This is a genomic window from Streptomyces sp. NPDC031479 (genome assembly GCF_055581065.1).
Window position 1 is genome coordinate 1 of record NZ_JBVIKC010000053.1, and the last position, 57,553, is coordinate 57,553.

Genomic DNA, 57,553 nt, shown 5'->3' on the forward strand with positions numbered 1-57,553 from the left:
GTTGCGTGTGTTTTTTTGCCTGCCGCTGGGTTCGGGGGCGGGGAGCGCGGGACCTCCCCCCCCCCCCCCCCCCCCCCCCCCCCCCCCCCCCCCCCCCCCGCCGGACGTCAGCCGCCGTAGACGCCCACCTCATGGAGCGAGTAGCCCCACTGGGTGCCGCGCTGCGCGCCGTGGACGCGCACGTAGCGGGCCGGGGTGGCGGCGAACCGGGCGGTGTCCACCCCGCCGTCGCCGGTCGTGGTGGACCAGGCCGTCTGCCAGTTGCTGCCGTCGGTCGAGACCTCGATGCGGTACGACTTCCCGTACGCGGCCTCCCAGTCGAGGGTGACGCGCCGGATCGTGTGCGCGGACCCGAGGTCGAACTGCACCCACTGGTCGTCGTTCCACTCGCTGGCCCAGCGGGTGCCGGTGTCCCCGTCGACGGCCTTGCCCGGCGAGTAGTCGACGAAGGGGTTCCACCACTCGGTGGAGCTGGCCGAGGCGGGGGTCCGGGAGGCGAGGTTGACCTCGGCCCGGTGGCTCTCCGTGGCCCCCCAGGTGTGCAGGTAGGACTCGGCGCCCCGCATCAGGTCGTCGACCACGCTCTGGCCGCCGACCTGCTTGATGTCCTCGATCCAGTCCGGGACCATGCCGTAGTGGGCGGCGCCGTCGGTGTTGAGGTCCCAGGTCCGCGAGCCGGTGGTCTGCCGGTCGACGACCGAGCCGCCGTCGGCGGTGCGGAAGGGGTAGCGGACCGGGTTGGGGGTGTTCGCGCCGCGGGGACCCGGCCAGCCGCCGACCCCGTTCATGTCGGTGCCGTACCCGTAGCCCACGTCGTACTTGTCACGCAGGGCCTTGGTCCGGGCCGCCTCGGCGGTGAAGCCCTCGGATCCGCCCATGTACTGGGCGGCGAACCCGCCGAGCTTGTACAGCCGCTCGGTCCAGCCCAGGTCCATCCAGCTGTGCGAGGAGATCACGCCGGGGTAGGACTCGGACTCCAGGATGTCGAAGGCCTGCCCCGCGGCCTTGACGCCCATGTGGTCGATCTCCAGCATCATGTTGCGTTTCATCATGCCGCGCACCGCGTAGGCGCCCAGGTCGGTCAGTCCGCGCGAGTTGCACTGCGCCCCGGCGGCGTAGGAGGGCACCGAGACGCCCTCCGGGAGCTCCTTCTGGGCCTGCGGAGCCGGTGCGAGGCCGATGGGGTTGTCGTGCTGGGGCCCGGTGCACTCCTCGGTCTTCCAGAAGGTGCCGGTGGACAGGAACTGCCCCACGTTGATCGCGGTGCCGAGCGTGCCCTCGTCGAAGCGGACGCCGCACAGGGCGTTGTCGAACTTGTGGCAGAGGAACATGCTGCGCACGCCGAGCCCGTAGAGCTCGTCCAGGCCGCGGTCGATGTCCGCCTTGCTGCACTGGGCGACGTCCAGGATCTGCTTGCAGCCGAAGGGCTCGGAGGTCTCCACGCCGAGGACGACGGCCAGCTTGCCCTGCTTGATCACCTCACGGGCCTGTGCGGAGTCGGTGACGATCCGGAACCAGCCCTTTCCGGGCCCGCCGTACATCTTGTCGATGTAGGCCTGCATGTCGTAGGTCTTCTGCGCCTCCAGGCGGATGGCGGTCATCTCGTCGCAGCTGCGGTCCTTGAAGAAGTAGACCGAGCAGATCACGCCGTTGGTGACGAGGTCGTTGACGAGGACGCGCTCGCCGCCGCGCCAGGCGCGTTCGATCCAGGCGTAGTAGTTCTGCTGGTGGGTGAGCGAGTCGTGGGCGGGCCAGTCCTTGAAGGTGGGCCAGCCGACGGGGTCGTGCTTGCCGTCCCCGCCCTTGGTGATCATGTCGAAGACGGCGAGAGAGCCGTCGGGGTAGTGCTCGGGGCAGTCCTTGAGCGCGTCGGCCACCCCGAGGTCGGAGAAGGCCTTGCCGCAGATCAGACGGCCGCCGAAGCCCTCGTTGGCCATGATGTGGTCATGGGCGTCGACGAAGCCGCGGACCCGTCCCTTGTCGTCGGTGCCCTTGAAGGGCTCGCCGGTGACGTTGATGTCGGAGTCGGGCTGCGGGCGCGCGGTCGGGGTCCACCAGCCGGCGTCGGCCGAGGAGCTGGGCACGGGCCCCAGCACCATGGCCAGTACGGCGGCGAGGAGCAACGACAGGAGTGCGAGGGGACGGCGCCTGCGGCGTGGCCGTGGCGGGCGTGGGGAGCGAGGGTGAGGGGTCAAGGTCATCACTCGTGTCTTCGGTCGGCGGGCGGGCGCGGTCGAATCCGGGCATGAATTGTCATGCCCCGCACAAACGGTGCGTCGAGAATCGCGAGTGGCGCGGAAGGAGTCAAGAGTCCGGGACGGATGACCTGATGATGTTCTTCGCCGGCGCCCCGCCACCCCGACGGCCGGTTCCGCAGCCGCGGCGGGCCGGGCCGGGAGCGCCGGCGGGCCCGGCCGGCGGGCGGCGTTGCGGCAGGGGGCCCGAACGCGCAGGTGGGGGACCCGCTGCCAGGCCGGCCCGCTGGCTCCCGGTCCGTACATCACCGGATCCAGGGGGTCGCGACGCCCGCCATCCGGCTCACCATGGAATCGAAACCGGACGGGCGCGGGCGGGCCGGGCGGCGAGGCCGAGGTGCTGGACTCCAGCGGTCCTCCGGCGTACGCCCGTGCGTAGTGTGGCCGCATGAACGCCCGGCGAATACGCCGCAGTTGGGTGATGCTCGCCCCCGGCACCTGTGGTCATACCGCCGGTGCCACCGCGCTCTACGGGCTGTCCTACCTGCTCCCCGCCCTCCAGGAGGAGCTGGGGCTCTCCCCGGCCGGTGCCGGACTGCTCGTCTCCTGCCCGGTCTTCGGGATCCTCCTCGGCCTGATCGGCTGGGGAGCCGTCGCCGACCGGTACGGCGAGCGGCCGGCCCTGACCGCCGGGCTGCTCGCCGCCGCCGGGGCCCTGGCCGGCGCCGCCGCCGTCCGGGGGGCGGTCCCGCTGGGCGCGCTGCTGGTCCTGGCCGGCGCCGCCGGCGTGGCGATCGCCCTGCTCGCCGTCGATCCGCGGCGCCCCGCGAGGCGGGAGGGCACCCGCACACCCGCGCCCTACCGGGGCGGCTACCTGTGGCGGATCCACGCGGCGGCCGGACTGCTGTGCGTGCCGCAGTTCGTGGTCACCGGGTTCTCCCTGCTGTTCCTGACGCAGGCGCGCGGCTGGTCCGTCGGCGCGGCCGCCGCTGTGCTGGCCGTGGCCAACCTGGCCGGGGCCGGAGTGCGGCTGTTCGCCGGCTGGTGGTCCGACCGGGTCGGCAGCCGGATCGCTCCGATGCGGGTACTGGCCGCGGCCACCGTCGTCGACCTCGGCCTGCTCGCGGCGGGCGCCGCCCGGGACTCGCCCGCCGCGCCGGTGGCGCTGCTCCCGGCGGCCGACCGCGGCGCGCGCCGGCCCGGCCCCGAGACCGCCCCCGACCCCGGCGCCGGCACGCGGGCCGCGGCGGGGCCGCCTATCGTCGAGGTATGAGCGAGACGGTCGTGGTGTACGAGTACCCCTCCGGGGACTCCCCGCCCGGGGACGCCGCCTCCGGGGACGAACGGCTCCCGCTGCGGGTGCACGCGGCGCCCGCGGCCCCGGGCCGGACCTCCGTCCGGGGGCCGAGGACCCTGTGCGGCAGGGACACCTTCGCCATGGAGACGGCCCCCTGGCGGCCCGCCGAACACCCGGACGCCCCCTGGTACCCGCCCCGGTACGCCGACCGGGTCTGCCCCGCCTGCGACGACGCGGCCGGCGAGGGCTGACCGCGGCGGACGCGGTCACGCGCCGGCCCGCGCCCGCGCGGAGACGGGGTCAGTTACCGGGGGCCATGTCGTAGGTGACCCACATGGTCCGCGTGGCCACCTGGTCGTACTTGGCGCGCGCCCGGTGGTTGTCGTCGGCGGTGATCCAGCGCACCACGCTCCACCCGCGCTCCCCGGCCAGCGCGCGCAGCGCCCCCAGCAGCAGGTCGGCGGCGCCCGAGCCCCGGTGCTCCGGGGCCACGAACAGGTCGTCCAGGAAGCAGCCCACCGTCGCGGACAGCGGCCGGGCGAACGGGCGGTAGTGGGCCAGCCCCAGGAGGCGGCCCGAGGCGTCCTCGGCGACCAGCGCGCCGACCTCGTGCCCGGGGTCGTTCACCCACGCCCACACCGTCGCGGCCGCCTCCTCGGTCTGCTCCACGCGGTAGAAGTCGGCGTAGCCGCGGTAGAGGGCGCGCCACTGGCCGAAGTCCCCGGGACGGACGGCGCGGACGGTGATGTCGGACATGGCGGTGCGGCTCCTTGATCGGGGGCGGGTGCCCCGGCGGAGGGGTCCTCCTCCGCCGAGGCAACCGATCATGCGGGAGCCGGGCGCCGCGCGGGCCTGCCACCGTGTCGAAACGCCGGCCGCGAGCCCGCCGCCGTGGACAGGTCGGCGGGGCCCGCGGAGGTGCGCCGGGGCGCACGGGATCCCTCAGCAGATCCGCGGCAGCTGCTCCCCGACCGGCAGGTCGACCACCCGGGTGCCGCCGAGCCCGGTCCGCGCCACGACCATGCCCGGGTGATCGGCGACGGCCTCGCCGATCACCGCCGCGTGCCGGCCCAGCGGGTGGGCGCGCAGGGCGTCGAGGACGGCGTCGGCGTGCTCGCGGGGCACGAAGGCGACGAGCTTGCCCTCGTTGGCCACGTAGAGCGGGTCGAGTCCGAGGATCGCGCAGGCGTTCGCGACGGCCTCGGGGACCGGGACACGGCCCTCGTGGAGGACGACCCCGGTGCCGGAGGCGGCGGCGATCTCGTTGAGGGAGGCCGCCAGGCCGCCCCGGGTCGGGTCGCGCAGGACGTGCAGGTCAGGGGTGACCGCGAGCATGCTCTGCACGAGCCCGCCCAGGGCCGCGCAGTCGCTCTCGATGTCGACGCCGAACTCCAGGCCCTCGCGGACGCTCATGATCGCGACGCCGTGCAGGCCGATCTCGCCGCTGACGATCACCACGTCGCCGGGTACCACCCGCTGCGGGCGCAGGTCCACCCCCTGCGGGATCAGCCCGATCCCCGCCGTGTTGACGTAGATCCCGTCCCCGTGGCCCGCCTCGACGACCTTGGTGTCCCCGGTCGCGATCTCCACGCCCGCGGTCCGCGCGGCGGCGCCCATGGCCTCGGCCACGCGCGCCACCGCGGACATCTCGACGCCCTCCTCCAGGATGAACCCGCAGGACAGGTAGGCGGCACGGGCGCCGCTCATGGCCAGGTCGTTGACCGTGCCGTTGACCGCCAGGTCCCCGATGCTCCCGCCGGGGAAGAACAGCGGCCGCACGACGTAGGAGTCGGTGGAGAAGGCGAGGCGTACGCCGCCCAGCGAGACGGCCGCCGAGTCCCCGAGCTGGGCCAGCGCCTCGCCGCCGAAGGCGGGGGCGAACAGGTGCTGGACCAGTTCGGCGGAGAGCGCGCCGCCCCCGCCGTGGCCCATGACCACCCGGGGGTGGTCGCGCAGGGGGGCGGGGCAGGTCCAGCCCGTGACGTCGAGGACGGTCTCGGACGGTGCGGTCTCAGGCAACGGGGCTCGCCTCCAGCGAGGTCTTCGAAGCGGCGGCGGGCAGGTCGAGGCGGCGGTAGAGGTAGTACGCCGCGCAGGCGCCCTCGCTGGACACCATGGTGGCGCCCAGCGGGTTGCGCGGGGTGCACGGACCGCCGAAGGCCTCGCACTCGTGCGGTTTCAGCAGCCCCTGGAGCACCTCCCCGCTCCGGCACTCGGCCGGCTCCAGGGTGGTGATGCCGGTGACCGAGAAGCGGTGCTCGGCGTCGAACTCCCGGTAGCGCGGCGACAGCCGCCAGCCGCTGCGCGGGATGACCCCGATGCCCCGCCAGGCCCGGTCGGTGACCTCGAAGACGTCCTCCAGCATGGCGAGGGCGGCCGGGTTGCCCTCCGGGCGGACGGCGCGCGCGTAGGCGTTGTCGACGGTGTGCTCGCCGCGCTCCAGCTGCAGCACGGTCCTGCGCACGCCTTCGAGGATGTCCAGCGGCTCGAAGCCCGTGACGACGATCGGCACCCGGTGGCGCGCCGCCAGCTCCGGGTACTCGCCCGTCCCCATCACGCTGCACACGTGCCCGGCGGCCAGGAAGCCCTGCACCCGGCAGCTCGGAGACCGCATGATCGCCTCGATCGCCGGGGGCACCCGCACGTGGGAGACCAGCAGGCTGAAGTTGCGGATGCCGAGCCTGCGCGCCTGGTACACGGTCATGGCGTTGGGCGGCGCGGTGGTCTCGAAGCCGATGCCGAAGAAGACCACCTCCCGCCCCGGGTTCTCCCGCGCGATCCGCAGGGCGTCCAGCGGCGAGTACACGACCCGTACGTCGCCGCCCTCGCCGCGCACCCGGAACAGGTCGCGGCCGGTGCCGGGGACGCGCAGCATGTCCCCGAAGGAGCAGAAGATCACCTCGGGGCGGGAGGCGATCTCCAGCGCCTTGTCGATGACCTCCAGCGGCGTGACGCACACCGGACAGCCGGGCCCGTGGATCAACTCGACCTGATCGGGCAGGAGCTGGTCGATGCCGTGCCGGATGATGGTGTGGGTCTGGCCGCCGCAGACCTCCATCAGTGCCCAGGGCCGGGTCACCGTGGAGCGGATCTCGTCGAGGAGCCGGCGGGCCAGTGCCGGGTCCTGGAACTCGTCGATGTACTTCACCGCGGTGCGTCCTCCTGCCGGACGTCGGTCCCGTGGGACGTGGCGGGCCGTGCGACGGGCGCCGCCGGATCGTCCGCGAAGGGCCAGTCGCCGCCGCCCGCCTGGGCCGCCTGCTCCCAGGGGTCGCCGAACTCCTCCTGGAGCATTCCGAGTTGCGCGAAGAGTTCGAGGGTCTGGAGGGCTGACTCCTCGTCCAGTCGCTGGAGGGCGAACCCCACGTGGACGATGGCGTACTCGCCGACCCGGAGGTCCGGCAGGTACTCCAGGCAGACCTCCTTCTGCACGCCGCCGAAGTCGACGGTCGCCATGCGCGTGCCGTCCCTCTCCCCGATCTCAAGCACTCTGCCGGGTACCGCCAGGCACATGGGCTTCTCCTCGTTGTGGGTGTTCCGTGACGTGTCCGGCCGCCGCCACCATGAGCTGGCCCAGGGCCAGCCCGCCGTCGCCCGGCGGGACCGTGCGGTGCCGCAGGACGGTGAACCCCCGGTCGCGCAGCAGGCGGGCGCAGGCGGAGGAGAGCAGGGTGTTGGCGAAGACCCCGCCGGTGAGGGCCACCGTGTCCAGGCCGTGCCGGTCGCGCGCCAGTCCGCAGAGCGTGCCGACGAGGTCCGCGACCCCGGCGTGGAAGCGGGCGGCGATCACCGGCCGGCCGGTCCCCGCCCGTACGTCGGCCGCCACCGCCGCCAGTACGGGCGCCGGATCGGCGATGACCGGGCCGGCGGCACCGGCCCCGGGCACCCGCACGGCGAAGGCGTAGCCGGGACCGGCGGCGGGTGCCCCGAACGCGGCGCCCTCCAGCTCGATGGCGGCCTGCGCCTCGTACCCGGCGTGCTGGCAGACGCCCGCCAGGGCGGACACCGCGTCGAAGAGCCGGCCCATGCTGGAGGTGGGGGCGCAGTTCAGGCCGCGCTCCAACTGGGTTTCCAGGACCCGCAGTTCGGTGGGCGGGCAGGCCGCGGTGCAGGGCAGGTCCTTAGCCCGGTCCAGGCCGGCGGCCCACAGGTGGGCCAGGGCCATCCGGTAGGGCCGCCGCACGGCCGCGTCGCCGCCGGGCAGCGGTACGTAGGCCAGGTGCGCGAAGCGGGTGTACCCCGCGTAGTCGGCGAGGAGGACCTCCCCACCCCAGACGGCGCCGTCGTCCCCGTACCCGGTGCCGTCGAAGGCGACGCCGATCACCCGCCGGGAGCCGTCGAGGCCGTGTTCGGCGAGCGCGGAGGCGACGTGCGCGTGGTGGTGCTGTACGCCGGCCGGCGGGCGGGCTCCCGCCCGCTCGCGGGCCCAGCGGCCGGAACGGTAGCCGGGATGCAGATCGGCGGCGAGGAGTACGGGGGTGACCCCGGTGAGGGTCTCCAGCTGCCGCTCCGCCCGCTCGAAGGCGTACCGGGTGGCCAGGTCGTCCATGTCGCCGGTGTGGGCCGACAGCCAGGCCCGGCGTCCTTCGCCGAGGCAGAAGGCGTTCTTGAGGTCGCCGCCCACGGCGAGGGTGGCGGGGACCGGCAGCGGCAGGGTCAGGGGCAGCGGCGCGTACCCGCGCGAGCGGCGCAGGACCAGGGGTTCGCCGTCGCAGACCCGCACCACGGAGTCGTCGCAGGGCACGTGGATCGGCCGGTCGTGGGTCAGCCAGGCGTCGGCGAGGCCGGAGAGGCGCTCCAGCGCCTCGGCGTCGTCGGTGACGATGGGCTCGCCCGAGAGGTTCCCGCTGGTCATCACCAGCAGGCGCGGGCCCCGCGGGTCCCCGTCCAGGCCGAGCAGCAGGTGGTGGAGGGGGGTGTACGGGAGCATCACGCCCAGGTCGGGGCTGCCGGGGGCGACCCCCGGCAGCGGGGCTCCGTCGGGGCGGCGGCGCAGCAGCACGATGGGCCGCACCCCGCCGGTGAGCAGCTCCCGCTCCTCGGGGCCGAGGTGGGCGAGGGCCTCGACGTCGGCGAGGTCCCGGGCCATCAGCGCGAAGGGCTTGTCCCCGCGGCCCTTGCGGCGGCGCAGCCCGGCGACGGCCCCGGGCAGGGTGGCGTCGCAGGCCAGGTGGTACCCGCCGAGCCCCTTCACGGCCAGGACCGCCCCCGCGGCCAGCAGCGCGCGGGCCCCCGCGACGGGATCGGCGCAGGCCTCCCCGCTCGGCGGCCGCCCGGTCAGCAGCCGCAGCCGGGGCCCGCAGGCCGGGCAGGCGACGGGCTGCGCGTGGAAGCGGCGGTCAGCCGGGTCGGCGTACTCGCGGGCGCAGTCGGCGCACATCGGGAAGCGGTCCATCGTGGTGTGGGCCCGGTCGTAGGGCAGCCCGGTGACGATGGTGAAGCGGGGCCCGCAGTGCGTGCACGTGATGAAGGGGTGGCGGTGGCGGCGGTCGGCCGGGTCCGCGAGCTCGGCGAGGCAGTCCGCGCAGGTGGCGACGTCGGGGGAGACCAGCGTCCGGGCCGGGCCGCCGGACCGGGAGGCGATGATGGTGAAGCCGGCTCCGCCGGAGAGGGGGACCGGGCGGTGGTCGACGGCGTCCACCACGGCCAGCGGCGGGGCGTCGGCCGCGAGCCGCTCGCAGAACTCCGACACGGCGGCGGCGGAGCCCTCCACCTCGGCGACCACGCCCTCCGGGGTGTTGGTGACGTGCCCGGCGAGGCCGAGGCCGGTGGCGCGGGTGTAGACGTAGGGCCGGAAGCCGACCCCCTGCACCACGCCCCGTACGGTGACCCGTCGGCGTTCCAGGTGCTCCATCAGCGGGTCTGGGCCACGGCGGGGCCGGGCTGACCGTGACCGTGGTGATCGTGATCGTCGTGGTCGTGGTCGTGGCTGTGGTCGTCGTGGGTGTGGCCCGGCCCGTGCTCGTGTCCGTGGCCGTGCTGGCCTCCCTCGTGCCGCTGCCGGGCCATCACGGGAGCGTGGGCCCGCGCCCCCGCCCCGACCGCCAGGGCCCGGTCCAGCAGGAGGCCCGTCCCCTCGTCCGCGCGGACCGAGGTGAGCACCACCTCCACCCCCGGGTTGACCCGTTGGACGTTGGCGCGGAAGGCCGCCTCGTCGAACTCGACGGCCGCCGCGATGTCGGTCTTGGTGACCACGACCAGCTGGGCCAGCCCGAAGGCGGTCGGGTACTTCAGCGGCTTGTCCTCGCCCTCGGTCACCGACGCGAGGACCACGCGCAGCGACTCCCCGAGGTCGTACGAGGCCGGGCAGACCAGGTTCCCCACGTTCTCCACGAACAGCAGCCGCGTCTCCTCGGGCAGCCACCCGTCCAGGTGGCGCCCCAGCATCGAGGCCTCCAGGTGGCAGAGCCCGTCCGTGAGCACCTGCTTGACGGGTACGCCCGAACGGGCCAGGCGCAGCGCGTCGTTCTCGGTGGCGAGATCGGCCGTCAGGGCCGCCACGGGCACGCCCCGCTCCCGGGCCAGGAACAGCTCCCGCTCCAGCAGGGCCGTCTTCCCGCTGCCGGGGCTGGAGAGCAGGTTGACGACCGCCGTCCCCCGGGAGGCGAGTTCGGCGCGCAGGGCGCGCGCCGCCCCGTCGTTCTTGGCGAGCACCGCCTGCTGCAGATCGACCACTCGGCACATGGTTCAGGCCTCCTCGGGGATCGGTTCGCGGCAGGAGGCCGCGCCCGGGGCGTCCTCCCAGGTCACGTTGAGGATGCGCAGTTCGCGCCCCGTGAGCAGTTCCACCTCGGTGGCCCGTCCGCAGACGGGGCAGCACAGGTCGGGCGGCATGCCCACCGCCCACGCTCCGGCACAGTCCGCGCAGCGGGCACTGGCCGTCACGGACCGCGTGACGAGTTCGGCGCCTTCGAGGACCGTTCCGGCACAGGCCAGTTCGAAACAGAAGGCCAGGGAGTCCGGCACCACACCGGCCAACTCCCCGACCTGGAGCTCCACGCGGCGCACGGCGCTCGCCGCGCCCGCTCGGGCCGCCTCTTCCACCTGGCCCACGACGGCCATGGCGATCGACATCTCGTGCATCGGACTCCGTCCTGCCGGGGCTCATTACACCGGCAGGACGCGGGAGGCACGGGCGGGCACGCCGGTGCGCCGCACGCCCCGTACGCCATTCGGGCGCCGGGGCGGGGCGGGGCTCACATGCAGCGCATGCGCAGGTAGCGCTTGAGGTCGGGGAGGACCTGCGCGAGGACGGCGACCAGGGCCACGGCGGCGGCTCCGCCGATGACGGCCTTCTTCATGGGGTTCTCCTCAGTTCACGGCGTTCGGGTGGGCGGTGGCGGTGGCGGTGGTGGTGGCGGCGACGACGGCGTCGGCCGCGGCCCCCTGCGGTTCCTCCTCCCGGAGCAGGTCCAGGAGCATCCGCACGGCCTCCGGCACCGCGGCGGCCACCGGGCCGCTCAGCCCGATGCCCTCCTCGACGCAGGCGGGTTCGCAGCCGACGACGAGGGTCCGCCGGGGCGGGGTGGCTCCGGTGCCCGCGCACAGCGTGCCCAGCAGGGCCAGGACGGTGTCGGGAGACATGTGGTGGCCGTCGAGGACGGCGGCGCCGGGGGAGCCGGGTCCCGGGGACAGGGGGCCCGCCTCCCCGCCGGACGCGTCGATCAGGTACAGCGTGCCGGGGGCGCCGCCGCGCGCGGTGGCGTCGACCAGGACGAGCGTGTCGTAGCCGTCCAGGAGCTGGTAGGCCAGGTGCACCCCGCGCACCCCGAAGTCCACCGCCTCCACGTGCGCCGGCAGCGGGTGCGCCGCCAGGGCGCGCACCGCCTCGACGCCGAAGCCGTCGTCGCCGAGGAAGACGTTGCCGATGCCGGCGACCAGGACCGCGCCGCTCACGCGTCCTCCAGCGGGGTGACCTCGTCGGGCTGGAAGTACAGGAACCGGCCCTGCTCCCGGCGGATGTCGGCGCCCGGGTCCCCCTCCACCGTGACGGCGAGGTGCACCCCGCCGTCCACGTCGTGCAGGACGGCCTCGACCAGGGCGGAGCGGCCCTGGAGGAACAGGTCCTGGGCGTCGGTGCGCCGCAGGCCCGGCCGGAGCAGCACCCGGCTGCCGGGTTCCACGAAGACCCCGTCGACCCGGATCCGCTCCGGCGCCGGATCCGCTCCCGCCGGGTCCCACCAGGGAGCCTCCGGCCGGAACACGGCCTCCCCGTCCGGGACCTCCGTCAGGGTGGCCGGCCCGTCGAAGGCGTCCGGTCCGGTGACCTCCCGCAGTCCGCGCACGGCGCCGTGCAGCCGTTCCAGGACCTCGGGCGGCATCGAATCGGCGAGCTCGATCACGGCGGCCGCGCGGGCGTCCGTCCCGCGCGCCTCGCGCTTCTCCTCCTCGGTGAGGGTCGCGGTGCGCAGCGCGAGGATCTCGTCGATCTCCAGGGCGTCGTACATCGCCCCGGCGCTCTCCGGCGCGATCGCGGGATGGTCCTCCAGGATGATCGGGGAGGACAGGACCACGTCGGAGCGGCCGTCGCCGCCCGCCAGCACCGGCCAGGTGTGCCGGTTGTCGCACGCGGCGACGGCCTCCCGGGCCCACTCGGGCGGGTCGGTCAGCGACAGGAAGGAACCGGCGTCCAGCCCCAGCAGGAGGTGGGCGGCGACGAGCGAGCGCGGCAGGGCCGCCTCGCGGGTGGCCCCGTCCCCGTCGGCGGGGGTCCAGGCGCTGGTGTTCTCCACGACCGCGGTGAGCTTCAGCACCCGGTACGGACCGTCGAGTTCGGCCGCCGAGAGCCGTACCCGGCCCTCGGCCTCCTCGGTGCGCCGCAGCAGGCGGCCGACGGCGCGCCCCGAGCCGTCCAGCACCGGTTCGCTCTCCTCCCGGGCCGGCCGGGTGAAGGGGAGCACGACCCCCTCACCGGCCAGCGCGGCCACGGGGACGGCGAGTTCGACCCGTTCCTCGGTGCCCTCGTCCCAGGGGACCAGGATCCGGTCGGGCAGGTGCAGTTCGCCGACGTCGGCGTAGGCGCCGTCCTGGTGGAGCCGCTGGACGGTGCGGCGTTGGGCGTGCAGGAAGCGCAGCTCCAGGTGGAGCGTCGCCTCCCCGCGGGGCTCCATCAGGATCTCGGTCCGCTGGAAGGCGTGCTCGCCGTGCGCGGGGGCCCAGGCGGGCGGCACCAGGACCCCGAACTGCCAGCGCAGCCGGTTCTTGGCCGCCGAGGCCCGGTACGGGTAGAGCACGTAACCCTCGAAGAGGACGGCGTCCGCCACGTGCCGGGCGGTGTCGAAGCGGGTGTCCCGCTCGGTGGTGGTGGTCACGGAGCGGTCCTCTCGGTGACGCGCGGCAGTACGGCCCCCAGCCGCAGCGGCGGGGGCGGGGCGGCGGCCGGGACGGCCCCGGCGGCCGAGTCGAGCAGCGAGCGCACCGTCGCCTCCCAGGAGGCGAGCGCGTGCCGGGAGCGGTAGGCGAGCAGCTCCGCCATCGTGTCGCGGGGCAGCCGCAGCCACCCGCAGCCGGGGAAGTGCTGCTCGACCATCTCCCGCCACACCGTGGCCGGCATCCGGTACGAGGCCTCCCGGTCCCAGGGCACCGGCTCGACCCGGAACCCGCCCCCGCCGGTGAACGCCGTGCCGGAGAAGAGCATCAGCAGCGGCGCCTCGCCGTCCTCCAGGGCGCCGAAGTAGCGGGTGGCCGCGATGTCCATGTCGTAGGTGCAGGGGACGACCAGATCGGTCTCGGTCTCCCCGGTGAAGCTCGGCACCATCACCGACACCTGGGCGAACTGCACCGGCTGGAGGGTGTTGCCCCAGCGGGAACGCTCCCCGAAGAGGTCGGCGAGCCCCTCGGCCTCGGCGTCCGAGTAGCCGCGCCGGGCCGGCTCGATCCGCAGCTGGACCCGCAGGGCCAGCGCGTGCACCCGCACCCCCGCCCCCGCGCCGACGCGCAGCCGGAAGACGAGGGTGGGGCCCGCGGCGTACGGGTCGGCGCGCACCCCGGTGCAGGTGAAGGTGAACTCCGTGGCGGCCGTCATGACACCGGCCCCGGAGCGAGCACCCTGGCGCGCCGTTCGACCTCGGCGAAGAACGCGTCCAGCGCGGCCCGGGCCTCGGCGCCGCCGTCGAAGCCCTGCCACAACAGCCGCATCCGCCCCACCAGCTCGTAGCAGATGTCGATGGGCACCAGATGACAGCTGGTGCGGCCCTCCGAGCGGCGCAGCAGCAGCGCCTCCACGTCGGGTTCGAGGAGCGCGGCCAGCCGGCCGGAGCCCAGCACGCTCTGCCAGGTCTGCGGGTCGAGCTCGCTCTCGGTGGCCCCCGCCGGGCTCGGGTAGAGGGCGACCAGCCGGTCGAGCGCGGCGTTGCGGAAGAAGAACGCCACGCCGACCGGGATCTGGAGGCGCTCCCAGGCCCCGTCGTCGAGCCGGTGCGCGGGATCGGCCAGGTACCGGACGGGGACGGCGCGGAACCGGCCCGTCACGATGCCCGGCCGGTCGAACAGCAGGGCGCAGCCGGTGCAGGCGCACACCAGCGACCGCTTCTCGGTCTCCACGAGGTGGCGGTGGCCGTCCCCGGCCACCGCGGTCCCGCACAGCTCGCAGCTCTCGGGTCGGGGCGGACGGGGGCCCGTGAACCGGCGCAGGCCGCGCGGTCCGCCCGCCAGGAGGCCGGGCCCCGTCACGCCCGCACCGGAGCGTGCGGCCGGACGGAGATCTGCAGCAGCGGCTGCTGCGGGGCCGGGGCGGCCTCCGTCTCCACCGCCGTCACCTCGGGCGCGAAGCAGGCCAGGGCCTCCTCCAGGCCCCGGGCGGCGTCGTCCGGGGAACCGCACCCGCAGCCGGAGGCCGCCGCGCGGGGGCGTACCCGCAGCACCCCGGTGGCCCCGTCGAACGCGATCCGCTCCACCGTGTCCCCGGCGGCGCCGAGGGCCCGCCCGATCCGCGTGTCGACGTCCTCGGGGTGCAGGTCGTGCAGCGAGAGCAGGCTCGCCACGAGCTCGTCGTCCAGCACCGGGGAGAGCGCCTGCCCGCCGAGCCGCTCCACGATCCGGGCGAGCCCGGACCCGTAGAAGTCCATGAGGACGCGCACCAGTTCCTCGGCGGCCGCGCACGCCCGCCGGTCACCGCCGGAGGCCAGGCCCTCCAGGACCTCCTCCACCCGTGCGCCCGCCTGCCGGGCGTCCAGGGCGGCGCTCATCCGCCCAGTCCGCTCAGGCCGGTGGGCACGTGCATCGTCTTGACCGTCTTGCCGCCGCCCACGTACATGTGGACGCCGCAGGGCAGGCACGGGTCGAAGCTGCGCACCGCGCGCATGATGTCGATGCCCTTGAAGTTCTCCGGGGAGTTCTCCTCGAAGATCGGGGTGTTCTGCACCGCGTCCTCGTACGGTCCCGGGGTGCCGAAGGTGTCGCGGGTGCTGGCGTTCCACGGGGTCGGCGGGTACGGGTGGTAGTTGGCGATCTTGCCGTCGCGGATCACCATGTGGTGCGAGAGAACCCCGCGCACGGCCTCGGTGAAGCCGACGCCCAGGCCCTCGTCCGGGACCTCGAACTTCTCCCAGGTCTGGGTGCGTCCGGCGCGGACCTCCGCCAGCCCCTTCTCGGCGCAGTGCAGCGCGATCGCGGCGGCGTACGCCTGGAAGTACGTGCGGGCGCGGTTGCGCTCCAGCGCGTTGCTCCACTTCGGGATCTTCCACTCGAAGCGGGTCTCGGGCTTGGTCATCGTGCGCGGCAGGGTGATCACCACGCTGTGGCCGGTGGCCTGCACGTAGTCGGTCTGCACCAGCCCGGACAGCGCCGTGGACCACAGGCGGGCGATGGGGCCGCCGCCGGTGTCCAGTGCGAGGTGGTCCTTGCCGTCGAACCAGCGCGGCGACATGACCCAGCTGTACTTGTCGTCGAAGTTCCGCTTCTGCGGGGCCGGGATGGTGTGCTGGTTCCACGGGTGCCGCGGGTCGACGGGGTTGCCGAGCGGGTCGTGCGTGACGAACTGCTCCCGGCCCTCCCAGTCGTCGTAGTACGAGCTGCCCAGCAGGATGCGGATGCCGAGGTTGATCTCGGTGAGGTCGTTGGTGACCAGCTTTCCGTCCACCACCACGCCCGGGGTGACGAACATCTTCCGTCCCCAGTCGGTCATGTTGGCGTACGTGAAGTCGCAGTGCTCGGGGTCGTTGAGCGCGCCCCAGCAGCCGAGCAGCACGCGCCGGCGGCCGACCTCCTCGTACCCGGGCAGGGCCTCGTAGAAGAAGTCGAAGAGGTCGTCGTGGAGCGGCACGACCCGCTTCATGAACTCGCAGTACCGCATCAGGCGGCTCATGTAGTCCGTGAAGAGCTGCACGGAGGCGATGGTGCCGACGCCGCCCGGGTAGAGGGTGGAGGGGTGCACGTGGCGCCCCTCCATCAGACAGAACATCTCGCGGGTGTACCGGCTGACCTGGAGGGCCTCGCGGTAGAACTCGCCCTCGATGGGGTTGAGGGAGCGCATGATGTCGGCGATGGTCTTGAAACCGTGCTCGCCGGCGTGCGGGGCGGGGGTGCGCTCGGCCTTCTCCAGGACGCCGGGGTTGGTCTCGCGGACCATCTTCTCGCAGTAGTCGACCCCGACCAGGTTCTCCTGGAAGATGTTGTGGTCGAACATGTACTCCGCCGACTCGCCGAGGTTGATGATCCACTCGGCGAGGTGGGGCGGCTTCACCCCGTAGGCCATGTTCTGCGCGTAGACGGAACACGTGGCGTGGTTGTCACCGCAGATCCCGCAGATCCGGCTGGTGATGAAGTGCGCGTCGCGGGGGTCCTTGCCGCGCATGAAGACGCTGTAGCCGCGGAAGACCGACGAGGTGCTGTAGCACTCCGCGACCCGCTTCTGCTTGAAGTCGATCTTCGTGTGGATGCCGAGGCTGCCCACGATCCGGGTGATCGGATCCCAGGCCATCTCGACCAGGCCGCTGCCGTCGCCGGCCGCCTTCGTCTGCGGTGTCATCGTGTCTGCCGTGACCCTTCTTCGGTGCGGGGGTTGGTGCGCTGGGTGCGGGGGGAGACTGCGGGGCTCACCAGGGCGGGCGGTAGCCCGTGGTCAGCGTCCGGCCGCTCTGGCGCCACTTCGGTTCCTGGTCGACGGTGTGCTCCGTGATCGCACGGAGCCGGCGGACCACCGCTCCGTACACACCGCTGGCCTTGCTGGAGACCTTCGCGCCGGGCGGCTCGTCCATGAACGGCATGAACTTGTCGGGGAAGCCGGGCATCGTGCAGGCGATGCAGATGCCGCCGACGTTGGGACAGCCGCCGATGCCGTTCATCCAGCCGCGCTTGGGCACGTTGCACTTGACGACGGGACCCCAGCAGCCCAGCTTGACCAGGCACTGGGGGGAGTCGTAGGTCTGCGCGAACTGGCCCTGCTCGTAGTAGCCGGCGCGGTCGCAGCCCTCGTGGACCGTCATGCCGAACAGCCAGGTGGGGCGCAGCTTGTCGTCGAGCGGGATCATCGGCGCGGAGCCGGCCGCCTGGTACAGCAGGTAGGTGAGGGTCTCGGAGAAGTTGTCGGGCTGGATCGGACAGCCCGGCACGCACACGATCGGGATGCCGGCCTTCGACGTCCAGTCCCAGCCGAGGTAGTCCGGCACGCCCATCGCGCCCGTCGGATTGCCCTCCATGGCGTGGATGCCGCCGTACGTGGCGCACGTGCCGATGGCCACGACCGCGAGGGCCTTGGGCGCCAGCCGGTCGATCCACTCGCTGGTGGTGATGGGCTGGCCGGTCTCCGGGTCGTCGCCGAACCCGCACCAGTAGCCCTCGGGCTTGATCTTCTCGTTGGGGATCGAGCCCTCGACCACCAGGACGAACGGGTCGATTTCGCCCCGTTCGCCCTTGAAGAACCACTCGATGAACGTGTCCGCGCCCCCGACGGGGCCGCATTCGAAGTCGATCAGGGGCCAGTGCACGGCGATCTTGGGGAGCCCCGGCAGGACCCCCGTGACGATCTCCTCGATGCTGGGCTGCATCGCTGCCGTGAGGGACACGGAATCGCCGTCGCAGCTCAGCCCCGCGTTGATCCACAGGATGTGGATCGGGGGGTCCTCTGCCGGGGCGACGGTCGGTGCTGCATCCATGCGGATGCCTCCTTGGGGAAGGGCGGGGAGGTGTTCCGGGCGGGGTGCGCGGCGGGCCGGACTGCCCCGGCCACACCTTTCTTGCTAACAGCCCTCCGCCCCGGGTGCTCCGTCATGTACGGCCAGTGGGGTGACGGCGGCTCCGGGCCGCCCGTGCACGGGACGGGTCAGGTGCGGCGGGGTGGCGGCCGCCGCCTCCTTGCGTACGAAGGCGCGGCGCAGGGCGTGGTACGGGGCCGCGGGGTCGAAGAAGGTGCGGTGCATCAGCGCCAGCTCCGCCTCCCGGTAGGAGGCCAGCGGCCGGACGGCCTCGTCGCGCTCCCGCAGGGCCTTCTTCGCGGCGATCCGCGACTGGGCGGCGGGCAGCGCCGCCAGGTGCGCCGCCAGCCGCGCGGTCTCGCCGGCGAAGGCCCGGGGCGCGCAGGGCACCGTACGGTCGACCAGCCCGAGCCGGAGCGCGCCGGCGGCGCTCAGGGGCAGGGCCTCGGCGGTCAGGCGGTCCGCGACGGCGGCCCCGACGCGGCGCGGCAGCGTGTACGTCCAGTACTCGGAGCCGTACAGCCCCATCAGGCGGTAGTGCGGGTTCAGCACCACGCCCGCACGGCACCAGACCTCGTCCGCCGCGAGCGCCAGCATGGCCCCGCCCGCGGCGGCGTTCCCCCCGAGGGCGCAGACGACGAGCCGGTCGGTGGTGGTGAGGACCGCCTCGACCAGGTCGTCCATCGCGTTGATGTTGTCCCAGGACTCCCGGGCCGGGTCGGGGGCCGCCTCGATGACGCCCAGGTGGATGCCGTTGGAGAAGAAGTCGCGGCCACCGCCCAGGACGAGCACCGAGGTGGGGCGGGCGCAGGCGGTCCGGTACGCCTCCAGCAGCCGGCGGCACTGCGCGGTGCCCATCGCTCCGCCGGGGAAGGCGAAGGACAGGAACCCGGCCGACCCCTCCTCCCGGTAGCGGATGTCCGCCCAGGTACCGCCGCGGGCGTCCGCGTGCGGGGGCGGGGCAGGGTGTTCGCGCAGCGGCGGCAGCCGGTCGCCGAGGGCGAGGACGGCGGGCAGTTTCACCGGGGCGGGCTCCCCGGGCACCCGGCGGGCCCGCAGCTCCGGGATCCACACGGCGCCGTCGGCCGTGGCCCGGCACACGGCCCCCGCCCGGGTCGCCAGCAGTTCACCGGGGCGTCCGCGCAGACGGTGTTCGGGGTGGCCGCCGTGCAGGTACCACTCGCCGCCCAGCAGCTCGTCCAGGACGCCCGGCCGGGAGTCGGCCGCGCGCAGCGTGCGCAGGACCCGGTCGGTGGAGTCGGCCTCCCAGTCGATGCGACGGGCCTCCTGGCGCAGGTAGGGGCGGGTGCGGACGGTGGCCGGGTCCTGGGGCGCGGGGGTGTGGGTGCCCGACGCGAACCGCTCGACGGCGAGCAGCACCGCCCGCAGGGCCGCGTCGGCGATCTCCCCCCGGTACAGGTCGCTCTTGCCGACCGGCGGGACCGGGCACTCCACGGTGGCCCACACGTCGCCGGCGTCCATCTCCGCACCGGCCTGGAGCACCGTCACGCCCCAGCGGGTCACCTGCTCCTGCACGGCCCGGTCGAGGGAGGAGGGACCCCGGTCGCCGACGGGCCCCGGGTGGACGATCAGGCAGGTGCGGGCGGCCCACACCTCCTCGGGGATCGCCGTCGTCAGCATCGGGGCGAGGACCAGATCGGGATCGTGCCGGCGCACGGCCTCCGCCAGGGGGACGCCGGGCAGGGCGAGTTCCACCGCCACGCGGTGGCCGTGGTCGCGCAGCTCGGCGTGGACTCGCTGCGTGAGGCTGTTGAAGGCGCTCGCGACGAGCAGGACGTACACGTGTGTCTCCCGGCGGCGGCCCGGTGCCACGACGGCGTGGATCCCGGCCTGATCGGCAACCCGTGACCGGAGCATGACCGGCCGCCTGAGATGGTCGGGCACCCGGCGGGGACCACGCCCGGAGCCGGGCGGTGGTGTCACTCGAAAGCGCCGCAGCGGAGGGCCGCTCGGCCGCACCGCTGCGGCACCGCCGCACCGCCGCACCGCAGCCGCGGTGCGGCGGGACACCCGCCCCCGCGATAAGGACGCGTCAGGATTCGACGCGACCGCGCACCTGGTGGAGAACCCGCACCTCACGAGCACCCTGAACCGCCACCAGGTCCCGATCACCCTGCTCATGATCGCCCTGCTGGGCGCGGTGTTCCTGAAGGGGTTCAGCGAGGCCATCGGGGTGGCCGTGGCACTTGTCGCCACCTACCTCGGGCTGAACGTGGTCGTCGTGGCGGTCGGTCTGTGGCAGGTCGCCACCCAGCCGCACGTGGTCGCCGACTGGACGCAGGCCCTCACCACGGAGCACGGCAACCCGTTCATGATGATCGCCATCGCGCTGGTCGTCTTCCCCGAACTGGTGTGCAGGTGCTGATCACCTCGGCCGCCGTGGCCGCGACCATCGCCGCCAAGCGGGCGGGGGAGCGCGGGCAGGGCGAAGTGGCCCCCGTCACCCGGGAGGTCATCCGCGCGGCCGAACCCGACCGGGCCCGCCGCCCCCACGTCCACGCCGGCTGACGCACGGCGCTCCGGGCGGGCGGCGCGACGCGGGGGCGGCGGTACGGGAGCGCTCAGGCGCCGACGTCCCGGCCGCGGAAGTCCTCCAACGTCTCGCGCCGGACCAGGAGGCGGGCCGCGCCCCCGTGGACCGCGACGACCGCCGGACGGCCGACGAGGTTGTATCCGGAGGCCATCGACAGCTGGTAGGCGCCGGCCACCGGGACGGCCAGCAGGTCCCCGGGGTGGACGTCGCCGGGCAGCCGCACCCCGGAGGCCAGTACGTCCCCCGCCTCGCAGTGCCGGCCGACGACGTTCGCCGCGCACGGGGCCGCCGTCGAGTGCCGGCCGATCAGGCGGGGGGCGTAGCGCGCCCCGTACAGGGCGGGCCGGGGGTTGTCGCTCATCCCCCCGTCCACCGCGACGAACACCGTCGCGCCGGTGCGTTTGACGGCGAGCACCCGGTACAGGGCCACCCCGGCCGGACCGACGAGGGCCCGGCCGGGTTCGACGAGGAGGCGGGGGACGGCCAGCCGGGCGGCCGCGCAGCCCTCGGCGAGCTCGGCGCGCAGCCGCGCGGCCAGGGCGGCGACGTCGAGGACGGCCTCGCCGGGCCGGTGGGCGATGCCGTGGCCGCCGCCCATGTCCAGCTCCGGCAGGACGACTCCGTGCAGGTCCCGGACGTGGGCCAGCAGTCCGACCATCCGGCGCAGGGAGGTCACGTACGGCTTCACCCCGGTGATCTGCGAGCCGATGTGGCAGTGCAGTCCGGTGAGTTCGAGCCGCGGCTGGCCGAGGATCCGGGCGACGGCGTGCTGCGCCGCGCCGTCGGTGAGCGACAGTCCGAACTTCTGGTCGTCCGTGCCGGTACGGATCTTGTCGTGGCCCCCGGCCGAGACGCCGGGCACCACCCGCACCATCACCCGCTGGCGCTCCCCGGGGCCGACGGCGGCGGCGATCCGGGCTATCTCGGACGCGCTGTCGATGACGATCCGCCCCACACCGAGCCGCAGCGCCGCCTCCAGGTCGCGGGGCGACTTCGCGTTGCCGTGCAGCACGATCCGCTCGGGCGGGAACCCGGAGGTCACGGCCAGTTCCAGTTCACCGGCCGAGCAGACGTCCAGGCCCAGGCCCTCCTCCCGGACCCAGCGCACCATCGCCCGGGACAGGAACGCCTTCGCGGCGTACAGCACGTCGGCGTCGGGGAAGGCGTCGAGGTACCTCCGGCAGCGCGCGCGGACCTCGCCCTCGTCCAGCACGTAGAGCGGGGTGCCGAAGCGGTCGGCCAGTTCGGCCAGGGGCACCCCGCCGACCGCCACCCCGCCGTGCGGGAGCGGGGCGGTGGAGGCCGGCCAGACGGACAGGTCGTCGGCGGGGGCCGGGGAAGGGGGCGGGGCCGGGGTGGAGAGGACGTCGGCGGTCATGGTCTGATCCCCCATCAGGCGGTCCGGGCGGTTCCGGCGGCCCGGGTGAGCGGACCGGCGCCGGGGCCCGCGGCCGGGGCCGCCGCGACCGGGGGCGCCGTCAGTGTCGGATCGACCGTCAGCAGGGTCACCCCGAGGGGCGCGGCCAGCGCGCGCAGGACGGGCTCGGAGAGCCGGATCCAGGCCTGCGCGGCGCCGAGCGTGGCGGACAGCCGCTCCGGGGTGGTGAAGCCGACGGCGGTGCGCTCGCCCAACGGCGTCCGGAACAGCCGCAGCGCCGCGCTCTCGCCTCCCGGCCGGGCGGCCGGAACGTACAGGGGCCCGGCCGGGACCCGTTCCTCGGGCTCGGGGTCGTCGTCGTACAGGAACAGGCACATGGGCCCTCCTCGGGGAACCACGGGTGGCGGGTGGGGCCCCGGACCGCGGGGAGGCGGTCCGGGGCTCGCCCTCGAAGCTATCCCCGAATTCCCTCCCGCTTCTCCGTCCCCTGATGGAGCCTTGACGGCGACGGCCCGATTCCTGACGTGTTGCTGACGCATTACTGACGTACCCCTGATCGAATTCCGTTGAATGTTCTCCAAGGGTGCGGGAAATTCGCAGGTGGCTGAAATCAATGCGGTTCTGAGCAGCTCAAACTTATGTTTTCGGCCGAGGGTTGGGGGTTGAGGAGAAGTGGATTCCGGAGGTGCTGGCATATTTCTCCGATGCTTGCCGTGGCGCGTTCTGGCTTGTAATACTTTTCCTGCGAAAGGCGGTTCCGGGCATCAGGAGAATTGCGGCCCGGGAACCGCGGTTTCGTTCCGTGCACATTCGGCCTATCGCTTCCAGCTTTCGGGAGACACCCATGTCCGACACCGCACCCGACGCCGCCTTCGACCTCCAGGACCTGGAGCTCGACCTCGGCGACCTCAGCGTCACCTCGATGCGCGACACCGCCGCACTGCCCGAAGGCGGAGCGTCCTGGGGTTCGTGTTCCTGCCAGGGCTCCTCCTCCTGCGCCCAGCCCCAGACGGACACCCCGACCGCCTGACCCGCCCGACCCGCCCGACCGTTCGACCGCCGTCCCCACCCCCACCGCCCACCGACCCCGAGCGTCCAGCCCCCCTCCCGCCGCACCCCCGGTGCGGCGGGAGGCCCGTACGCCACCACCGACAGGAACGGGGGAGCGCCATGCCGCAGGAACCGTCACGGTCACCGGAGCCCCGGCTCGCGGAGGCGCCCGCCGACCCCGGACGCCCGGCCGGCTACCGGGTGCGGTCCGCGCCGTACGCGCTGGTCCGCACCACCGTGCTCGCCCACCCGCCCCAGGGGCCCGAAGCGGAACGCTTCCGTGCCCTGCTCATCCGCCTGCACCGGATCGAAACGCGACTGCTGCGCACCACCGCCCCCCTGTGCGACGACCTGTACGACAGCCGGGACGGCCACCCGGCCGACTTCCACCGCGACGTAGTCCTCCCGCTGCGCCGCGCCCTGCACAACGGGCGCGAACCGCGCCCCGCGCTGCTGGCCCGCCTCGGCGACCTGCCCGAGCGGGTACCCCGCCTCGCCGACTGGACCGCCCTGCGGGCCCGCCGCGAAGCCCTCCTCACCGAGCTCGGCGTCGTCGCCGGACCCGCCCTCGCCGCCGAACGCGAGGCCCTGGCGGCCCTGTGCCGCGAACCCGCCCTCGCCAAGGCCGTCGCCCTCACCAGCGCCGACCTCCTGCGCGCCGTACGCAGGGCGGCCGGCGGAGCGGCCGACCGCAAGGCCCGCAAGGAAGAGGCCACCGTGCTGCGCCACGCGCTGCGGGCCTGCACGAAGACCAGCCCGCTGTCCTGGTTCACGGCCGTCGGCTGGGGCGCACTGCCCTCCGCGCAGGCCGGCCCCCGCTCGTCCTGGGGCGAGCCGCGGCTCCTCGACGGCCCCCTGCACGCGGTGGTCAAGCCCAACCGCACCCTGACGACGGCCCTCACCCTCGCCCTGCTGGACGCCCCGCACCGTCGGGCCGGCCTCCCGCACCGCATCACCAGCTCCGCGCGCACCACCGACGGCCGGGCGGCCTACTCCCGCGACCGGACCGCCTTCGCGGGAGGCCGCTACCTCGTGGCGCGCGAGGACGAGGCGGAGCTGCCGGCCGGCGGCCCCCTGGGCCTGGTCACCGAGCACGCCGCCACCCCCGTGCCCCTCGGGGAACTCGCCGAACGGCTGACCGGGGCCCTGCGGGAGGCGGATCCCGCCGCCGGCACCGCCGCCGAGGCCTACCTCGCCCGCCTGACGGAGGCGGGCCTGCTGGTGCCCGCCGACCCCGTCCCGCCCCAGAGCGCCGACCCGCTCCACGACATCGAGACCTGGCTGCGCTCCGGCGACCGGGCGGATCCCTCCGACCGGGCCGGGCTGACCGGCCCGGCGGAGGCAGCCGAACCGGCCGGGCTGACCGGCCCGGCGGACCCCTCCGGCCCGGCCGGGCTCACCGACCCCGCCGGGCCCGCCCGCGGCGCGCAGCGGGCCGAAGACGCCGAGCGGGCCGGGCGGGTGGCCGGGATCGGCCGGCTGACCGACGCGTTCGGTGCCGCCCCCGCCGAGGAACGGCCCGCCCTGCTCGCCGATCTCGCCCGCCGCTGGGCCGCGGAACTGGCCGACGCCGGACGTCCCGTCCCGGCCGGCTCCGCCCCGCTCACCGTCCTGTCCGAGGACGTCGTCGCCCCGCTCCCGCTGCCGCTCGACGGCTTCCTCGACACCGCCGACCACACGGCGCTCGCCGAGGTCACCGCCCTGGCCGAACTCTTCGACCTCGGACACCTCCTGCGCCGCGTCGTCCGCGACCGCTTCGTCGCCCGCTACGGCCCCGGCGGTACCTGCCACCACCCCTGGGAGTTCGGCGCCGAGGTCACCGAGGCCTGGGAAACGGCCGGCCGGCTCGCGGACCTCGACCCCGCCGACCGGGCCGGCCTCCCCACCGGGACGGAGGAACTCGCCGCGCTGCGCGCCGGGTTCACGGCCGCCGTACGGGACGCCCGTGCTCAGGACCCCGCCGACGCCGCCGAGGTCGTCCTGCCGCCCGGCCCGGTCCGCGCCCTCGGCGGGCACCTGCCGGGGTGGGCGCTCGAACGCCCGCTGAGCTACGCGTACTTCCTCCAGCGGGACCCGGACCGCGGCCTGCTCGCCGTGAACCACGTGTACGGCGGATGGGGCCGCTTCAGCAGCCGGTTCCTGGACGCCCTGGACCCGCGCGCCACCGCCGAGACGGCCCGGCAGATCCGGCGCGGCCTCGCCCCCGGCGCCAGGGCGGCCCAGATCAGGCCCGTCGGCGGGTTCAACGCCAACCTCCACCCCCTGCTGGTCCCGGACGAGATCGGCCCCGACCGCCACCGGGCCTCGATCGCCGAAGGCGACCTGGAACTCGTCCACGACGAGCCCACCGACCAGGTACGCCTGCGGCTGCGCAGCACCGGCGAACACCTCGACGTGCTCTACCCCGGCTTCCTCGCCCCCGTCCTGCTGCCCCGCCGCATCGCGCCCCACCTCTGCGACCACCCCCACGGCGTGGTCGACTTCCGGGCCCTCGCGCCCCGCCGCGTCCTCGCCGCCCCGGGCGGCCGCGTCGTCCACAGCCCCCGCCTGCTCCACCGCCACGTGGTGCTCCGGCGCCGCCGCTGGCAGCTGACGCCCGGCGTCGTGCGGGAACTGCGCGCCGAACTCGCCGCCGCGGCCGCCCCGGCGCAGGCGGCCGCCCGCTGGCGCGCCCTGCTCGACCTCCCCGAACAGCTCTTCCTGCACCCGGCCGCGACCGCCCCCACCGGACGCCCCGCCGAGGACTTCCTGAGCCGGCTGAGCCGTCCGAAACCGCACTTCGTGGACCTCGGCAGCGCACTGCACCTGCGCTGCCTGCCCAAGTGGCTGTCCCGGCACGGCGACGGAGCCGTCCTGGAGGAGGCGCTGCCCGCCCCCGGCGGCACGGCCGCCCCGGCCCGCGCCGTCGAACTCGTCCTGGAGGTCTACCGGTCCGGACGGCCGCGATGAAGGCAGCCGAAGGGGAAGGGGAGGAAGGGCCCGTGCCGACGGCACCGCACCTCGACAACGACACCGGCCACGACGAAAACGGCCACGACGGCAACGACACCGGCCACGACGTCACCGGCCACGGCGGCGGCGGCGCGCGCGACGTCGTCGCCTTCCACCACCACCCGGTCAAGGCACCCCTGCTGCGCGAGGTGCTGCTGCCGCTGGCCGCCTCCTGCACCGCCGACGGCCTGGCGGCCCACGTCGAGCGGCACTGGCTGCACGGCCCCCACCTGCGGCTGCGCATCCAGGGCCCGCCCGCCCGGGTGGAGGCCGCCGCCTGGGCCGCCGCCCGGCGCGTCCGCGCCTGGCTCCGCGCGCACCCCTCGCACACGGACCTGACGGAGTCCGAACTGCTGCGCCTGGCGGCCGAGGCCGGACGCGCCGAACTCGTCCCCCCGCCCTACGGGCCCATCGCCCCCGACAACACCGTCCGTGTCGAGGCCGTCGACCGCACCCCGCTGCGCGCCCTCCTCGGTGACGACGGCGCCGCCCTGCGCGAGGACCTGCTGCGGGCCGGCCTCCCCGCGCTGCGGGCGGGCGCCGCCTTCCTCGGGGAAGGCGGCGACGGCTCCGGGGCCCGGCTCCGGCTCGCGGTGACCGGCCTCGCCGCGCATGCCGCCGCCCACCCCGGCGGCCTGGCCGGCGCCCACTACTCGTACGTCTCCCACCTGGAGGACTTCTTCGTCCACGACGACCCGGACGGCCGCGTGCGGGCCCGCTTCGAGCAGCACGCGGAGCGGGCCGGCGAGACCGTGACCGCCCTCGTCGGGAGGCTCGCCGACGGCGGCGCGCAGGGCTGGGAACGGGAGTGGGCGGACTTCTCGGCCGGAGCCTGGCGGCTGGCCCGGAGCCGCCACGACGCCGGCGCCGACCTGCACGGCGACCCGCGCGCCTACCGGGACCGGGCCGCCGCCACCGGGGACACGGCGGCGCGGGAGCGCTGGGACCACGACGTCCGCACCCGGTACAGCGAGTTCCACCGGCTGCTGAGCCGCTCCGACCCGCGGGGCACGATGTGGCACCGCCCCGACTACCTCGTACACCGGGCCTGCACCAATGCCCTGTACCGGCTGTTCGCCCTCTGCGACGTCCGCCCGCTGGAGCGGTACCTGGCGGCCCACCTCGTCGTCCGCGCCGTGCCCGCCCTGACCGGCTGCGACTGGCGCGCCGAGGTCGGCGCGGCCGTCGCGGCCGTGGAGCGCGGGGCATGACGGGCACCGGACGCCGGCTGCGGCCCGGCACCGCCGTGACGCCGCTGCGCGACGGACTGCACCTGCGGGGCCGGCGGGGGAGCGTCACCCTGGAGGGCAGCGCCGCGCTGCCCGCGCTGTGGCGCTCGCTGGAGCAGCCCCTGCGCACGGGCGGACTCGACGCGCTCCTCGACGGCCTGGATCCGGGCTCCCCGGTGCGGACGGCGGTGGACGCGGTCGTCGCCCAACTGGAGGCGCACGACCTGCTCGTCACCGGGCCGCCGACACCCGCGCGCGATCCGGGTCCGGTCGGGCCGTGGCTCGCCGTGAGCGCCGACCGGCCCGCCGACGCGGCGGCCGCGCTCGCCGTGACACGCGCCGAGGTGGTGGCCGCCGCCGTCGACGCCCCTCTGGCCAGGGCCGCGGGCCGGGCGCTCGAACAGAGCGGACTGCCCGTCACCTACACCCGCGACGCCGGTCTGCCCGAGGGCCGGATCCACCTCCGCGCCCACCACCCCGACGGCGTCACCCACGCCCTCGCGGCTGCCCTGCCCGCCCCGACCGGCTACGTCACCTCCCCGGACACCACCTCCGCCACGGCCGTCATGGCGACGGCCCTGGAGAACCGCCTGGCAGAACGCCCGGCTCCGGGTACTTCCGGCGGGGACCGCACCGCCTTCCCGGCCGACGCGGTCCCGGCGGGTACGGATCGGGGCCGGGACGCCTCCGGCGGGGGAGGGGCGACGGCCGCCCTGCTCGGCGGCGCCGCCGCGCACCGGCTGCTGTGCGCGGTGGCCGGCCTGCCCGACCCGGCCGCCGAGGGGGACGACGACCGGCTGCTGCCCGGGCTCCCCGCGGTGCTCCTCGTCGACGCCCGTCCGCCGCGCGCCGAGTACCGCACCTGGGCCGGGCCCCGCCCCTCCGGCGCGGCCCTCGCACCCGCCACCACCCTGCGCGAGGCCCTGCGCCGCGTGGCGGCCCTCGGCGACGAGCGCTGCGGGGTGCTGCCCGACCCCGGCCCGGCGGACCTGCCGCAGCTGCCGGTCCCCCTCGCCTCCTGCGCCGCGCCCGGCACCGCCCCGCACCTGCCCGGGGCGACGCTGATCGGGGGTGCGCCGCGGCTGGACCTGGCCCGCCTGGAGGTGTTCTGCCGGGCGGCCGAACTGGCCCTGGGCCGGCCGGGCTCCACCGTGGGCGCCAATCCCGGGCACGCCCGCGGCCGGGCCCTGCGCGCGGAGGCCGCCCGCCGTTTCGGGACGGGCGGGGGGCGGACGCCGGTGGCGTCGCAGCGGTGGTCCGGACATCCGCAGGCCCGCCACTGGTGGACCACCCTGACGGCCCGTCTCGCCGTGCCCGCCCGCCTGCACGTGTTCCGGGTCGCTCCCGGCGAGGAGGTGTACCGGGCCGTCGTCCACCGGACCGGCCCGGACGGATCCACCCCGCTCGGCGACGCCGTCGAGGCGACCCCCGGCGACGCTGCGGCCTGCGCCGCGCTGTCCGCCGTCGCCGCGGTGTCGGCCGCCGCGGTCACCGACCCGGCGGCGGGCCGCACCCCGGCCGGCGGGGTCGGCGGGGCCTGCGGGGCCGGTGCGGCCGGTGCCGGGCTGGCCGTCGAGGGCGCCCCGGCGGTCGGGTGGGAGGAGCCGGGGTGGACCGGCCGGTGGCTCGCCGACACGGCCGGGCGCGAGGGCGCCTTCCAGGAGGCCCTGGGCCGGCTGACGGGCCCGCCCCGGCCCGCCTCCGACGGGGAACTCACCGCCCTGCTGCGGGCGTTCGGATTCACCGTCCTGGACCGCCCGGAGGAGGCACCGTGACCGCCGCGCCGCCGCTCGACGCCGGCTCCGCCCTCGCCGCCACCGCCGGAGAGGCCGTGGTGCTGCTGACCAAGTGGACCCTGGGCCTCGCCGAGGAACTGAGCCGGCACGCCCTGCACCACCCCGTGGCCCTGGCGCCGGTGCGCTTCGACGGGGCGGTCGCCGTCGTCGGCCCGGTGCTGCGGCCCGGCGCGGCCGCCTGCCTGTGCTGCGCCGAGTACCAGCGACTGGCCACCGCCGGGGGCCGGGTCCCCTGGCGGAGCGGGGAACTCGCGCTGGCCGGCGTACCGTCACCGGCCCTCGCCGAGGCGGCGGTGGCCCTCGCGCGGGAGCTGCTGGACGCCCCGCGGGAGGGAGCGGAGGAGGACACCGCCGTCGTGCACCTGCTCCACCAGGGCCGCGGCACCTGGTCCACCCACCGCGTCCGCCCGGTGGGCGGCTGTACGGTCTGCCACCCGCTGCCCGCCGACTCCCCGGCCGCGGCGGCCCCGCTGCCCGCGGCGCCCCGCCCGCTCCCGGACCCGTACGTCCTGCGCGCCCCCAACCCCCGCACCGATGCCGACCGGTTGCGGGCGGCCCTGTACGACGAGCGCTTCGGCCCGGTCCGCCGCCTGCTCCGCGCCGAGGACTCCGCCTTCTCCCTCACCGGTGCCTTCGTGACGGACGGCAGGCCCGTCGAGGACGGCGGCTACGGCAGGGCCCGGGACTTCCCCGGCAGCGAACGCATCGCGCTGTTCGAGAGCGCCGAGCGCTACGCGGGGATGCGCCCCACCGGCCGACGCACCGCCCTGCGGGCCCCCTTCGCCGCCCTCGGCCCCGACCGCGCCGTGGACCCGCGACGGCTCGGCCTGCCCGATCCCGCCCACCACGGGCACCCGGCCTCTCCGACGGTCCCGTACACGCCCGGCCTCGCCCTCGACTGGGTGCACGGCTGGTCGCTCACCCGGCGGCGGACCACGGCCGTGCCCGAACACGTCGCGTACTGGGACGTCCCCGGCGGCGCCGACCGCGGCCCGCGCGTGGTGTACGAGTCCTCCAACGGCTGCGGACTGGGCAACAGCCCCGAGGAAGCCGCCCTCTACGGCCTGTTCGAAGTCGCCGAACGCGACGCGTTCCTGATGGCCTGGTACGCGGCCACCCCGCTGCGCCGCGTCGAACCGCCGCCGGACGACCTCGACACGCTCCTGCTCGCGGACCGGGCGGCCGTCGCCGGCTACCGCCTCGTCCTGCTCGACGCCACGAACGACTTCGGCATCCCCGCCGTCGTCGCCGTCTGCCGCTACACCGGCTCCCACCCGGACGCTCCCCGCGTGTTCCTGGCGGCGGGCGCGCACCACGATCCCCGCGCGGCGATCCGGTCGGCGGTGGCCGAGGTCGTCACCAACGTCCTGGAGGCGCCGCAGCGCGCCGCCGCCGCGGGCGGCCCGCGCGATCCGGCGCGGCTGCGGCCCATGCTGGACCGGCCCGAACTGGTCGTCACCCTCGACGACCACGTCGGTCTCAACACGCTCCCCGAGGCGGCCCCCCGCCTGGAGTTCCTCTTCGCCGACACACCGCGCGTGACCGTCGCCGAAGCCTGGCCGGGGGCGCCCGAGCCGGTCGGTGACCTCTCCACGCTGCTCGGCGCCACCGTGGACCGGCTGGGGCGGGCCGGACTGGAGGTGATCGCGGTCGACCAGAGCGAGCCGGGCCTGCGCGCCGGGCTGGGCCTGCACTGCGTGAAGGCCGTCGTTCCCGGCTCGCTGCCGATGACCTTCGGGCACGTCAACCGCCGCACCCGGGGCCTGCCCCGGCTGCTGGAGGTGCCGTACCGACTGGGCCGCACCCCGCGCCCGCTGCGCCACGAGGACCTCGCGGTCCATCCCCACCCCTTCCCCTGACACCCGAGGACCGCACGTGACGACCACCGACACCTGGCACAGCCACCACCTCTTCCTGCACTCCGGGACGTCCGACACCGACGCCTTCCTGCTCCGGTCCGCGGCCCCGCTCCTCGACGGCCTCGTCGCCTCGGGGGAGGCCGCCCGGTGGTTCTTCATCCGGTACGGGGAGGACGGCCCCCACGTACGGATCCGGGTGCGCGGCCTGAGCGGGAGGGCCGCCGAGGCGCTCCCGCGGGACCTGGCCGACGCGGCCCGGGAGGTGCCCGCGGTGCCCGGCCCGTGGCCGTCCCGCCACGGGGAGGTCCGCGCCGTGCCGTACGTGCCCGAGACCGACCGCTACGGCGGTCCGCGCGCGCTGCCGGTCGCCGAGGAGGTCTTCGCGGACTCCACCCGGGCCGTGCTGGACGCCCTGCGGGACCTACCCGACGAGGGCGCGGACGCGGCCCGGCTGACCCGTGCGGCGGACCTGGCGCACGCGACGGCGTACGCGCTCGGCATGGACCGCCGCACGGCGGCGCGCTGGCTGCGCCGGCACGCCGCGGGCTGGCGCTGGGTCACGCAGACGCCGCTGCTGCCCGGCGCCTCCGTGCACGCCCGGGTCAACGCCGTGCACGCCGCCCAGCGCACCGGCCTGGCCCGGCGCGCCGAAGCCCTGCGGGAGCGGCTCGGCGCCGGTACGGCCGCGCCCTGGCTCACCCGCTGGACGGACCGGGTCCGCGAGGCCGACGCCCGGCTGCGCGCCGCCGACGGTGCGCGGGGGGCCGGGGCGGGCCTCTCCGAGGAGACCGCGGCCTGGGTCTGGGGCTCGCAGCTCCACATGCTGTTCAACCGGCTCGGGGTCACCCCCGACGAGGAGCGGGCCGTGTGCCGGCTGGCCGGCCGGACCCTGCTGGAGACGGACGGGGAGCCCGACTACTTCCCGGCCGGCCACACCGCCGCCGACCTGCAGTACCTGGAGCGCAGCAAGGTCCACATCGGCCGCAACGAGGACGCCGCGCTGCGGCAGGCCCCGGCCCCGGCGCCGCCGCCGGTGTCCCTGCCCGAGACGGCCCTGCCCGCGGCCCCCCTGCCGGAGGTCTCGCTGCGTTCCGTACTGGCCGACCGGGCCTCCCGGCGGGGGCGCCTCACGGGGCCGCTGGACGCCCCCACCCTGGGCTCCCTGCTCTGGCACGCCCTGGCCGAGAGCAGCCGCAGCGTGCAGCCCCTCGCGGACGGCACGCCGCGCCCCTTCGTCCACCGGCCGTACCCGAGCGCGGGAGCCCTGTACACGGCCGGGGTGCGGCTGCTGGTGCTGGACGTGGCGGGGGTCGAACCCGGCACGTACGCGTGCGTGCCGGAACGCCGGACCCTGCGCCGGATCGGGCCCGCGCCGACGGCGGACGAGCTCAAGCCGCTGTCGACGTACACCTCCCGTCCCGCGACGGATCCGGACTGGATCGGCGTCGACGAGGTGCCCGTGGTGCTCGGCCTCTACGCGGACCTCGGCGTGCTGCGGCGGCGCTACGGGCTGCGCGCCCTGCGCCTGGCCCTGCTGGAGACCGGCCATCTGGCCCAGACCCTGCTCCTGACGGCCTCGGCCCTGGGCCTGGGCGGCACCACGCTGGGCGGTTTCCACGACGACCTGGCCCACGAACTGCTCGGTCTGGACGACCTGGACCAGCCCCTGCAGTACCTGCTGCCACTGGGCCGTCCGGCGCCGCGGACCGTCGGGTAACGGTGTTCGGCGGTGTTCAACGGCGTTCGGCCAAAACAGATCAGATCAGGTCAACAGGCGCATGGACGGGACCGCAGAAATGATCAAATTTCCTAGGGGTTAGCATATGAGCGCTGCCTAGCTCGAAAGATGGATCTGTGACTGTCAACGAGGACTCGTTCACCAACTGGAAGAACCGCGAAGAGATCGCGGAGTCGATGATCCCGATCATCGGGAAGCTGCACCGCGAGCGGGACGTGACGATCCTGCTGCACAGCCGCTCCCTGGTGAACAAGTCGGTCGTCAGCATCCTCAAGACCCACCGCTTCGCCCGGCAGATCGCCGGCGGGGAGCTCTCGGTCACCGAGACGCTGCCGTTCCTCCTGGCGCTCACCACGCTGGACCTGGGCCCCTCCCAGATCGACATCGGCATGCTCGCCTCGGAGTACAAGGCCGACGACCGCGGCCTGTCGGTCGAGGCCTTCACCGCCGAGGCCGTCGCCGGTGCCACCGGTGAGAACAAGATCGAGCGCGGCGCCGGCCGCGACGTCGTCCTCTACGGCTTCGGCCGCATCGGCCGCCTCGTCGCCCGCCTGCTGATCGAGAAGGCCGGCTCCGGCAACGGCCTGCGCCTGCGCGCCATCGTCGTGCGCGGCGGTGGCGAGGCGGACCTCGTCAAGCGCGCCTCGCTGCTGCGCCGCGACTCCATCCACGGCCAGTTCCAGGGCACCATCACCGTGGACGAGGCGACGAGCACGATCGTCGCCAACGGCAACACCATCAAGGTGATCTACGCCAACGACCCGTCCGAGGTCGACTACACGGCGTACGGCATCAAGGACGCCATCCTCATCGACAACACCGGCAAGTGGCGCGACCGCGAGGGGCTCTCCAAGCACCTGCGCCCCGGTATCGACAAGGTCGTCCTGACCGCTCCGGGCAAGGGCGACGTCCCGAACATCGTCCACGGCGTCAACCACGACACCATCAAGCCGGACGAGCAGATCCTGTCCTGCGCCTCCTGCACCACCAACGCGATCGTTCCGCCGCTGAAGGCCATGGACGACGAGTACGGCGTGCTGCGCGGCCACGTGGAGACCGTCCACTCGTTCACGAACGACCAGAACCTGCTGGACAACTACCACAAGGCCGACCGCCGCGGCCGCTCCGCGCCGCTGAACATGGTCATCACCGAGACCGGTGCCGCCTCGGCCGTCGCCAAGGCGCTGCCGGACCTCAAGGCGCCGATCACCGGCAGCTCGATCCGCGTCCCCGTCCCGGACGTCTCGATCGCCATCCTCAGCCTGCGCCTGGGCCGTGAGACCACGCGCGAGGAGGTCCTCGACTACCTCCGCGACGTCTCGCTGCACTCGCCGCTCAAGCGCCAGATCGACTTCACCACGGCCCCCGACGCCGTCTCCATGGACTTCGTCGGCTCGCGCCACTCCTCGATCGTCGACGCCGGCGCCACCAAGGTCGACGGCGACAACGCCATCCTCTACCTCTGGTACGACAACGAGTTCGGCTACTCCTGCCAGGTCATCCGGGTCGTCCAGCACGTCTCGGGCGTCGAGTACCCGACCTACCCGGTCCCGGTCGTCTGATCGGTTCCGACCCGCACGAGAAGGCGCCCGCCCGAGCTTCCCGCTCGGGCGGGCGCCTTTTCGTGTGCGTGAGAACCATTACATGTTGCCCCTAAATCACCCATTTCGGTCAATCATGAGGGTTCGGTAATCGTCATCTACGGGCCGCTGCCGCGGCCCAGCGCCCACCGTCTGCCGGTCGGCGCCCCAGGGAGTGACATGGCACGCGCGGGCAACAGGACGGGCAACTGGCGGATCGCTCTGCCGCTGGTGGGCGGAGCCGCCGTACTCGGTTTGGGCGGCCTCTACGTCACCGGACTCGTGACCGGCGGCGACATCGAACAGGGGACCCGGGTGCGGGGCGTGGACATCGGCGGCATGAGCCGTGCCGAGGCCCGCCAGGCGCTCGACCGGGCGCTCGGACCCGGCGCGGCGGCGCCCGTGGCCATGAAGATCGGCGACCGCGTGGAGAAGGCCGACCCGGCCGCGCTGGGCCTCTCCCTCGACACCGGGGCGACCGTCGACCTCGCCGCCCGCACCGGCCACGACCCGGTCACCGTCATCGGCAGGCTCTTCACCTCCAGTGAGCGCGACATCGAGCCCGTGATCCGGGTCGACGAGCCCGCCGCCCGGGCCGCCCTCGGACGACTGGACGAGAGCACCCGCCAGCAGGTCCGCGACGGGTCGATCACTTTCGACAAGGGCGCGGTCAAGGCCGTCGCCGCGCGGCCGGGCATCGACCTGATCGAGGACCGGGCCCTCGACACCCTCCGCGCCGCCTACCTCGCCGGCTCCACCGACCCCGTCGTGATGCCGGTCGAGCGCCGGGAGCCGCACGTCGGGGCCGAGGAGACCAACCGGGCCCTGGAGGCCTTCGCGCGGCCCGCGATGTCCGGGCCGGTGACGGTCGCCGTCGCCGGGAAGCGGATACCGATCACCCCCGCCGTCCTCGGCGAGCACCTCACGATGAACCCGGACACCCAGGGCCGTCTCGTACCGGCCCTCGACTCCAAGGGCCTGCTCGCCGACCCCGCCGTCGCCCGGCCCGTGGAGCGGGCCGTACGGGCCCCGCGCGACGCCGTGCTCGGCCTCGACGCCGCCGGCCGCGTGGCCGTGGACACCGACAGCCGCCCCGGCCACCAGGTCACCCAGGCGGCCCTCGGACGCGCCGTGCTGCCCCTGCTCACCGGCACGGGCGCGGGCCGCAGCGGCGAGGTCGCCACCGAGGAGGTCCAGCCCGACCTCACGAGCGCCGGGGCCGCGCGGCTCGGGATCAAGGAGAAGGTCTCCTCCTTCACCGTCCAGTTCCCCGCCGCCCCCTACCGCACCACCAACATCGGCCGCGCCGTGGAGCTCATCAACGGCTCCGTCGTCATGCCGGGCGAGGAGTGGAGCTTCAACCGCACCGTCGGCGAGCGCACGAAGGAGAACGGCTTCGTCGACGGCATCATGATCAACGACGGCCGGTACGTGAAGTCGCCCGGGGGCGGGGTCTCCGCCGTCGCCACCACCATGTACAACGCGGCCTTCTTCGGCGGCGTCAAGCTCGTCGAACACGGCGCGCACTCGTTCTACATCGAGCGCTACCCCGAGGGCCGCGAGGCCACCGTCGCCTGGGGCAGCCTCGACCTGCGCTGGGTCAACGACACCGGGCACGCCCTCTACGTGCAGGCCCACTCCACCGACACCTCGCTGACCATCACCCTGCTCGGCACGAAGAAGTACGACGAGATCAAGGCGACCAAGGGGCCGCGCACCCAGGTCACCCCGCCCACCAAGATCACGGGCAGCGGGCCGACCTGCGAGGTCCAGACCCCCCTGGAGGGCTTCGACGTCCAGGTCGGACGCGACTTCGTCCAGGGCGGCCGCACCGTCCGGCACGAGGACTTCAAGACCCACTACACCCCGCGCAACGAGGTCACCTGCGACCCGCAGACCCCGCAGACCACCGCGGCCCCGCAGACCTCGCAGGCGCCGACCGCCCTGGCCCTCGACGCCGCCTCCGCCCGGCGGTAGCGGCCCTGCCCGCCCGTACGCGCCGCGACACGGCGCGTGACCGGCGGGACGCATTTCGCGCCCGTCGGGGGCCGTGGGCATCCGGAAGTGCTACAACTGGGTTCGTGACCCTTCCTCGCCGCCACCCGCGCCGGGCACGTCGGTGCGGTCACCCGTAGGCAAGCGCTTCCGGAGCGTCGCCGGACAGGTATTCGTCCTTCAGGTGGCGATCGTGGTGTTGCTCGCGACCGCAGCGCTCATCGCCCTGCTGCTGCAGTCGCGCCACGACGTCGACCGGGAGGCGCGCAACCGGTCGGTGGCCGTCGCGGAAACCTTTGCCCACTCCCTCGGGCTCCAGGGGGCCCTGAAGACCCCCCACCCGTCCACGATCCTGCAGCCCCTCGCGGAGTCGACGCGCAAGGACGCCGGCGTCGACTTCATCGTGGTGATGGACACCAACGGCATCCGCTACTCCCACCCCAAGCCGGACCGCATCGGCAAACGTTTCGTCGGCACCATCGCGCCCTCCCTCGCCGGGCACACCTACACCGAGAGCGTCAACGGCCCGCTCGGCCGGGAGATCCAGGCGGTGGTCCCGGTCAAGGCCGCCGACGGCAAGGTCGTGGGCCTGGTGTCGGCGGGCCTGACCGTCAAGAACGTGAGCGGGGTCGTCGACCGCCAGCTCCCCGTCATCCTCCTCGCCATCGCGACCGGCCTGGCCCTGGCCACCGGGGGCACGGCCCTGATCAGCAGACGGCTGCGCCGCCAGACCCACGGCCTCGGCACGCACGAGATGACCCGGATGTACGAGCACCACGACGCGGTGCTCCACGCCGTCCGCGAGGGTGTCGTGATCACCGACGGCGACGGGCGGCTGCTGCTGGCCAACGACGAGGCCAAACGGCTCCTCGGACTGCCCGAGGGCGCCGAGGGACGCTACATCGGCGACGTCCCGGGTCTGGACCGCCGGATGTCCGACCTGCTGCTGTCCGGCCGGGTGGCCACCGACGAGGTACTGGAGGCCGGGGACCGGCTGCTCGTCGTCAACCAGCGCCCCACCCACACCCGCGGCCGGGCCGAGGGCAGCGCGGTCACCATCCGCGACTCCACCGAGATGCGGATCCTCACCAGCCGGGCCGAGACCGCCCGCAGGCGCCTGAAGCTGCTCTACGACGCGGGCGTCGACATCGGCACCACCCTCGACGTGGTCCGCACGTCCGAGGAACTCGCCGCCGTCGCCGTCCCCCGGTTCGCGGACTACGTCACGGTCGACCTCGCCGACTCCGTGCTCGACGGGGACGAACCCGGCCCGGGGGCCGACATGCGGCGCACGGCGGTCAGCGGCATCCGCTCCGACCACCCCCTCTACCCCCGCGGCCGGCTGATCGACTTCCTGCCCTCCACCCCCCAGGCGCGCGGCTACGGCACCGGCGAGGCGGAGCTCGTGCCGGACCTCTCCGACGCTCCCGGCTGGCACGCCCAGGACCCGCCGCGCGCCCAGGCCATCGTCGACTTCGGGATCCACTCGCTGATCGCCGCACCCCTCACCGCCCGGGGCGTCGTCCTGGGCGTGGTGAACTTCTGGCGCTCCCAGAAGCCCGAGCCCTTCGACGAGGACGAGCTGTCCCTGGCCGAGGAACTCGTCGCCCGCGCGGCCGTCAGCATGGACAACGCCCGCCGCTACACCCGCGAACACGCCCTCGCCGTGACCCTCCAGACCAGCCTGCTGCCCCGCGCCCTGCCCGAGCAGAGCGCCGTCGACGTGGCGCACTTCTACCTGCCCGCGCAGTCGGGGGTGGGCGGGGACTGGTTCGACGTGATCCCGCTGTCCGGCAGCCGGGTCGCCCTCGTCGTCGGGGACGTCGTCGGCCACGGCCTGCACGCCGCGGCCACCATGGGCCGCCTGCGCACGGCGGTCCACAACTTCTCCTCCCTCGACCTGCCGCCCGAGGAGATCCTCGCCCGCCTGGACGACCTCGTGCAGCGCATCGACCACGACGCGGACGACGCCGCCGACCCGGGCGGCGGCGTACTCGGCGCGACCTGCCTGTACGCCGTCTACGACCCGGTCTCCCGGCTGTGCACGGTGGCGCGGGCCGGACACCTGCCGCCCCTCCTGGTCGCCCCCGACGGCCGGACCGAGTTCGTGGAGCTGCCGGCCGGGCCCCCGCTCGGACTGGGCGGGATGCCCTTCGAGACCGCCGAGCTGCATCTCGCGGAGGGCAGCCAGCTGGTCCTGTACACCGACGGGCTCGTCGAGGAGCGGACCCGGGACATCGGCGAGGGGCTGGAGCTGCTGCGCGCCGCCCTCAGCCATCCGGACCGGGACCCGCAGGAGAGCTGCCGGGCCGTCCTCGACCGGCTGCTGCCGGCCCGCCCGACCGACGACGTGGCCCTGCTCATCGCGCGCACGCGCACCCTCGGCGCCGACCGCGTCGCCCAGTGGGAGGTGCCGCTGGAACCGAGCGAGGTGGGCACCGTACGCAACGCCGCCGCCCGCCAGCTCGACGCCTGGGGCCTGTCCGAGCTGGGCTTCGCCACGGAACTGATCCTCAGCGAGCTGATCACCAACGCCCTGCGGCACGGCTCCGGGCCGGTGCGCGTCCGGCTCCTGTACGACCACGCCCTGACCTGCGAGGTGTGGGACGGGAGCAGCACCGCCCCCCACCTGCGCTACGCCGCCACCACCGACGAGGGCGGACGAGGACTCTTCCTCGTGGCCCAGCTCAGCGAGCACTGGGGGACCCGCTACACCCCGGAGGGCAAGGTCATCTGGGCGGAGCAGTCCCTCCCCGGCGCCCCCGGAAACCCGCCGGACACCGCGGAATCCGCGCTCGCCGCCTTCCTGGACGTGGAACCGCTCTGAAATCGGGCGGGTCCGAAACCGGTGGGATCGCGATCGGCGGGTAGACGCCGGGAGTCACACTCCGGCGGATCGCGCAGCGCACCGCCTCCCTACCGGAAGACGAGGGACACCATGATCGTCATCGGATTGATTCTCCTGCTCATCGGCTTCCTGACCGGCATCTCCATCCTGTGGACCCTGGGGATCATCCTGCTCGTGGTGGGTGCGGTGCTGTGGATCCTCGGTTCGGTCGGTCACGCCGTCGGCGGTCGCCGTCACTACTGGTGACCTGCCGAAAGGCCCGCCGTGTCCAGGGCCGCCCCGGCCTGCGCGGCCAGCGCGACCGCCACGAGGCGGTCCTGTTCCGCGGGCAGCCGGCGGCCGGGGGGCGGGTCGAGGAGGAAGCGCCCGTAGTAGTGGCCGCCGCCGACCACCCGCAGCTCGGTCTCGCCGTCCGGCCAGTCCGCGTACTCCGTCACGCGGTCCCCGCGGCGCCACCACACGCCGCCGTCGTGTTCCAGCCGCGGCAGGTGCCCCATCAGGGTCCCGTACTCGAAGCGGCAGCCGCGCAGCCCCAGCAGGCCGGTCAGCTCCCGGCCCACGTACTGGACCGCCGTGTCCGGGAAACCACCGGACTCCGCCAGCCGGGCGGACCTCCACAGGCTCGACAGTTGTGCGGCGTCCGTCGCCACGGCCGAGCGCAGCCGGCGCCCGCGCACCGCCGACTGCGAGACGATCAGGCCGACGACCAGCAGCAGCGCCGCCGTCACGACGTCGCCGTGGCCCGTGATGGCGAACCGCCCGTAGGGCGCGGTGAGGAAGAAGTCGAACCAGGCGGCCGCCGAGAGGGCGGCCACCGCCCCCGCCGCCCGCGTCCCGGCGGCGGCGACCGTGACCACCGCGACGACGAGCACCAGAGCCGCGTTCGTCGCCGACAGGTCGCTCCGGAGCGGTGTGAGCGCCAGCGCGACGAGGAAGGGGACCACGAGCGCCGCGAGCAGTGCGGCGGGGTCGCGGAGTCGGTAGCCGGACATGTCGTGCCTCCTGTTCGCCCGCCCTCCCCATCCCCCCTTCCATCCTGCCCTCGGCGGCGCGGCGGGCCACCCGCACCGCCGTCAAGGGCGCGTGAAGACGGGCCGCGCGGCCGTGAGGAAGGCGCCGAGAGCCCCGGCCCCCGGTTGTCCACAGGCTCCCGCCGGTGGGGCCGGGGTGTCGGCGGCTGCCGATAGGCTTCGTGGATGGCCCTTACGGACGCTTCCCCCGAGACCTCCCCTGCACTGGAGGTGCTGCACCGCGTCTTCGGATACGGCTCCTTCCGCGGTGAGCAGCAGGAGATCATCGAGCAGGTCGTCGGCGGCGGTGACGCACTCGTGCTGATGCCGACCGGCGGCGGCAAGTCGCTCTGCTACCAGATCCCGGCGCTCGTCAGAGAGGGCACGGGCGTCGTGATCTCGCCGCTCATCGCCCTGATGCAGGACCAGGTGAACGCGCTCACCGCACTCGGGGTACGGGCCGGATTCCTCAACTCGACGCAGGACCCGTACGAGCGGCAGGCCGTCGAGCAGGCCTTCCTCGCCGACGAGCTGGACCTGCTGTACCTGGCTCCCGAGCGGCTGCGCACCGAGGGCACGCAGCGGCTCCTGGACCGGGGCAGGGTCTCCCTCTTCGCGATCGACGAGGCCCACTGCGTCGCCCAGTGGGGCCACGACTTCCGGCCCGACTACCTCGCGCTGTCGATGCTGCACGAGCGGTGGCCGAAGGTGCCCCGGATCGCGCTCACCGCGACGGCCACCCGGGCCACCCACGCCGAGATCGTGGCCCGCCTCGGCCTGGACGAGGCCCGGCACTTCGTCGCCAGCTTCGACCGGCCGAACATCCAGTACCGCATCGCCCCGAAGAACAACCCGCTCAAGCAGCTGCTGGAGCTGATCAGGACGGAGCACGAGGGGGACGCGGGAGTCGTCTACTGCCTCTCGCGGGCGTCGGTGGAGAAGACGGCTGCCTTCCTGGTGGAGCAGGGCGTCGAGGCCGTCGCCTACCACGCGGGCATGGACTCCCGGGCGCGCGCCGCGAACCAGGCGCGCTTCCTGCGGGAGGACGGGATCGTGGTCGTGGCGACGATCGCCTTCGGCATGGGCATCGACAAGCCCGACGTGCGCTTCGTGGCCCACCTCGACCTGCCGAAGTCCGTCGAGGGCTACTACCAGGAGACCGGCCGCGCCGGCCGCGACGGGGAACCGGCCACGGCGTGGCTGGCGTACGGCCTGCAGGACGTGGTCCAGCAGCGCAAGCTGATCGAGGGCTCCGAGGGCGACGAGGCGCACCGCCGTTCGCTCGGCATGCACCTGGACGCCATGCTCGCCCTGTGCGAGACGGTCGACTGCCGGCGCGTGCGGCTGCTGGAGTACTTCGGGCAGCCGGGCGAGCCCTGCGGCAACTGCGACACCTGTCTGACGCCCGCCGAGTCCTGGGACGGGACGGTCGCGGCGCAGAAGCTGCTGTCCACGGTGTGGCGGCTGGCGAAGGAACGGCGCCAGAAGTTCGGCGCCGGGCAGATCATCGACATCCTCCAGGGCAAGAAGACGGCCAAGGTCATCCAGTTCGACCACGACGGGCTGTCGGTGTTCGGCGTCGGGGCCGACCTGAGCACCGCCGAGTGGCGCGGCGTGGTCCGCCAGCTCCTGGCGCAGCGCCTGCTGGCCGTCGAGGGCGACTACGGCACGCTGGTCCTCACGGACGAGAGCGGCGAGGTCCTGGGAGGCCGCCGCAGCGTCCCGCTGCGGAAGGAGAAGGCGGTCGCCGCCCCTTCCCGCAAGGAGTCCGGCGCGCGCTCCGGGAAGGGCGCCCGCGTACCGGTCGACCTGCCCGCCGCGGCCGAACCGGTGTTCCTGGCCCTGCGGGCCTGGCGGGCCGCGACGGCGCGCGAGCAGGGCGTACCGGCGTACGTGGTCTTCCACGACGCGACCCTGCGCGAGATCGCGACGCGGCTGCCCACCACCGTGGAGGAACTGGGCACCGTCGGCGGAGTCGGCGAGGCCAAGCTCACCAAGTACGCGGAGGGGGTCCTCGCCACCCTCGCGGAATGCGCCGGTGGCGGTGGCGGTGCCGATACCGCCTCCGTCCCGGCCGACCCGGCACCCGCGTCGGCGCCGGCGCCGCGGTCGTCGGCACCCGATGCCGACGAGCCGCCCTTCGACCTGGACGAGATGGACCCGCCCTGGGACGAGGACTGGCAGTAGGGACCGGCCCGGCCCCTCCCGGAGTGGGGCCGGGGCTTCCCACGGGGCGGGCGGGGAACGGCGCCCGCCACGCCCGCCCGCAGCCCTACCCGACGTCGCCGAACGTCCACACGGCACGCGTGCCGGGGCCGACGACGAGGGTCGAGTGACCGATGCGCTCCACGTGGCGGTAGGCCACCGGGTGGTTGAGGGACATCTCCACCTGGCGCAGCCCGGCCTGCTCGCGGGCGACGGAGTCCAGCCGGATGGTGGTGCCGCCGCCCTGCGCCACGACGCCGCCGCCCGCTGCCTCCCGGACGGCGAACCCGCCCGCCTGCAGCAGCGGCACCGTGTTGGCCAGGTCGCGCGCGGTGACCGCGAGGCGGATCGAGGTCACGTCCCGCATCAGGTGGTCGCGGTAGCCGTCGGACAGGTACCGCTCACGGCCGACGTCACCCGGGCGGGAGGCCGGCTCGGTGTGGCCGCGCGGGTCGGCGAAGTACTCCGGCAGGTACTCCATGCCCCAGGCCCCGAAGGCGTCGTACCGGTCGGTGGTGAAGACTGCGTCGAACCACGGGACCGGGACACCGTCTCCGAAGTCGCGGGTCTGGCGGAAGGAGACGGGGTCGGTGACGCCCAGGTCGCGCAGGCGCTGCTTCACCGTGGCGAGGTCCCCGGCGGTCTCGGCCGAGATCCCCAGCCCGCCGGCGCCGAGCGTCCCGTCCTGGCCGGGGACGTCACCGACGCCGAACAGTTCGAGGTACGTCTCGCGTCCCATCAGGTAGCGGCCGGTCCAGGTCTCCCCGCCCGAGCCGGTGGTGGTGCGGACCTGGAAATCGGCGAAGTCCCGCAGATAGGCCGAGTGCTCGATCGCATCGGCGGTTTCCCGGTCGAGGACCCCGTAGGCGTGGTTGTAGTAGAGCAGTTGCCGGCCCGTCGGCGAGCCGTTCTCCCGGGCCGACGCGGCGCCCGAGGCACCGCCTGCCAGGCCGGTCAGGGTCAGGGCGAGGACCATGAGCATGCGTAACGTACGGCGAAGCGACATGGGGCCGATCGTAGGGCGTGGAACGCCTGTTCGCCGCCCCCCGACGGGGCCGTTCGCGCTCGGGCGACCCGGTGAAGTGCCCCGCCACGGACGTGCCGCGCACGGTGGCCGCTCGTACGCTGAAGTGGATCCCCGCCGACGTCCGCGTCCGCGGGGAACCGGCCCGCCCGGGTCGCACCGGCCGGGTGTCCGGACGGTGCGCGGTGGTGCGATGGGAGGCAGCCCCATGAACAGGCGCTGGGCGGCGCGTCTGGCCCTGGCGGCGGGCGTGGCCGCGGTCGCGGTGCTGGTCGTCTTCGCCGGGCCCGCGAGCCTCCTGCTCATGGGAGCCGCGGGGGCGGGCCTGGTACTGACCGCCGCCGGTGCCTGGTGGACGCTCACCCACACCGGCTGGATCAGGGCACTGGCCGTGGTGCTCATGGTCGCCGCGCCGCTCACCGTCCTGGTCCTGTACGCCTCCGCCGGGCTGCTGTGGGTCGTGCTGGTCTCGCTCGGCCTGTGGGCGCTGGCCGTCCTCGCCGGCCGGACCGCGCTGACCGAGGACTCCCCGCCGGGCATGCCGGAGCGGTCCGTCGGCCCGGCCGGGCGCCCGTTCCTGATCATGAATCCGCGCTCGGGCGGCGGGAAGGTCGGGAAGTTCCGGCTCGCGGAGCGGGCCAGGGCCCTGGGCGCCGAGGTCGTCGTCCTGGATCCGGACCGGCAGGAGGACGTGGCCGAGCTCGCCCGGCGGGCCGTCGCGGGCGGGGCCGACCTCCTCGGCGTCGCGGGCGGCGACGGTACGCAGGCCCTGGTCGCCGACGTGGCCGCGGAGCACGACCTCCCCTTCATGGTGATCAGCGCCGGCACCCGCAACCACTTCGCCATGGACCTGGGCCTGGACCGGCAGGACCCGTCCACCTGCCTGGAGGCGCTGACCGACGGAGTGGAACTGCGCATCGACCTCGGACGCATCCACGCCGGAGAGCCCGCGGACGGGAGTCCGGGGCGCGTCTTCATCAACAACGCCTCGTTCGGCGTGTACGCGGAAGTCGTCCAGAGCCCCGCCTACCGCGACGACAAGGCCCGCACCATCCTGGAGATGCTGCCCGACCTGCTGACCCACCAGAGCGGCGCCCGGCTGAGCGTCCGTGCCGGTCCGCTGACGGCGGACGCACCCCAGGCCGTACTGGTGAGCAACAACCCCTACCAGAGGGGCGACTCGGCGGGGCTGGGACGCCGGGAGCGGCTGGACTCCGGCGAGCTCGGCGTGCTGTGCGTGGGCGTCGGCAACGCCGCCGAGGCCACGGAGCTCCTGCTGCGCGGCAGCCAGGGCCGCGGGCTGACCGAGACCACCGCCCGCGAGGTCGTCGTGGACTCCGACGCTCCCGTCGTCGCGGTCGGCGTCGACGGCGAGGCCCTCTCGCTGCCCACCCCGGTGCGCTGCCGCATCGAACCCGGCGCCCTGCGCGTGCGGGTGCCCCGCAACCGGCCCGGCGTGGCGCACGCCGCGCCGCCGATGGACTGGCGGCGGGTGCGGCGGCTGGCCCTGACGATGGGGCGCGTCGCCGCGGGACGGGACGGCGGATGATCCGCCCGGGGAGCGGTCACCGTCCGCCGGCGGGGGGTTCCCACTCGGCCCCGGTCTGCAGCCGGAAGGCCTCGACGGCGGCCTCCACGGTGGGGAAGAAGTGCCGGGGGTCGATGGTGCGGGTGAGCTCGTACCGTTCGATCTTGCGCCGTACGGGGTCCTTGAGCTCGGCGAAGACGAGGTGCACGCGGTCCGCGTTGAGCGTCTCGTCGAGCTCCTCCAGGACGTCGGCCGCGGTGGTGTCCACATCGGTCATGGGCTCCGCCGCGACCACGATCCAGCTCGGCCGCGGATCGGTCTCGGCCAGCCGCCTGATCTCGTCGCGGAAGGCCTTGGCGTTGGCGAAGAGGAGCGGCGCGTCGAAGCGGTAGATCACCAGGCCCGGCAGTCGCCGGGCCTCGGGGTAGGAGCGGATGTCGTGGAACCCCTCCAGGTCCGGGACCCGCCCCAGCACGGTGTGGTACGGCCACCACGTCTGCCGGAAGACGTTCAGGACGGACAGGGCCACGGCGATCGCGATGCCTTGCAGCACACCGAGCAGGGCCACGCCCAGGAACGCCGCGCAGCACAGCATGAAGTCCGTCCGGCGCTGCCGCCACAGCCTCACGGCGCCGGGGACGTCGGCCAGGGACAGCGACGCGGTGATGACCACGGCGGCCAGGGCCGGCTGGGGGAGGTTGCGGAACAGGCCCGGGGCCAGCACCAGCATGAGGACGATGAGCACTGCCCCGACGACCCCGGTGAGCTGGCTCCTGGCCCCCGCGCGCTCCGCCACCGCCGTACGGGAGCCGCTCGTGCTGACGGGGAAGCCCTGGAAGAGACCGGCCGCGAGGTTGGCGACACCGATCCCCACCATCTCCTGGTTGCCGCGGACCTCCTGGCCCGTGCGGGCCGCGAACGCCGACGCGTTGGAGATCGTGTCGGCCAGGGACACCAGGGCGATGCCCAGCGCACCGCCGAGCAGCAGCGTCAGGTCGGTGAGCCGCACCTCCGGGATCGTGAACGGGGGGAAGCCCTCGGGCAGTACGCCGACCAGACCGACGCCGCGCCCGCCGAGGTCGAGGGCGGTGGCGGCGGCGATCGCCAGGACCACCATCACGAGCACCGCCGGGACCTTCGGCAGCAGACGCTGCAGGACCAGGATCAAGACGATCCCGCCGCAGCCGACCGCCGCGGCGGCCGGCACCACGTCCCCGCCGACGACTCCCTGCACGAAGCCGGCGAACTCGCCGAGCAGGTCGTCCGCGTCGACCTTGAAGCCGAGCAGCTTGGGCAGTTGACCGATCAGAATGGTCAGCGCCAGCCCGTTCATGTAGCCGATCATCGTCGGCTTGGAGATCAGGTCGGCGATGAAGCCGAGCTTCGCCACCGAGGCCAGGATCATGACGGCCGCCACCATGAGCGCGAGCACCGACGCCAGGGCGACGGCCCGCGCGGGATCCCCGTCCGCCGCCACCAGGGGCAGCACGGTCGCCGCGATCATCGGCCCCAGCGAGGAGTCCGGGCCCAGCACCAGGATCCGGGACGGCCCGCACACCGCGTACCCGAGCAGGCACAGGACCGTGGTGTACAGGCCGGTGATCGGCGGCAGGCCCGCCAGCTCCGCGTACGCCATGCCCTGCGGCACCAGCAGCGTGGTCAGGACGACCCCGGCCACCAGGTCCTTGACCAGCCACTCCCTTCGGTAGGACGACGCCGCACGCACCCCCGGGACGGCCCGCAGCCGGGTGGCGGGCCACCCGCGCATCAGGTCCCCCGGGTCGTCCGGCGGGCCAGGAGCTTGCCCAGCTCCCACAGGAGCAGGAGCGCGAGGGCGGCCAGCAGCGCACCGCCGAACTGCCGTGCGTCGATCTCGGTCGTGCCGAGGAGGCGCCGGAAGCCGTCCATCTGCGTCACCAGCACCGCGAGCACGAACTGGGCCAGTGCCACCCAGTTCATCTGCTTGCTGTCGAAGGTGGACGGGGTCAGCACCGATTCCGTCTCGCTGCGGCACTCGAACGCCGCCACGATCAGGCACAGGGCGAAGGCGGTGAACGCGACGGACTGGCCGGTCCCGGCGCCGTCGGAGGGGCTCAGGCCGAGCTGGATGAGCCCGAGCAGGACGATGGTGATCGCCAGGCCGCCCAGTCCCACCGTCACCAGTACGGGCCGGGTCAGCACCGACTCCCCGCGCGGACGCGGCCTGCGGAGCATCAGCCCGGGGCTCGCCCGGTCGAAGCCCAGCGCGAAGCCGAAGGAGGCGTTGACCACGAAGTGGATCCACAGCACCTGCGGGGGAGTGAAGGGCTCGCCGGCGGCGATGTTGAAGACGGTGGCCCCGAGGAAGGTCAGCACGAAGGTGACCAGCAGGAGCAGCACGAACCGGATGTACTTGGTGAGGTTGTCGTAGATCCTGCGGCCCTGCTCCACGGCGTAGACGATCGTGGCGAAGTTGTCGTCGGAGAGGATCATGCGCCCGGCGTTCTTCGCCACGTCCGTGCCGCTGCCCATGGCGATGCCGATGTCGGCGGCCTTGATGGCCGGGGCGTCGTTGACGCCGTCCCCGGTCATCGCCACGACCTCGCCCTTCTTCTTGAGCGTGTCGGCGAGCAGCACCTTGTGCTCCGGGGCGACGCGCCCCACCACACCGATGCCGTCGATCCGGGCGAGCTGCTCCTCCTCGCTCATGGCCGCGAAGTCGGCGCCGAGGACCGCCTCGCCGGGGATGCCGAGCTGACGGGCGATCGCCGCGCCGGTGGTGACGTCGTCACCGGTCACCATGCGGACCCGGATGTGCCCGGCCTGGGCGCCGGCCACCGCCGTCCTGGCCTCCTCACGGGGCGGGTCGACCATGGCGACGAGGCTGGTCATCCGCAGCTCGGTGACGTACGCGAGCAGGTCGCCCTCCGGGTCGAAGGCGGCCGGGTCCAGATCACGGGTGGCCCCGGCCATCACCCGGTACCCCTCGGCGCCCATCCGCTCGGTCTGCGCCTCGGCGCGGGCCGCCAGTTCGGCGTCCCACGGCCTGGACCCGTCCGCCGCCAGCGCGGTGGCGGCCCGATCCACCATCGCGGGTACGGCACCCTTGACGAAGCACCGGACGACCTCCCGCCCGGAGGCGTCGACCGCCGCGTTGAAGGTGGCCATCAGCTTGTAGCCGGGGTCGAACGGCAGCGTGGCCAGCCGGGGGAGCCGCTCCCTGGTGCCCTCGATGTCGAGCCCGGCCTTGTGCGCGAGCACCAGCAGCGCGCCCTCGGTGGGATCGCCCACCACCCGGCCGTCCACCAGCTTCGCGTCGCTGGCCACCAGGTAGGGCAGGATCGCGTCCTCGATGTCCGGGGCGGAGCCCGCGGCGTGGTGGATCTTCCCGGCGAGCTCGTAGCCCGTGCCCGAAACCGTGTACCGGTCGGTGGGGGTCACCACCTCCACGGCGGTCATCTGGTTCATCGTCAGAGTGCCGGTCTTGTCGGAGTTGATCGCCGACGTGAACGCCAGCGTCTCGACCGACGGCAGTTCCTTGACGATGGCGTTCCGCTCCGCCAGGTTGAGGCTGCCGACCGACAGGATGGCCTGGGTCACGGTGGGCAGGGCCTCGGGGATGGCGGCGATGGCCAGCGAGACCGCGCTGACGAACAGGACGTCCCAGGCCTGGTCCCGCTGCCGTCCCAGGGCGAACATCACGATCATGGTGAGGCCCGCGGCCGCCGTGATCCACAGGGTCAGGGTGTCGAGCTCCCTGGTGAGCGGCGGCACCTCCTTCTCGGTGGTGGACAGCATCCCGGAGATCTTGCCGAGCTCGGTACCGGCACCGGTCGCCGTGACCACGACCACGCCGCTGCCGTGGGTGACCGGGGTGTTCATGAAGGCCATGTTGGTCTGGTCGCCGGGCGCCGGAAGGGGGCCCGCCAGCGTACCGACGTCCTTCGCGGCGGGAACGCTCTCGCCGGTCAGCGCCGACTCGTCGATCTGCAGGGCGCTGGCCCTGATGATGCGTCCGTCCGCCGCCACCTGGTCTCCCGCGGCGATGAGCACGACGTCCCCGACGACGAGCCGCTCGGCGGGGATCTCGGCCTCCGTGCCGTCCCTGCGCACCCTCGCCGTCGCCTTCATCATCGACTGCAGCGCGTTCATCGCGCTCTCGGCCTTGCCCTCCTGGCGCAGGCCGATGACCGCGTTCAGCAGGGTCAGGAAGATCAGCAGGACGGCGGTGGTCCACTCCCGGATGAGGAGCGAGACGACCGCGGCGGCCACGAGGACGATCTGCATGTAACTGCGGTACTGCCGCAGGAACCGGAGCCAGGTCGGGGTGCGCTTCTCCTCGGGCAGCGCGTTCGGGCCGTGGGCGGCCAGCAGGTCCGCCGCCCGTGCGCTGGAGAGACCGACCGAGGGGTCGACGTCGAACGCCGCCGCGACCTCCTCGGGGGCCCGCGTGTACCAGAGATCCTGCGAAGCGCGGGGCTCTCGTCCCACGGAATCCGACCGCACTGTCATCGTCGCCTCCGAATCGTGGCCGGGGACGCGTCGCGTCCGGGCACGTAGCGTGCCCGTCCGACGGGTCCTAGCCGCGTGTCCCCTTCTTTCCCTTCCTCCCCCTCCTCCCCTTCTTCCGCCGCCCGTCGCTCCGGCCGGCCGACGGGTGCCCGGCGGCGTACGGATCGGCCGGAACACCGGCCGGGGCCTCCTGCTCCAGCTCCCGTCTGGTGACGAGCAGCTCCTTGCGCGCCTCCTCCCCCACATCGGGGAACCGGGGGTCGATGTCCATCAGGGTGTGGGCGAGGACCGCCGCCGCGCAGATCCGCGCGAACCACTTCCGGTCCGCCGGTACGACGTACCACGGCGCCCACTTCGTACTCGTGGCCGACAGCATTTCGGAGAACGCCTCCTGGTACTCGTCCCAGTGGCGGCGCTCCCGTACGTCGGCCGCGGAGAACTTCCAGTTCTTCTCCGGCAGGTCGATCCGCTTCAGGAAGCGGGTGCGCTGCTCCTCCTTGGACAGGTTCAGGAAGATCTTCACCACCTTGAACCCGTTGTCGGTGAGGTAGTGCTCCCACCGGTTGATCTCCCGGTAGCGCCGGTCCCACAGTTCCGGCCCGCACTGTTCGTCCGGCAGTTTCTGCCGGGCGAGGACCTCGGGGTGGACCCGGACCACGAGGACCTCCTCGTAGTGGGAACGGTTGAAGATGGCGACCTCGCCGCGACCGGGCAGCCGCCGGGCGTAGCGCCACAGGTAGTCGTGGTCGAGTTCCTCGCTGGAGGGCACCTTGAAGCTGCTGACGCGCACGCCCTGGGGGTTGACGCCGCTCATCACGTGGCGGATCGTCCCGTCCTTGCCGCCGGCGTCCAGGGCCTGGAGGCAGAGCAGTACGCCGAACGTGTCCTGGGCGGCCAGCCGCTCCTGGTACTCGGCCAGCAGCGACACTCCGGTCCGCAGCAGTTCGATCCCGTCCCGCTTCTTCAGACCGGCCTTGTAGCGGGGATCGAAGTCCCGGTCCAGACGCACCTTCGACCCCGGCTCCACCCTCAGGGGCCCGATGAAATCGGCGATGCGTTCGGCTCTGTCGTCGGACATAGGCCACCACCCCTTCGCTGGTCCTGGACGAGCACGGTGCGTTCCGGGGACGGGGAGGGTAACGGCCGCGGGAGCGTCGGATCCTTCCGCGCCGGCTCCGGGCCGGTCCCCCGGCCGCTGGCGGCCCCGTCGGGGGCTGCGCGGCGCGCGGCGTCGAGTGCCCTCCGGGACCGGCGTTCGACCAGGATCGGGATGTAGGCCCTGACCCTGGCCCGGTGGAACGAGTCGTACGCGGCCCTGACCGCCGCCTCGACGGTGACCGCGTCCACCGTCGGGTAGGAGGCCTTCAGGCGTGCCACCAGGTTCCGTACGGCCATCCGTTCTTCGACCGTCATGGCCGCTGCACCGCTTCCATGGCCCCTGACCTCCCGACCGCGGGAGCACGCGTCCCGCCATCGACACGAGGAGGATCCTCAGCGCTCATTGTGTGCTCGCCCCGACAAGATCGCCCCCCGGGCGGGGGAGCCCCGCCCGGGGGGCGGCCACGGGGGTGGCGGGTCACTGCTGCGCGAAGTGTTTCCTGAGCCAGGTGAGCAGGGCCGCGAACGCGGGGGTCATGGCGCCGTCCGACTGTTCGAGGGTGGTCGGGCGGTCGCCCTCCTCCACCGTGATCGTGTAGCCCATCGCGTCCCGGGCACGGTCGTCCGTCTCCTCCGGCGGCATCGAGACGGCTGCCGCCACCAGCCGGGCCAGCTCGGCCGCGGCGTCCTCGGGCAGGGCGACGGTGTCCAGTACCAGGGGCGGGCGGCGGAGGTTGGTCACCGCCGCCAGCCCGCCGTATGTCTCCAGGGACACCTTCACCTGGTGCTCTTCATCGCGGTGACCTCTTTCGTCAGCCCCGTGACCTTGTCGGTCAGTGTTCCGATCTGCCGGGTGAGGGAGGCCAGGCCGTCGTCCCGGGCCGCTCCGCCGTGTCCGTTGCCGTTCGAGTGGCCGTGGCCGCTGACAGCGAAGCTGCGCACCCGGGCCACTCCGGTCGGGATGCCCCTGATCTGGACTTCCACTTCCTGCCAGGCCGACAGTACCGCCGACTGCTCGGGGCTTCCGGTGCCGAACAGTTCTCCGGCCTTCAGGAAGGTGGTGCCCGCGAAGTCCTCGAACTGGTTCTTGGGGCTGGACGCCTTGAGTGATTCGTACCAGATGGTTCCGGCGGACTGCCAGGCGAATCCGCCGATGCGCACGGCCGTCAGGAAGAACGCCTTGTTCGGGATGCCGGAGTTGAAGTGCACCCCGCCGTTGTCGCCGTGCTTGGTGTCGGGCAGGTGGACGAACCTGCTCATGCGGTCGGGTTGGGGGTCCTTTCCGAACTGGGGATTGTCGTACGCGTGACCCGGGTTCTTCAACGACCGCAGGGCGTCGCCGGGGATTCCCGGGGTCCAGACTTCGGCCCCGATCAGCCAGTCCGCCTCGTCGGCCGTCTGCTTCAGCGACCACTGGCTGGCCAGTGACCCGAAGACGTCCGACATCGACTCGTTCAGGGCGCCGGACTGATTGTGGTACTCGAATCCCGCGGTGTGATCGGTGACCCCGTGCGTACATTCGTGGAATGTCACCGTGCCGGATCCGGCGAGGTTGCCGAGCTCCTTGCCGTCCCCGTCGCCGAATACCATCTCCTGGCCGTCCCAGAACGCGTTGTTGAACTGGAAACCGAAGTGGACGTAGCCGTCCAGGCGCATGCCCTTGTCGTCGATCGAGTTGCGCTGGAACACTTCCCTGTAGAAATCGCGCGCCACCCCGAGTGCGTCGAAAGCCTGGTTGACGGCCTGGTCCGCGGACTCCGGGCCGTCTTCCGTCCTGGCCAGGGAGGCGTTTTCGAGGAATTCCTCCTGCGCGCAGTCGAAGATGGTGCGCCGGCTGTTGCCGGGGGCCGCCGCGCCCGCGAAGGACGCCCGCACCGTTCGCTCACCGTGCAGGCGGGCGCTGAGCAGCAAGGTGTCCAAGGCGGCTTGGCGCACCTCCCTGTCCTTGCTGTCCAGGAGCTTGCTGAGAATGTACGGGGGGATGATGCAGTTGATGGGTCGGGTCCTGCTCATAGGACACCTCCGAAGAGAGAGGACCGACGGTTGAGCCTTCATCAATGCGACTGCGTGCCCGGCTGATCACGGGTTACCGGTCGTCATGGACCGGGGGCGCCGGGAGCCTCCGCCGGATTCGGGGCCACGGAAGGGATCGAGGGGCGTCCATGTCGACGTTCAACCATCAACCCGTCAACATGTGGACGGTACTTCGACGTTCAACATGGCCGGTCGCGGTTCGGACCGCGGATATCCGCCGGCGCGGAAGCGGCGGGAGGGGCGTCGGCGCCGACCAACCCGGATTCCGGCGGCGCAGTCACGCTGACATCACCAGTCTCCTGCCGTCCGTAGCGACCGGCAAACGCAACCCGGGGGACGGGCCCGCTCCGGACGGCGGTCGGGAACGGGCGGTCGGAGGCCGGGTGGTCAGGCCGCGGGCCTGCCGGGCTGGTCGTGGGTGGAGCAGTGGATGCCGCCGCCGCCCGAGGCGATGGTGTCGATCGGGATCGGCACGACGTCCCGCTTGGGGAAGTGCTCCCGCAGGATGCCGCGGGCCCTGTCGTCGGCCTGACGGTCGCCGAACCTGGGCATGAACACCGCGTCGTTGGCGATGTAGAAATTGGCGTACGTGGAGACGAAGTCGTCGCCCCGGCCCGTGATCCGGTCCAGGTCGGGCTGCGGGAGGTCGATGACCTCGAAGCGCCGGCCGCGGGCGTCCGTCGCCCGGGACAGGACGGACTTCGCCTGGTCGGCGGAGCGGGACCAGGAGTCCGGCGGGGTGGAGGGGTGCGCGCGGTCCAGCAGGACCACACCCGGGGCGGCGAACCGCACGAGGCTGTCCACATGGGCGTCGGTGATGTCCTCGCCGCGTACGCCGGCCAGCCAGATCACCTTTTCCAGGCCCAGGGTCTGCTTGAGCTCGGCCTCGATGACGTCCCGTGACTTCCCCTTGTTGCGGTTGTCGTTGACGATCGAACTTTCGGTGATCAGCAGGGTGCCCTCGCCGTCCGGTTCGAAGGAGCCGCCTTCGGCGACCAGGGGCGCCTGGACGCGGGGGATCCCGTACTTGGCGAGCAGGTTGCGGCCGACCGCCCCGTCGTTCCCGTGCTCCTGCTTGTTGCCCCAGCCGTTGAAGTTGAAATCGACACCGGTGACCTTGCCGCCCTGCTCCACGAAGACGGGGACGATGTCGCGGGCCCACAGGTCGTCGACGGCCAGCGGAATCACCTCGACGTCCTTGCCGCAAGCGCGCTGCGCCGCGCCCACCTGCTCGGGCCGGGCCATCATGACGACCGCCTCGTACTGCCCGACGGCGCGGGCGATCCGAGCGATGTCCTCGCGTACGTAGGGCAGGTCCTCGTGCCAGACCGAGGACAGCGCGGGCCAGGACATGAAGGTGCGGGTGTGGCTCTCCCATTCGGCGCCGAGACGGCGCTTGCCGCCCGCGGTGGGGGAGGGGGAGGAGTCACCGGGGGCGCCGGCCTGGGCTCCGCCCGCCGCGGGACCACAGGCCGAGGCGCCCGCGATCGCGGCACCGATGCCGGCCAGAGTGCGAAGGACGGTCCGGCGGGTGGGGGGCTGGAAGGGCACGGGGAACTCCGATCATGTGCCGGCCGATGCGCCGCATCGGCCGGGGCGGGCGCAGTCGTCGCATGGACCGACAGAACGGGCCTCAAGGACAAGCGTGCGCGATCCGCTGCGCGAACGGCCGGTCGACGCGGGGAATGACGCGGCCTCGTACCGCCACTGTGGCACTGACTGGAAATTCAGTCAATTTGCGTCCCGAGGGAACCCAGGCGGCCGATTTCCACTCGGATCGCCTCGCGCAGCAGTCCGCGGGCGTGCTCCAGCGGGAGCAGACCGCTGAGCCAGCGGGCGCTGAGCCCCTCCAGGAGGGCGGTCAGTCGTTCCGCGGAGGCCGTGGCCGCGCCGGTCGGCGCGTGCGGACGCAGGGCGGCGAGGTGGCCGGCGACCTCCGCCACCCAGGCCGCGCCCGCTGCCGCGAGGTCGTCCCGCAGCTCCGGATCGAAGACGGAGTGGGCCCGCAGCTCTCCCCAGGCCGTGCTGTTCTCGCGGACCTCGGGCACGTCCTGGAACTCCAGCAGCAGGGTCTGCTCCAGGAGCGTCCGCCGGTCGGGCGGGTGGGCCGCCGCGGAATCCTCCGCGGTGACGGTGTAGCGGTCCGCGCGGTCCCCGATGAACGCGAGGGCGTGCCGCAGGATGCCGGGCCGGTCCTTGAAGTGGTAGTAGACCAGGCCGGTGGACACCCCGGCCTCGGCCGCCAGATCGGCCACGCGTAGCCCCCGGACGCCCTGACGTGCGATGACCCGCGCGGCGCCGGTGAGGATGGCCCTCTTGTTGTCGGTCACAGTCCGATCCCGCCCTGCCGTGTTCGTCTCGTATGGTCGTACATTGACTGAAAGTTTAGTCAGCAGGCACGATGCGCGCAGGTCATCCCCCGCATCGAAAGAGCCCACCCATGCTTGAACGCCTCCCCGACGCCCCACCCGCCCCGGGCCCCCTGCCCGCGCCACTGTCCGCCGACGACCCCCGCTCCATCGGCGGCTACCGCCTGCACGCCCGTCTCGGTTCCGGCGGCATGGGCGTGGTCTACCTGGCCTACACGCCCGGCGGCCGCCCCATCGCCCTGAAAGCCGTCCGCAGGGAGTTCGCGGCGGATCCCGAGTTCCGCGAACGGTTCGCCCAGGAGGTCGCCAGCGCCCGCCGGATCCACGGGCTCTTCACGGCCCAGGTGGTCGACTCCGGCGTCGACGACCACACGCCGTGGCTCGCCACGACCTACGTCCCGGGCCCGTCCCTGCACGAGGTGGTGCACCGGCACGGACCGCTGCCGGTACGCACGGTCCTCCTGCTCGTCGCGGGCATCGCCGAGGCGCTCCAGGCCATCCACGGGGCGGGTGTCGTCCACCGGGACCTCAAGCCCGCCAACGTGCTGATCGCGGGGGACGGCCCCCGGGTGATCGACTTCGGCATCGCGCGCGCGGCCGACGCCGTCGCCCTCACCGGTGCGGGCCTGCGGATCGGCACCGCCGCCTTCATGGCGCCCGAGCAGGCCCTGGGGCTGCGGGTGACGGGGGCCACCGACGTCTTCGCCCTCGGAGCGCTGGCCGCGTACGTGGCCGGCGGCAGCCCGCCCTTCGGCGAAGGGCCGGAGTCCGGGGCCCTGTACCGGGTGGTCCACGAGCATCCCGACCTCACGCGCATCCCGCCTGACCTGCACGACCTGGTCGCGTGGTGCCTGGCCAAACGCCCCGAGGACCGGCCGGGGACCGCCGGACTGATCGCCGCCGTCCACGCCCACCCCGCGGTGGGGCCGCGGCCGGAGTTCACCGACGGCTGGCTGCCCCGGCCGGTCCTGGACGACGTCGGAGAGCGGTCGGGCGACGGCCGCCCGCACCCGGGGTACGGCCGGGCGGGCGACCGGGGCCGAGCCCTTCCCGGCCCGGACCGCCCCGCGCCGGGGGGCCCGGCCCCGTACGGGGCGGTGAGCCACGCCCCGACGGCCCTGGCCGCGCCCGCGCCCGGCGCCCCGTCGTCCGCGCCGCCCGCGGCTCCGGCGCCGCGACCGGCGCCGACGCCCGAATCCGGCAGGCGTACGCGGGGGCGCGGACGGCCGCGCGTACGGACGGTGCTGCCGGCGGTGGCCACCACCCTCCTGGTGTGCGCCGGTGCCGCGTACCTCCTCGACGGTCCCGCCGACGAGGAGGCGGACGGGGCCGGCGGCTCAGGGGCCGCCGCGGCCCCCGCCTACCGCCCCGGCTACGCGAAGGCGGAGCTCACCGCCCCGGACCCGGGCTACGAGTTCGACCTGACCTCGGGCAAGGTCGCGCCGGCGGCGACGGTGGACTGGTACCTCGCGCGCGACGGCCGGGGTTTCGTGCCGTCGGAGGAGTCGGACGCGTTCGTGTCCGGCACGGGGGAGCTGACGGCCGCCGACTGCGTCCGCGGCATCGAGGCGAAGCCGGTCGCCGCCCTGCCCTTCGACGCCCTCGCGGACCGGCGCCCCTTCTGCGTGCGCAGTCCGGACCGCAGCAGGATCGCGATCGTGCGGCTGGTCGGGGCGCCCGCGGACGGCTCCGTCTCGATCGTCGTGGACCAGTTCCTGCGGAACTGACATGCGCGCCGAACCGGGCCCGGCGTGCCGGAGCAATGCGGTGCAAGGACTTGACTGAATTTTCAGTCAAGGTCAGGATGTCGCAACATCCCACTCCTTCCCCTCTGGGAGAGCCCCCCATGGACATGTCCCGAACCACCCGCCGACAGGTGCTCCGGCTCGGAGCGGCGGCCCTGCCGCTGGCCGCCCTCGCGTCGGGCCTGCCCTCCGTCGCGCACGCGGCCCCCGCCCCCGCCGGCGCCCCGCCGCTGCGGATGCCGGAGGAGACCGACCGCCATGCCCGCACCTACATGGCCTGGCCCGCGCTCTCCTCGGTCTGGGGCGACAGGCTCGACGCGGTGCGCAGCGACATCGCGGAGGTGGCGTACGCGATCTCGCGCTTCGAACCGGTCGTGATGCTGGCCCGCCCCGCTCAGGCCGCGGACGCCCGCTACCGCTGCGGGCGCGGCGACCGGTACGCCATCGACGTCATCGAGATCCCCGTCGACGACCTGTGGATCCGCGACTTCGGCCCCACCTTCGTCGTGGGCCCGGGCGTGATCGCCGGGGTGGACACCAACTTCAACGGCTGGGGCAAGACCGGCACCACGTACGCCCAGCCCTTCGCCAACGACGCGGCAGCGGCCGGAGTCCTCCTCAACGAGTACGGGGTGCCCGCGATCAGGGCGGGGTTCGTCGGTGAGGGCGGCTCGCTGGAGACCGACGGCGAGGGGACCCTGCTGGCCACCGTCAGCTCGCTCGTGAACGCCAACCGCAACCCGGGCATGAGCCAGGAGCAGGTCGAACAGGCCCTGAAGCCGGCGCTCGGCGTCGACAGGGTCATCTGGGTTCCGGGACTGGCCGGGCAGGACATCACGGACTGTCACATCGACTGCCTGGCCCGTTTCACGGGCCCGGGGCGGGTCATCCTGGACAAGCCGGGAGCGGGTGCGGACCGGAAGTGGATCGCCGTCTACGAGGAGACCCGGCGGGTCCTGGAAGGCGCGACCGACGCCCGCGGCCGCCGCCTCGCCATCACGGAACTCCAGGGCCCCGACCGCGGCCGCATCCGGGGCAAGGGGGACGAGTTCCTGTCCAGCTACACGAACTACTACACCGCGAACGGCGCGGTCATCGCTCCGCAGTTCGGTGACGTCGCCGCGGACGGTCTCGCGTACGTCACCCTGCAGGCCGCCTACCCCGACCGGCAGGTGGTCCAGATCGCCATCGACAACATCGCCTCCGGCGGTGGCGGCATCCACTGCGCCACGCAGTCGCACCCGGCCGTCCCCCCGGCCGTCTGATGGCCGCCGGGCCCCGGGGGTGCGGGGAGGTCCCGGCCGCCGGGCGGGCGCCGTTCGCCCCCGAGGCCCGTACGCCGGGCAACGGGGCGCCCACGAGCACCCCCGAACGCCCCGGTAAAGTTCCGGCCATGGCGTCTCGCAG

47 protein-coding genes and 1 pseudogene (1 of these 48 cut by a window edge) are annotated in these 57,553 nt (G+C 74.0%); 19 read left to right on the forward strand and 29 right to left on the reverse strand.

Annotation, left to right across the window (positions count from 1 at the left end):
• Positions 1-107: 107 nt before the first annotated feature.
• Positions 108-2,201 (reverse strand): galactose-binding domain-containing protein, encoded by a 2,094-nt coding sequence (locus tag ACZ5D2_RS35245; RefSeq protein ID WP_468935170.1) that lies wholly within the window; start codon positions 2,199-2,201, stop codon positions 108-110.
• Between the two features lie 442 nt (positions 2,202-2,643).
• Between ACZ5D2_RS35245 and ACZ5D2_RS35250 the strand changes: the two genes are divergently transcribed.
• The gene (locus ACZ5D2_RS35250; protein WP_468935173.1) at positions 2,644-3,468 is read left to right on the forward strand and encodes an MFS transporter; all 825 of its coding nucleotides are present in this window, start codon (positions 2,644-2,646) and stop codon (positions 3,466-3,468) included.
• Positions 3,465-3,743 (forward strand): hypothetical protein, encoded by a 279-nt coding sequence (locus ACZ5D2_RS35255; protein ID WP_371679882.1) that lies wholly within the window; start codon positions 3,465-3,467, stop codon positions 3,741-3,743. Before ACZ5D2_RS35250 ends, ACZ5D2_RS35255 begins: the two co-directional genes overlap by 4 nt.
• Positions 3,744-3,792: 49 nt before the next feature.
• On the opposite strand, the gene ACZ5D2_RS35260 is transcribed toward ACZ5D2_RS35255, so the two are convergent.
• From ACZ5D2_RS35260 to ACZ5D2_RS35335, 16 genes are all read right to left on the reverse strand, one after another.
• Positions 3,793-4,248, reverse strand: coding sequence for a GNAT family N-acetyltransferase (locus tag ACZ5D2_RS35260; RefSeq protein WP_371679883.1), 456 nt, complete (start codon positions 4,246-4,248; stop codon positions 3,793-3,795).
• Between the two features lie 186 nt (positions 4,249-4,434).
• Complete coding sequence (gene hypE, locus ACZ5D2_RS35265) at positions 4,435-5,424, reverse strand: hydrogenase expression/formation protein HypE (protein ID WP_371681360.1); 990 nt, start codon at positions 5,422-5,424, stop codon at positions 4,435-4,437.
• Positions 5,425-5,503: 79 nt separating this feature from the next.
• Positions 5,504-6,640, reverse strand: coding sequence for a hydrogenase formation protein HypD (gene hypD, locus ACZ5D2_RS35270; protein ID WP_371679884.1), 1,137 nt, complete (start codon positions 6,638-6,640; stop codon positions 5,504-5,506).
• On the reverse strand, positions 6,637-7,005 hold the full coding sequence (locus ACZ5D2_RS35275; RefSeq protein ID WP_371679885.1) for a HypC/HybG/HupF family hydrogenase formation chaperone: 369 nt from the start codon (positions 7,003-7,005) through the stop codon (positions 6,637-6,639). The genes hypD and ACZ5D2_RS35275 overlap by 4 nt, the downstream gene beginning before the upstream one ends.
• On the reverse strand, positions 6,974-9,346 hold the full coding sequence (gene hypF, locus ACZ5D2_RS35280; RefSeq protein ID WP_468935179.1) for a carbamoyltransferase HypF: 2,373 nt from the start codon (positions 9,344-9,346) through the stop codon (positions 6,974-6,976). The genes ACZ5D2_RS35275 and hypF overlap by 32 nt, the downstream gene beginning before the upstream one ends.
• Positions 9,346-10,176, reverse strand: coding sequence for a hydrogenase nickel incorporation protein HypB (gene hypB, locus ACZ5D2_RS35285; protein ID WP_371679887.1), 831 nt, complete (start codon positions 10,174-10,176; stop codon positions 9,346-9,348). Before hypB ends, hypF begins: the two co-directional genes overlap by 1 nt.
• A gap of 3 nt (positions 10,177-10,179) precedes the next feature.
• Positions 10,180-10,575: a hydrogenase maturation nickel metallochaperone HypA/HybF gene (locus tag ACZ5D2_RS35290; RefSeq protein ID WP_356211720.1), complete on the reverse strand. Its 396-nt coding sequence runs from the start codon at positions 10,573-10,575 to the stop codon at positions 10,180-10,182.
• Between the two features lie 113 nt (positions 10,576-10,688).
• Complete coding sequence (locus ACZ5D2_RS35295; RefSeq protein ID WP_371679888.1) at positions 10,689-10,793, reverse strand: DUF6893 family small protein; 105 nt, start codon at positions 10,791-10,793, stop codon at positions 10,689-10,691.
• Between the two features lie 10 nt (positions 10,794-10,803).
• Positions 10,804-11,388, reverse strand: coding sequence for a hydrogenase maturation protease (locus ACZ5D2_RS35300; RefSeq protein WP_371679889.1), 585 nt, complete (start codon positions 11,386-11,388; stop codon positions 10,804-10,806).
• The gene (locus ACZ5D2_RS35305; protein WP_371679890.1) at positions 11,385-12,803 is read right to left on the reverse strand and encodes a hypothetical protein; all 1,419 of its coding nucleotides are present in this window, start codon (positions 12,801-12,803) and stop codon (positions 11,385-11,387) included. Before ACZ5D2_RS35305 ends, ACZ5D2_RS35300 begins: the two co-directional genes overlap by 4 nt.
• A complete protein-coding gene (locus ACZ5D2_RS35310; RefSeq protein ID WP_371679891.1) occupies positions 12,800-13,516 on the reverse strand; it encodes a DUF6084 family protein in 717 nt (238 codons plus the stop codon). Before ACZ5D2_RS35310 ends, ACZ5D2_RS35305 begins: the two co-directional genes overlap by 4 nt.
• Positions 13,513-14,163, reverse strand: a complete 651-nt coding sequence (locus ACZ5D2_RS35315) for a DUF5947 family protein (protein WP_371679892.1) — start codon at positions 14,161-14,163, stop codon at positions 13,513-13,515. Before ACZ5D2_RS35315 ends, ACZ5D2_RS35310 begins: the two co-directional genes overlap by 4 nt.
• Positions 14,160-14,678, reverse strand: a complete 519-nt coding sequence (locus ACZ5D2_RS35320; RefSeq protein ID WP_371679893.1) for a hypothetical protein — start codon at positions 14,676-14,678, stop codon at positions 14,160-14,162. The genes ACZ5D2_RS35315 and ACZ5D2_RS35320 overlap by 4 nt, the downstream gene beginning before the upstream one ends.
• Entirely contained in the window at positions 14,675-16,459 is a 1,785-nt protein-coding gene (locus tag ACZ5D2_RS35325) for a nickel-dependent hydrogenase large subunit (RefSeq protein ID WP_371679894.1), read from the reverse strand. The genes ACZ5D2_RS35320 and ACZ5D2_RS35325 overlap by 4 nt, the downstream gene beginning before the upstream one ends.
• Positions 16,460-16,526: 67 nt before the next feature.
• Positions 16,527-17,585: an NADH-quinone oxidoreductase subunit B family protein gene (locus ACZ5D2_RS35330; RefSeq protein ID WP_371679895.1), complete on the reverse strand. Its 1,059-nt coding sequence runs from the start codon at positions 17,583-17,585 to the stop codon at positions 16,527-16,529.
• A gap of 84 nt (positions 17,586-17,669) precedes the next feature.
• On the reverse strand, positions 17,670-19,427 hold the full coding sequence (locus ACZ5D2_RS35335; protein WP_371679896.1) for an enoyl-CoA hydratase-related protein: 1,758 nt from the start codon (positions 19,425-19,427) through the stop codon (positions 17,670-17,672).
• Positions 19,428-19,677: 250 nt separating this feature from the next.
• Between ACZ5D2_RS35335 and ACZ5D2_RS35340 the strand changes: the two are divergent.
• Together ACZ5D2_RS35340 and ACZ5D2_RS35345 are read left to right on the forward strand one after the other, a co-directional pair.
• Positions 19,678-19,995 (forward strand): annotated as a pseudogene (locus tag ACZ5D2_RS35340) (amino acid transporter); the annotation flags it as partial.
• An 8-nt stretch (positions 19,996-20,003) separates the two neighbouring features.
• The gene (locus tag ACZ5D2_RS35345; RefSeq protein ID WP_371679897.1) at positions 20,004-20,153 is read left to right on the forward strand and encodes a hypothetical protein; all 150 of its coding nucleotides are present in this window, start codon (positions 20,004-20,006) and stop codon (positions 20,151-20,153) included.
• Positions 20,154-20,206: 53 nt separating this feature from the next.
• On the opposite strand, the gene lysA is transcribed toward ACZ5D2_RS35345, so the two are convergent.
• Both lysA and ACZ5D2_RS35355 read right to left on the reverse strand, forming a co-directional pair.
• Positions 20,207-21,556, reverse strand: a complete 1,350-nt coding sequence (gene lysA / locus ACZ5D2_RS35350) for a diaminopimelate decarboxylase (protein ID WP_371679898.1) — start codon at positions 21,554-21,556, stop codon at positions 20,207-20,209.
• A gap of 14 nt (positions 21,557-21,570) precedes the next feature.
• Positions 21,571-21,933 carry an SAV_915 family protein gene (locus ACZ5D2_RS35355; RefSeq protein WP_371679899.1) on the reverse strand — a complete coding sequence of 121 codons (363 nt, stop codon included), beginning with the start codon at positions 21,931-21,933 and terminating at the stop codon, positions 21,571-21,573.
• Between the two features lie 467 nt (positions 21,934-22,400).
• Between ACZ5D2_RS35355 and ACZ5D2_RS35360 the strand changes: the two genes are divergently transcribed.
• From ACZ5D2_RS35360 to ACZ5D2_RS35405, 10 genes are all read left to right on the forward strand, one after another.
• Entirely contained in the window at positions 22,401-22,586 is a 186-nt protein-coding gene (locus ACZ5D2_RS35360) for a thiazolylpeptide-type bacteriocin (RefSeq protein WP_100661066.1), read from the forward strand.
• A gap of 140 nt (positions 22,587-22,726) precedes the next feature.
• Entirely contained in the window at positions 22,727-25,555 is a 2,829-nt protein-coding gene (locus ACZ5D2_RS35365; RefSeq protein ID WP_468935194.1) for a lantibiotic dehydratase, read from the forward strand.
• 32 nt (positions 25,556-25,587) lie between these two features.
• Complete coding sequence (locus tag ACZ5D2_RS35370) at positions 25,588-26,808, forward strand: lantibiotic dehydratase C-terminal domain-containing protein (protein ID WP_371679901.1); 1,221 nt, start codon at positions 25,588-25,590, stop codon at positions 26,806-26,808.
• Positions 26,805-28,601, forward strand: a complete 1,797-nt coding sequence (locus ACZ5D2_RS35375; protein WP_468935197.1) for a hypothetical protein — start codon at positions 26,805-26,807, stop codon at positions 28,599-28,601. The genes ACZ5D2_RS35370 and ACZ5D2_RS35375 overlap by 4 nt, the downstream gene beginning before the upstream one ends.
• Complete coding sequence (locus tag ACZ5D2_RS35380; protein ID WP_371679903.1) at positions 28,598-30,481, forward strand: TOMM precursor leader peptide-binding protein; 1,884 nt, start codon at positions 28,598-28,600, stop codon at positions 30,479-30,481. The genes ACZ5D2_RS35375 and ACZ5D2_RS35380 overlap by 4 nt, the downstream gene beginning before the upstream one ends.
• A gap of 16 nt (positions 30,482-30,497) precedes the next feature.
• On the forward strand, positions 30,498-32,198 hold the full coding sequence (locus ACZ5D2_RS35385) for a thiopeptide-type bacteriocin biosynthesis protein (protein ID WP_371679904.1): 1,701 nt from the start codon (positions 30,498-30,500) through the stop codon (positions 32,196-32,198).
• A gap of 137 nt (positions 32,199-32,335) precedes the next feature.
• Complete coding sequence (locus ACZ5D2_RS35390; protein ID WP_280915513.1) at positions 32,336-33,781, forward strand: glyceraldehyde-3-phosphate dehydrogenase; 1,446 nt, start codon at positions 32,336-32,338, stop codon at positions 33,779-33,781.
• 198 nt (positions 33,782-33,979) lie between these two features.
• Positions 33,980-35,776, forward strand: coding sequence for a VanW family protein (locus ACZ5D2_RS35395; RefSeq protein ID WP_371679905.1), 1,797 nt, complete (start codon positions 33,980-33,982; stop codon positions 35,774-35,776).
• 142 nt (positions 35,777-35,918) lie between these two features.
• A complete protein-coding gene (locus tag ACZ5D2_RS35400; RefSeq protein ID WP_371679906.1) occupies positions 35,919-38,621 on the forward strand; it encodes a SpoIIE family protein phosphatase in 2,703 nt (900 codons plus the stop codon).
• Positions 38,622-38,732: 111 nt separating this feature from the next.
• Positions 38,733-38,888, forward strand: a complete 156-nt coding sequence (locus tag ACZ5D2_RS35405) for a DUF6131 family protein (RefSeq protein ID WP_371679907.1) — start codon at positions 38,733-38,735, stop codon at positions 38,886-38,888.
• Here the strand turns inward: ACZ5D2_RS35405 and ACZ5D2_RS35410 are convergent.
• On the reverse strand, positions 38,879-39,634 hold the full coding sequence (locus ACZ5D2_RS35410) for a DUF4118 domain-containing protein (protein ID WP_371679908.1): 756 nt from the start codon (positions 39,632-39,634) through the stop codon (positions 38,879-38,881). The genes ACZ5D2_RS35405 and ACZ5D2_RS35410 overlap by 10 nt on opposite strands.
• A 204-nt stretch (positions 39,635-39,838) precedes the next feature.
• On the opposite strand from ACZ5D2_RS35410, the gene recQ reads away from it, so the two are divergent.
• A complete protein-coding gene (gene recQ, locus ACZ5D2_RS35415; RefSeq protein WP_468935206.1) occupies positions 39,839-41,839 on the forward strand; it encodes a DNA helicase RecQ in 2,001 nt (666 codons plus the stop codon).
• Between the two features lie 85 nt (positions 41,840-41,924).
• Here recQ and ACZ5D2_RS35420 read toward each other — a convergent pair whose 3' ends face one another.
• The gene (locus ACZ5D2_RS35420) at positions 41,925-42,839 is read right to left on the reverse strand and encodes a DUF5829 family protein (protein ID WP_371679910.1); all 915 of its coding nucleotides are present in this window, start codon (positions 42,837-42,839) and stop codon (positions 41,925-41,927) included.
• A gap of 250 nt (positions 42,840-43,089) precedes the next feature.
• On the opposite strand from ACZ5D2_RS35420, the gene ACZ5D2_RS35425 reads away from it, so the two are divergent.
• On the forward strand, positions 43,090-44,430 hold the full coding sequence (locus ACZ5D2_RS35425) for a diacylglycerol/lipid kinase family protein (RefSeq protein ID WP_371679911.1): 1,341 nt from the start codon (positions 43,090-43,092) through the stop codon (positions 44,428-44,430).
• A gap of 16 nt (positions 44,431-44,446) precedes the next feature.
• On the opposite strand, the gene ACZ5D2_RS35430 is transcribed toward ACZ5D2_RS35425, so the two are convergent.
• From ACZ5D2_RS35430 to ACZ5D2_RS35465, 8 genes are all read right to left on the reverse strand, one after another.
• On the reverse strand, positions 44,447-46,177 hold the full coding sequence (locus tag ACZ5D2_RS35430; RefSeq protein ID WP_371679912.1) for a SulP family inorganic anion transporter: 1,731 nt from the start codon (positions 46,175-46,177) through the stop codon (positions 44,447-44,449).
• Complete coding sequence (locus ACZ5D2_RS35435; RefSeq protein ID WP_468935211.1) at positions 46,177-48,900, reverse strand: cation-translocating P-type ATPase; 2,724 nt, start codon at positions 48,898-48,900, stop codon at positions 46,177-46,179. Before ACZ5D2_RS35435 ends, ACZ5D2_RS35430 begins: the two co-directional genes overlap by 1 nt.
• A gap of 67 nt (positions 48,901-48,967) precedes the next feature.
• Positions 48,968-49,978: a polyphosphate kinase 2 family protein gene (locus tag ACZ5D2_RS35440; RefSeq protein WP_371679914.1), complete on the reverse strand. Its 1,011-nt coding sequence runs from the start codon at positions 49,976-49,978 to the stop codon at positions 48,968-48,970.
• Complete coding sequence (locus ACZ5D2_RS35445) at positions 49,930-50,313, reverse strand: three-helix bundle dimerization domain-containing protein (protein ID WP_468935215.1); 384 nt, start codon at positions 50,311-50,313, stop codon at positions 49,930-49,932. The genes ACZ5D2_RS35440 and ACZ5D2_RS35445 overlap by 49 nt, the downstream gene beginning before the upstream one ends.
• A 163-nt stretch (positions 50,314-50,476) precedes the next feature.
• Positions 50,477-50,773 carry a protealysin inhibitor emfourin gene (locus ACZ5D2_RS35450; protein WP_468935218.1) on the reverse strand — a complete coding sequence of 99 codons (297 nt, stop codon included), beginning with the start codon at positions 50,771-50,773 and terminating at the stop codon, positions 50,477-50,479.
• Positions 50,774-50,775: 2 nt separating this feature from the next.
• A complete protein-coding gene (locus tag ACZ5D2_RS35455) occupies positions 50,776-52,011 on the reverse strand; it encodes a M4 family metallopeptidase (RefSeq protein WP_468935221.1) in 1,236 nt (411 codons plus the stop codon).
• Positions 52,012-52,419: 408 nt separating this feature from the next.
• Complete coding sequence (locus ACZ5D2_RS35460; protein WP_468935224.1) at positions 52,420-53,583, reverse strand: agmatine deiminase family protein; 1,164 nt, start codon at positions 53,581-53,583, stop codon at positions 52,420-52,422.
• A gap of 176 nt (positions 53,584-53,759) precedes the next feature.
• Positions 53,760-54,362: a TetR/AcrR family transcriptional regulator gene (locus ACZ5D2_RS35465; RefSeq protein WP_371679919.1), complete on the reverse strand. Its 603-nt coding sequence runs from the start codon at positions 54,360-54,362 to the stop codon at positions 53,760-53,762.
• A gap of 110 nt (positions 54,363-54,472) precedes the next feature.
• On the opposite strand from ACZ5D2_RS35465, the gene ACZ5D2_RS35470 reads away from it, so the two are divergent.
• From ACZ5D2_RS35470 to ACZ5D2_RS35480, 3 genes are all read left to right on the forward strand, one after another.
• A complete protein-coding gene (locus ACZ5D2_RS35470; protein WP_371679920.1) occupies positions 54,473-56,128 on the forward strand; it encodes a serine/threonine-protein kinase in 1,656 nt (551 codons plus the stop codon).
• 119 nt (positions 56,129-56,247) lie between these two features.
• Positions 56,248-57,411: an agmatine deiminase family protein gene (locus tag ACZ5D2_RS35475; RefSeq protein ID WP_371679921.1), complete on the forward strand. Its 1,164-nt coding sequence runs from the start codon at positions 56,248-56,250 to the stop codon at positions 57,409-57,411.
• Between the two features lie 128 nt (positions 57,412-57,539).
• Positions 57,540-57,553, forward strand: the 5' portion of a protein-coding gene (locus tag ACZ5D2_RS35480) for a TetR/AcrR family transcriptional regulator (RefSeq protein WP_371679922.1). 568 nt of this gene lie beyond the right edge of the window; the window shows 14 of its 582 coding nt (coding positions 1-14); its start codon is at positions 57,540-57,542; the stop codon falls past the right edge of the window.

Excerpts from the sequence above, each read along its gene's own strand:
- ACZ5D2_RS35245 (WP_468935170.1), bottom strand. The coding sequence starts at position 2,201 with ATGACCTTGACCCCTCACCCTCGCTCCCCACGCCCGCCACGGCCACGC.
- ACZ5D2_RS35250 (WP_468935173.1), top strand. The coding sequence starts at position 2,644 with ATGAACGCCCGGCGAATACGCCGCAGTTGGGTGATGCTCGCCCCCGGC.
- ACZ5D2_RS35255 (WP_371679882.1), top strand. The coding sequence starts at position 3,465 with ATGAGCGAGACGGTCGTGGTGTACGAGTACCCCTCCGGGGACTCCCCG.
- ACZ5D2_RS35260 (WP_371679883.1), bottom strand. The coding sequence starts at position 4,248 with ATGTCCGACATCACCGTCCGCGCCGTCCGTCCCGGGGACTTCGGCCAG.
- hypE (WP_371681360.1), bottom strand. The coding sequence starts at position 5,424 with ATGGGCCACGGCGGGGGCGGCGCGCTCTCCGCCGAACTGGTCCAGCAC.
- ACZ5D2_RS35275 (WP_371679885.1), bottom strand. The coding sequence starts at position 7,005 with ATGTGCCTGGCGGTACCCGGCAGAGTGCTTGAGATCGGGGAGAGGGAC.
- hypF (WP_468935179.1), bottom strand. The coding sequence starts at position 9,346 with ATGGAGCACCTGGAACGCCGACGGGTCACCGTACGGGGCGTGGTGCAG.
- hypB (WP_371679887.1), bottom strand. The coding sequence starts at position 10,176 with ATGTGCCGAGTGGTCGATCTGCAGCAGGCGGTGCTCGCCAAGAACGAC.
- ACZ5D2_RS35290 (WP_356211720.1), bottom strand. The coding sequence starts at position 10,575 with ATGCACGAGATGTCGATCGCCATGGCCGTCGTGGGCCAGGTGGAAGAG.
- ACZ5D2_RS35295 (WP_371679888.1), bottom strand. The coding sequence starts at position 10,793 with ATGAAGAAGGCCGTCATCGGCGGAGCCGCCGCCGTGGCCCTGGTCGCC.
- ACZ5D2_RS35310 (WP_371679891.1), bottom strand. The coding sequence starts at position 13,516 with ATGACGGCCGCCACGGAGTTCACCTTCACCTGCACCGGGGTGCGCGCC.
- ACZ5D2_RS35320 (WP_371679893.1), bottom strand. The coding sequence starts at position 14,678 with ATGAGCGCCGCCCTGGACGCCCGGCAGGCGGGCGCACGGGTGGAGGAG.
- ACZ5D2_RS35325 (WP_371679894.1), bottom strand. The coding sequence starts at position 16,459 with ATGACACCGCAGACGAAGGCGGCCGGCGACGGCAGCGGCCTGGTCGAG.
- ACZ5D2_RS35330 (WP_371679895.1), bottom strand. The coding sequence starts at position 17,585 with ATGGATGCAGCACCGACCGTCGCCCCGGCAGAGGACCCCCCGATCCAC.
- lysA (WP_371679898.1), bottom strand. The coding sequence starts at position 21,556 with ATGACCGCCGACGTCCTCTCCACCCCGGCCCCGCCCCCTTCCCCGGCC.
- ACZ5D2_RS35355 (WP_371679899.1), bottom strand. The coding sequence starts at position 21,933 with ATGTGCCTGTTCCTGTACGACGACGACCCCGAGCCCGAGGAACGGGTC.
- ACZ5D2_RS35360 (WP_100661066.1), top strand. The coding sequence starts at position 22,401 with ATGTCCGACACCGCACCCGACGCCGCCTTCGACCTCCAGGACCTGGAG.
- ACZ5D2_RS35365 (WP_468935194.1), top strand. The coding sequence starts at position 22,727 with ATGCCGCAGGAACCGTCACGGTCACCGGAGCCCCGGCTCGCGGAGGCG.
- ACZ5D2_RS35375 (WP_468935197.1), top strand. The coding sequence starts at position 26,805 with ATGACGGGCACCGGACGCCGGCTGCGGCCCGGCACCGCCGTGACGCCG.
- ACZ5D2_RS35395 (WP_371679905.1), top strand. The coding sequence starts at position 33,980 with ATGGCACGCGCGGGCAACAGGACGGGCAACTGGCGGATCGCTCTGCCG.
- ACZ5D2_RS35405 (WP_371679907.1), top strand. The coding sequence starts at position 38,733 with ATGATCGTCATCGGATTGATTCTCCTGCTCATCGGCTTCCTGACCGGC.
- ACZ5D2_RS35410 (WP_371679908.1), bottom strand. The coding sequence starts at position 39,634 with ATGTCCGGCTACCGACTCCGCGACCCCGCCGCACTGCTCGCGGCGCTC.
- recQ (WP_468935206.1), top strand. The coding sequence starts at position 39,839 with ATGGCCCTTACGGACGCTTCCCCCGAGACCTCCCCTGCACTGGAGGTG.
- ACZ5D2_RS35420 (WP_371679910.1), bottom strand. The coding sequence starts at position 42,839 with ATGCTCATGGTCCTCGCCCTGACCCTGACCGGCCTGGCAGGCGGTGCC.
- ACZ5D2_RS35425 (WP_371679911.1), top strand. The coding sequence starts at position 43,090 with ATGAACAGGCGCTGGGCGGCGCGTCTGGCCCTGGCGGCGGGCGTGGCC.
- ACZ5D2_RS35430 (WP_371679912.1), bottom strand. The coding sequence starts at position 46,177 with ATGCGCGGGTGGCCCGCCACCCGGCTGCGGGCCGTCCCGGGGGTGCGT.
- ACZ5D2_RS35435 (WP_468935211.1), bottom strand. The coding sequence starts at position 48,900 with ATGACAGTGCGGTCGGATTCCGTGGGACGAGAGCCCCGCGCTTCGCAG.
- ACZ5D2_RS35440 (WP_371679914.1), bottom strand. The coding sequence starts at position 49,978 with ATGTCCGACGACAGAGCCGAACGCATCGCCGATTTCATCGGGCCCCTG.
- ACZ5D2_RS35445 (WP_468935215.1), bottom strand. The coding sequence starts at position 50,313 with ATGACGGTCGAAGAACGGATGGCCGTACGGAACCTGGTGGCACGCCTG.
- ACZ5D2_RS35455 (WP_468935221.1), bottom strand. The coding sequence starts at position 52,011 with ATGAGCAGGACCCGACCCATCAACTGCATCATCCCCCCGTACATTCTC.
- ACZ5D2_RS35470 (WP_371679920.1), top strand. The coding sequence starts at position 54,473 with ATGCTTGAACGCCTCCCCGACGCCCCACCCGCCCCGGGCCCCCTGCCC.
- ACZ5D2_RS35475 (WP_371679921.1), top strand. The coding sequence starts at position 56,248 with ATGGACATGTCCCGAACCACCCGCCGACAGGTGCTCCGGCTCGGAGCG.